Source organism: Nocardioides sp. ChNu-153, assembly GCF_030466625.1.
Lineage (GTDB): Bacteria > Actinomycetota > Actinomycetes > Propionibacteriales > Nocardioidaceae > Nocardioides.
The window spans coordinates 112290-168187 of the sequence record NZ_JADEVT010000007.1 but is presented as its reverse complement, the minus strand read 5'-3'; the positions used below and the strand labels follow the sequence as shown (position 1 = coordinate 168187).

59 protein-coding genes (1 of these 59 only partly in view) are annotated in these 55898 nt (G+C 74.8%); 16 read left to right on the top strand and 43 right to left on the bottom strand.

From position 1 onward, the window contains the following. The 9 genes from INN71_RS11370 to INN71_RS11330 all read right to left on the bottom strand — a co-directional run. Nucleotides 1-1540 (bottom strand): NADH-quinone oxidoreductase subunit G (locus INN71_RS11370; RefSeq protein WP_301800421.1); only part of this gene is annotated, 1540 nt, incomplete at its 3' end. Next, nucleotides 1537-2853 carry an NADH-quinone oxidoreductase subunit NuoF gene (nuoF, locus tag INN71_RS11365; protein WP_277500153.1) on the bottom strand — a complete coding sequence of 439 codons (1317 nt, stop codon included), beginning with the start codon at nt 2851-2853 and terminating at the stop codon, nt 1537-1539. The genes INN71_RS11370 and nuoF, both read right to left, overlap by 4 nt. Then, nucleotides 2850-3686 (bottom strand): NADH-quinone oxidoreductase subunit NuoE, encoded by an 837-nt coding sequence (gene nuoE, locus INN71_RS11360; RefSeq protein WP_277500152.1) that lies wholly within the window; start codon nt 3684-3686, stop codon nt 2850-2852. Before nuoE ends, nuoF begins: the two co-directional genes overlap by 4 nt. Then, nucleotides 3683-5047, bottom strand: coding sequence for an NADH-quinone oxidoreductase subunit D (locus tag INN71_RS11355; protein WP_277500151.1), 1365 nt, complete (start codon nt 5045-5047; stop codon nt 3683-3685). The genes nuoE and INN71_RS11355 overlap by 4 nt, the downstream gene beginning before the upstream one ends. Continuing rightward, entirely contained in the window at nt 5047-5772 is a 726-nt protein-coding gene (locus tag INN71_RS11350; RefSeq protein WP_277500150.1) for an NADH-quinone oxidoreductase subunit C, read from the bottom strand. The genes INN71_RS11355 and INN71_RS11350 overlap by 1 nt, the downstream gene beginning before the upstream one ends. After that, nucleotides 5769-6323: an NADH-quinone oxidoreductase subunit B family protein gene (locus tag INN71_RS11345; protein WP_277500148.1), complete on the bottom strand. Its 555-nt coding sequence runs from the start codon at nt 6321-6323 to the stop codon at nt 5769-5771. The genes INN71_RS11350 and INN71_RS11345 overlap by 4 nt, the downstream gene beginning before the upstream one ends. 4 nt (nt 6324-6327) lie before the next feature. After that, nucleotides 6328-6687 carry an NADH-quinone oxidoreductase subunit A gene (locus tag INN71_RS11340; RefSeq protein WP_277500147.1) on the bottom strand — a complete coding sequence of 120 codons (360 nt, stop codon included), beginning with the start codon at nt 6685-6687 and terminating at the stop codon, nt 6328-6330. Between the two features lie 327 nt (nt 6688-7014). Beyond that, the gene (locus INN71_RS11335; RefSeq protein WP_277500146.1) at nt 7015-7704 is read right to left on the bottom strand and encodes a demethylmenaquinone methyltransferase; all 690 of its coding nucleotides are present in this window, start codon (nt 7702-7704) and stop codon (nt 7015-7017) included. A 35-nt stretch (nt 7705-7739) separates the two neighbouring features. Then, entirely contained in the window at nt 7740-8444 is a 705-nt protein-coding gene (locus tag INN71_RS11330) for a hypothetical protein (RefSeq protein WP_277500145.1), read from the bottom strand. 66 nt (nt 8445-8510) lie between these two features. Here INN71_RS11330 and INN71_RS11325 point away from each other — a divergent pair, with 66 nt between their 5' ends. Next, a complete protein-coding gene (locus tag INN71_RS11325) occupies nt 8511-9824 on the top strand; it encodes an isochorismate synthase MenF (protein ID WP_277500144.1) in 1314 nt (437 codons plus the stop codon). A 71-nt stretch (nt 9825-9895) separates the two neighbouring features. Here INN71_RS11325 and INN71_RS11320 read toward each other — a convergent pair whose 3' ends face one another. Beyond that, nucleotides 9896-11239: an FAD-dependent oxidoreductase gene (locus INN71_RS11320; RefSeq protein WP_277500142.1), complete on the bottom strand. Its 1344-nt coding sequence runs from the start codon at nt 11237-11239 to the stop codon at nt 9896-9898. A 152-nt stretch (nt 11240-11391) separates the two neighbouring features. Continuing rightward, complete coding sequence (locus INN71_RS11315) at nt 11392-12030, bottom strand: MBL fold metallo-hydrolase (RefSeq protein ID WP_277500141.1); 639 nt, start codon at nt 12028-12030, stop codon at nt 11392-11394. 74 nt (nt 12031-12104) lie between these two features. On the opposite strand from INN71_RS11315, the gene INN71_RS11310 reads away from it, so the two are divergent. Continuing rightward, entirely contained in the window at nt 12105-13364 is a 1260-nt protein-coding gene (locus tag INN71_RS11310) for an APC family permease (protein ID WP_277500140.1), read from the top strand. 21 nt (nt 13365-13385) lie between these two features. Beyond that, a complete protein-coding gene (locus tag INN71_RS11305) occupies nt 13386-13595 on the top strand; it encodes a hypothetical protein (RefSeq protein WP_277500139.1) in 210 nt (69 codons plus the stop codon). Nucleotides 13596-13630: 35 nt separating this feature from the next. Here INN71_RS11305 and INN71_RS11300 read toward each other — a convergent pair whose 3' ends face one another. After that, nucleotides 13631-14554: a 2-hydroxyacid dehydrogenase gene (locus tag INN71_RS11300; RefSeq protein ID WP_277500138.1), complete on the bottom strand. Its 924-nt coding sequence runs from the start codon at nt 14552-14554 to the stop codon at nt 13631-13633. A gap of 75 nt (nt 14555-14629) precedes the next feature. On the opposite strand from INN71_RS11300, the gene INN71_RS11295 reads away from it, so the two are divergent. Next, a complete protein-coding gene (locus INN71_RS11295; protein ID WP_277500137.1) occupies nt 14630-15151 on the top strand; it encodes a GNAT family N-acetyltransferase in 522 nt (173 codons plus the stop codon). Nucleotides 15152-15167: 16 nt separating this feature from the next. Here INN71_RS11295 and INN71_RS11290 read toward each other — a convergent pair whose 3' ends face one another. Then, a complete protein-coding gene (locus INN71_RS11290) occupies nt 15168-16220 on the bottom strand; it encodes an NAD(P)-dependent alcohol dehydrogenase (RefSeq protein WP_277500136.1) in 1053 nt (350 codons plus the stop codon). A gap of 136 nt (nt 16221-16356) precedes the next feature. On the opposite strand from INN71_RS11290, the gene INN71_RS11285 reads away from it, so the two are divergent. Further along, entirely contained in the window at nt 16357-17199 is an 843-nt protein-coding gene (locus tag INN71_RS11285) for a helix-turn-helix domain-containing protein (protein ID WP_277500135.1), read from the top strand. 25 nt (nt 17200-17224) lie between these two features. On the opposite strand, the gene menD is transcribed toward INN71_RS11285, so the two are convergent. From menD to INN71_RS11270, 3 genes are read right to left on the bottom strand one after another with little or no spacing between them, the layout of a single operon-like run. Then, nucleotides 17225-18904: a 2-succinyl-5-enolpyruvyl-6-hydroxy-3-cyclohexene-1-carboxylic-acid synthase gene (menD, locus tag INN71_RS11280; protein WP_277500134.1), complete on the bottom strand. Its 1680-nt coding sequence runs from the start codon at nt 18902-18904 to the stop codon at nt 17225-17227. Further along, nucleotides 18901-19872, bottom strand: coding sequence for an o-succinylbenzoate synthase (locus INN71_RS11275; protein WP_277500133.1), 972 nt, complete (start codon nt 19870-19872; stop codon nt 18901-18903). The genes menD and INN71_RS11275 overlap by 4 nt, the downstream gene beginning before the upstream one ends. Then, the gene (locus tag INN71_RS11270; RefSeq protein ID WP_277500132.1) at nt 19869-20924 is read right to left on the bottom strand and encodes an AMP-binding protein; all 1056 of its coding nucleotides are present in this window, start codon (nt 20922-20924) and stop codon (nt 19869-19871) included. Before INN71_RS11270 ends, INN71_RS11275 begins: the two co-directional genes overlap by 4 nt. A 43-nt stretch (nt 20925-20967) precedes the next feature. Here INN71_RS11270 and INN71_RS11265 point away from each other — a divergent pair, with 43 nt between their 5' ends. Next, nucleotides 20968-21885 carry a 1,4-dihydroxy-2-naphthoate polyprenyltransferase gene (locus INN71_RS11265; RefSeq protein ID WP_277500131.1) on the top strand — a complete coding sequence of 306 codons (918 nt, stop codon included), beginning with the start codon at nt 20968-20970 and terminating at the stop codon, nt 21883-21885. A 55-nt stretch (nt 21886-21940) separates the two neighbouring features. Then, nucleotides 21941-22078 carry a hypothetical protein gene (locus INN71_RS11260; protein ID WP_277500129.1) on the top strand — a complete coding sequence of 46 codons (138 nt, stop codon included), beginning with the start codon at nt 21941-21943 and terminating at the stop codon, nt 22076-22078. A 10-nt stretch (nt 22079-22088) separates the two neighbouring features. On the opposite strand, the gene INN71_RS11255 is transcribed toward INN71_RS11260, so the two are convergent. Next, complete coding sequence (locus INN71_RS11255) at nt 22089-23195, bottom strand: PLP-dependent cysteine synthase family protein (RefSeq protein ID WP_277500128.1); 1107 nt, start codon at nt 23193-23195, stop codon at nt 22089-22091. A gap of 1 nt (nt 23196) precedes the next feature. Further along, nucleotides 23197-23463 (bottom strand): DUF4229 domain-containing protein, encoded by a 267-nt coding sequence (locus INN71_RS11250; RefSeq protein WP_277500127.1) that lies wholly within the window; start codon nt 23461-23463, stop codon nt 23197-23199. Nucleotides 23464-23549: 86 nt separating this feature from the next. On the opposite strand from INN71_RS11250, the gene INN71_RS11245 reads away from it, so the two are divergent. Continuing rightward, nucleotides 23550-23876: a hypothetical protein gene (locus tag INN71_RS11245; protein WP_277500126.1), complete on the top strand. Its 327-nt coding sequence runs from the start codon at nt 23550-23552 to the stop codon at nt 23874-23876. Between the two features lie 342 nt (nt 23877-24218). On the opposite strand, the gene ccsB is transcribed toward INN71_RS11245, so the two are convergent. The 6 genes from ccsB to hemL are packed head-to-tail and all read right to left on the bottom strand — an operon-like array spanning nt 24219 to nt 30691. Next, on the bottom strand, nt 24219-25316 hold the full coding sequence (ccsB, locus tag INN71_RS11240) for a c-type cytochrome biogenesis protein CcsB (protein ID WP_277500125.1): 1098 nt from the start codon (nt 25314-25316) through the stop codon (nt 24219-24221). Next, on the bottom strand, nt 25313-27100 hold the full coding sequence (locus INN71_RS11235) for a cytochrome c biogenesis protein ResB (RefSeq protein WP_301800413.1): 1788 nt from the start codon (nt 27098-27100) through the stop codon (nt 25313-25315). Before INN71_RS11235 ends, ccsB begins: the two co-directional genes overlap by 4 nt. After that, nucleotides 27097-27930, bottom strand: a complete 834-nt coding sequence (locus tag INN71_RS11230) for a cytochrome c biogenesis CcdA family protein (protein WP_301800411.1) — start codon at nt 27928-27930, stop codon at nt 27097-27099. Before INN71_RS11230 ends, INN71_RS11235 begins: the two co-directional genes overlap by 4 nt. Further along, nucleotides 27923-28606: a TlpA disulfide reductase family protein gene (locus INN71_RS11225; RefSeq protein WP_301800409.1), complete on the bottom strand. Its 684-nt coding sequence runs from the start codon at nt 28604-28606 to the stop codon at nt 27923-27925. Before INN71_RS11225 ends, INN71_RS11230 begins: the two co-directional genes overlap by 8 nt. Continuing rightward, the gene (locus INN71_RS11220) at nt 28606-29307 is read right to left on the bottom strand and encodes a histidine phosphatase family protein (RefSeq protein ID WP_277500121.1); all 702 of its coding nucleotides are present in this window, start codon (nt 29305-29307) and stop codon (nt 28606-28608) included. Before INN71_RS11220 ends, INN71_RS11225 begins: the two co-directional genes overlap by 1 nt. Before the next feature lie 49 nt (nt 29308-29356). Beyond that, entirely contained in the window at nt 29357-30691 is a 1335-nt protein-coding gene (gene hemL, locus INN71_RS11215; protein ID WP_301800406.1) for a glutamate-1-semialdehyde 2,1-aminomutase, read from the bottom strand. 211 nt (nt 30692-30902) lie between these two features. On the opposite strand from hemL, the gene INN71_RS11210 reads away from it, so the two are divergent. Beyond that, nucleotides 30903-32186 (top strand): lytic transglycosylase domain-containing protein, encoded by a 1284-nt coding sequence (locus INN71_RS11210; RefSeq protein ID WP_301800404.1) that lies wholly within the window; start codon nt 30903-30905, stop codon nt 32184-32186. Between the two features lie 227 nt (nt 32187-32413). Here the strand turns inward: INN71_RS11210 and hemB are convergent, their stop codons facing one another. From hemB to INN71_RS11160, 10 genes are all read right to left on the bottom strand, one after another. Beyond that, a complete protein-coding gene (hemB, locus tag INN71_RS11205) occupies nt 32414-33376 on the bottom strand; it encodes a porphobilinogen synthase (protein WP_301800403.1) in 963 nt (320 codons plus the stop codon). A gap of 41 nt (nt 33377-33417) precedes the next feature. Then, nucleotides 33418-35121, bottom strand: a complete 1704-nt coding sequence (locus INN71_RS11200) for a uroporphyrinogen-III synthase (protein ID WP_301800402.1) — start codon at nt 35119-35121, stop codon at nt 33418-33420. After that, nucleotides 35118-36110, bottom strand: a complete 993-nt coding sequence (gene hemC / locus INN71_RS11195; protein ID WP_301800400.1) for a hydroxymethylbilane synthase — start codon at nt 36108-36110, stop codon at nt 35118-35120. The genes INN71_RS11200 and hemC overlap by 4 nt, the downstream gene beginning before the upstream one ends. After that, nucleotides 36107-37411 carry a glutamyl-tRNA reductase gene (locus tag INN71_RS11190; RefSeq protein ID WP_277500115.1) on the bottom strand — a complete coding sequence of 435 codons (1305 nt, stop codon included), beginning with the start codon at nt 37409-37411 and terminating at the stop codon, nt 36107-36109. The genes hemC and INN71_RS11190 overlap by 4 nt, the downstream gene beginning before the upstream one ends. Then, nucleotides 37408-38169: a redox-sensing transcriptional repressor Rex gene (locus INN71_RS11185; protein ID WP_301800397.1), complete on the bottom strand. Its 762-nt coding sequence runs from the start codon at nt 38167-38169 to the stop codon at nt 37408-37410. The genes INN71_RS11190 and INN71_RS11185 overlap by 4 nt, the downstream gene beginning before the upstream one ends. 154 nt (nt 38170-38323) lie before the next feature. Then, the gene (locus INN71_RS11180) at nt 38324-38731 is read right to left on the bottom strand and encodes a GtrA family protein (protein WP_301800395.1); all 408 of its coding nucleotides are present in this window, start codon (nt 38729-38731) and stop codon (nt 38324-38326) included. Beyond that, the gene (locus INN71_RS11175; RefSeq protein ID WP_277500112.1) at nt 38728-39828 is read right to left on the bottom strand and encodes a glycosyltransferase family 2 protein; all 1101 of its coding nucleotides are present in this window, start codon (nt 39826-39828) and stop codon (nt 38728-38730) included. Before INN71_RS11175 ends, INN71_RS11180 begins: the two co-directional genes overlap by 4 nt. A 20-nt stretch (nt 39829-39848) precedes the next feature. Then, nucleotides 39849-41339, bottom strand: coding sequence for a hypothetical protein (locus INN71_RS11170; protein ID WP_277500111.1), 1491 nt, complete (start codon nt 41337-41339; stop codon nt 39849-39851). Then, entirely contained in the window at nt 41336-41917 is a 582-nt protein-coding gene (locus INN71_RS11165) for a hypothetical protein (RefSeq protein WP_277500110.1), read from the bottom strand. The genes INN71_RS11170 and INN71_RS11165 overlap by 4 nt, the downstream gene beginning before the upstream one ends. After that, on the bottom strand, nt 41914-42186 hold the full coding sequence (locus INN71_RS11160) for a glutaredoxin family protein (protein ID WP_277500109.1): 273 nt from the start codon (nt 42184-42186) through the stop codon (nt 41914-41916). The genes INN71_RS11165 and INN71_RS11160 overlap by 4 nt, the downstream gene beginning before the upstream one ends. Nucleotides 42187-42327: 141 nt before the next feature. Between INN71_RS11160 and INN71_RS11155 the strand changes: the two genes are divergently transcribed. The 3 genes from INN71_RS11155 (at nt 42328) to INN71_RS11145 (ending at nt 45476) form a co-directional block, all read left to right on the top strand. Further along, a complete protein-coding gene (locus INN71_RS11155; protein WP_277500156.1) occupies nt 42328-43158 on the top strand; it encodes an HAD family phosphatase in 831 nt (276 codons plus the stop codon). Between the two features lie 154 nt (nt 43159-43312). Continuing rightward, complete coding sequence (locus INN71_RS11150) at nt 43313-44149, top strand: sigma-70 family RNA polymerase sigma factor (protein WP_277500108.1); 837 nt, start codon at nt 43313-43315, stop codon at nt 44147-44149. Nucleotides 44150-44249: 100 nt separating this feature from the next. Beyond that, nucleotides 44250-45476, top strand: a complete 1227-nt coding sequence (locus tag INN71_RS11145) for a DUF5667 domain-containing protein (protein WP_277500107.1) — start codon at nt 44250-44252, stop codon at nt 45474-45476. A 70-nt stretch (nt 45477-45546) separates the two neighbouring features. Here INN71_RS11145 and INN71_RS11140 read toward each other — a convergent pair whose 3' ends face one another. The 4 genes from INN71_RS11140 to INN71_RS11125 form a co-directional block, all read right to left on the bottom strand. Beyond that, on the bottom strand, nt 45547-46656 hold the full coding sequence (locus tag INN71_RS11140) for a lysophospholipid acyltransferase family protein (protein WP_301800391.1): 1110 nt from the start codon (nt 46654-46656) through the stop codon (nt 45547-45549). After that, nucleotides 46649-47743: an NAD-dependent epimerase/dehydratase family protein gene (locus tag INN71_RS11135; protein WP_277500559.1), complete on the bottom strand. Its 1095-nt coding sequence runs from the start codon at nt 47741-47743 to the stop codon at nt 46649-46651. The genes INN71_RS11140 and INN71_RS11135 overlap by 8 nt, the downstream gene beginning before the upstream one ends. 33 nt (nt 47744-47776) lie before the next feature. Next, the gene (locus tag INN71_RS11130; protein ID WP_008356322.1) at nt 47777-47878 is read right to left on the bottom strand and encodes an AURKAIP1/COX24 domain-containing protein; all 102 of its coding nucleotides are present in this window, start codon (nt 47876-47878) and stop codon (nt 47777-47779) included. Nucleotides 47879-47995: 117 nt separating this feature from the next. Further along, nucleotides 47996-48208: a helix-turn-helix domain-containing protein gene (locus INN71_RS11125; RefSeq protein WP_277500547.1), complete on the bottom strand. Its 213-nt coding sequence runs from the start codon at nt 48206-48208 to the stop codon at nt 47996-47998. Between the two features lie 237 nt (nt 48209-48445). Between INN71_RS11125 and INN71_RS11120 the strand changes: the two genes are divergently transcribed. Beyond that, a complete protein-coding gene (locus tag INN71_RS11120) occupies nt 48446-49153 on the top strand; it encodes an HAD family hydrolase (protein WP_277500546.1) in 708 nt (235 codons plus the stop codon). Between the two features lie 28 nt (nt 49154-49181). Here INN71_RS11120 and proC read toward each other — a convergent pair whose 3' ends face one another. The 4 genes from proC to INN71_RS11100 are packed head-to-tail and all read right to left on the bottom strand — an operon-like array spanning nt 49182 to nt 52771. After that, nucleotides 49182-49994 carry a pyrroline-5-carboxylate reductase gene (gene proC / locus INN71_RS11115; RefSeq protein ID WP_277500545.1) on the bottom strand — a complete coding sequence of 271 codons (813 nt, stop codon included), beginning with the start codon at nt 49992-49994 and terminating at the stop codon, nt 49182-49184. 43 nt (nt 49995-50037) lie between these two features. Next, nucleotides 50038-50973: a proline dehydrogenase family protein gene (locus INN71_RS11110; protein WP_277500544.1), complete on the bottom strand. Its 936-nt coding sequence runs from the start codon at nt 50971-50973 to the stop codon at nt 50038-50040. Between the two features lie 54 nt (nt 50974-51027). After that, nucleotides 51028-51825, bottom strand: a complete 798-nt coding sequence (locus INN71_RS11105; RefSeq protein WP_277500543.1) for a sugar phosphate isomerase/epimerase — start codon at nt 51823-51825, stop codon at nt 51028-51030. 10 nt (nt 51826-51835) lie between these two features. Further along, nucleotides 51836-52771, bottom strand: coding sequence for a Ppx/GppA phosphatase family protein (locus tag INN71_RS11100; protein WP_277500542.1), 936 nt, complete (start codon nt 52769-52771; stop codon nt 51836-51838). Between the two features lie 50 nt (nt 52772-52821). Here INN71_RS11100 and INN71_RS11095 point away from each other — a divergent pair, with 50 nt between their 5' ends. The 3 genes from INN71_RS11095 (at nt 52822) to INN71_RS11085 (ending at nt 55114) form a co-directional block, all read left to right on the top strand. Beyond that, a complete protein-coding gene (locus INN71_RS11095) occupies nt 52822-53619 on the top strand; it encodes a hypothetical protein (RefSeq protein ID WP_277500541.1) in 798 nt (265 codons plus the stop codon). A 96-nt stretch (nt 53620-53715) separates the two neighbouring features. Further along, entirely contained in the window at nt 53716-54354 is a 639-nt protein-coding gene (locus tag INN71_RS11090) for a VOC family protein (protein ID WP_277500540.1), read from the top strand. A 28-nt stretch (nt 54355-54382) separates the two neighbouring features. Further along, a complete protein-coding gene (locus INN71_RS11085) occupies nt 54383-55114 on the top strand; it encodes a class I SAM-dependent methyltransferase (RefSeq protein WP_277500539.1) in 732 nt (243 codons plus the stop codon). Nucleotides 55115-55135: 21 nt separating this feature from the next. Here the strand turns inward: INN71_RS11085 and INN71_RS11080 are convergent, their stop codons facing one another. Then, nucleotides 55136-55898, bottom strand: partial view of a LacI family DNA-binding transcriptional regulator gene (locus INN71_RS11080; RefSeq protein WP_277500538.1) — the 3' portion only. It continues 278 nt past the right edge of the window; the window shows 763 of its 1041 coding nt (coding positions 279-1041); the start codon falls outside the window, past its right edge; its stop codon occupies nt 55136-55138.

Below are 55898 nucleotides of genomic sequence, written 5' to 3'. Positions count from 1 at the left end.
GGTCGCCGGCGCGGCGCGGCACCCAGGCCAGGCGGGCACCGGTCGCGGCGGCCAGGCGGGCCGCGGCGGCCAGCGCGCCGGGCGAGGTGGCGAGCCGCTCGCCGACGAGCACCACGTCCTGGGCCTCCAGCGGGCTCCCGGCCAGGTCCGCGGCCCGCGCGGCCAGGCCGTCGAGCACCGCGGCCTCGCCGCCCGGGGCGGTCGGCACGTGGACGGCCGTCAGCTTGCGGGCGCCGCGGGTGAGGTACGGCGCCACGGCGAGCACCGTCGTACCCTTCCGCGTCGCCTTGCGCAGGCGCAGGAACAGCGTCCCCGCCTCCTCCTCCGGCTCGAGCCCGACGAGCACGACGGTGCGGGCGCCCTCGACGTCGCCGGTCGTGACGGCACCGTGGCCGGGGCGGGTGAGCACGACGTGGCTCGCGAGGAAGTCGGCCTCGTCGGGTCCCAGCGGGCGGGCCCGGAAGTCGACGTCGTTCGTGCCGAGGGCGACGCGGGCGAAGGTCGCGTAGGCGTAGGCGTCCTCGACCGTCAGCCGGCCGCCGGGCAGCACGCCGACCCCACCGGCGTCGCGGGCAGCGGCGAGGCCGCGGGCGGCGACGGCGAACGCCTCGGTCCACGACGCGGGACGCAGGGAGCCGTCGGCGTCGCGCACCTGCGGGTAGCGCAGCCGGTCGGGGGCGGTCGTGTAGCGGAACGCGAAGCGGTCCTTGTCGGTGATCCACTCCTCGTTGACGTCGGGGTCGTCGCCCGCGAGGCGGCGCACCACCGCGCCGCGGCGGTGGTCGACGCGGATCGCGGCGCCGCAGGCGTCGTGCTCGGCGACGCTCGGGGTGGAGACGAGGTCGAAGGGCCGGGAGCGGAAGCGGTAGGGCTCGCTCGTCAGCGCCCCGACGGGGCAGATCTGGATGGTGTTGCCCGAGAAGTAGGAGAGGAACGGCGCGCCCGGGGCGATGCCGATCTGCTGCTGCGCCCCGCGCTCCACCAGGGAGATGAACGGGTCGCCCGGCACCTGCTCGGCGAAGCGGGTGCAGCGCTGGCACACGATGCAGCGCTCGCGGTCGAGCAGCACCTGCGGCGAGAGGTTGATCGGCTTGGGGAAGGTGCGCTTGGTGCCCTCGAAGCGGGACTCGGCGCGCCCGTTGCTCATCGCCTGGTTCTGCAGGGGGCACTCGCCGCCCTTGTCGCAGACCGGGCAGTCGAGCGGGTGGTTGACGAGCAGCAGCTCCATCACGCCCTGCTGGGCCTTGTCGGCGACGCCCGAGGTGGCCTGGGTGTTGACGACCATCCCGTCGGCGACCTCGAGGGTGCACGACGCCTGCGGCTTGGGCAGCCCGCGGCCGTTGCCGGCGTCCGGCACGTCGACGAGGCACTGGCGGCAGGCGCCGACGGGCTCGAGCAGCGGGTGGTCGCAGAAGCGCGGCACGTGGATGCCGACCTGCTCCGCGGCCCGGATGACGAGCGTCCCCCTCGGGACCGCCACCGCGACCCCGTCGATGGTGACCGTGACGAGGTCCGTCGCGGTGTCCGGTGTCAGGGTCACACCCCCACCTCCTGGGCGTAGGCCGTCGAGGCCGCGGGCGGGAACAGCTCGCGGCTGGGGGTGTGCATCCCGGCCTCGAACTCCTCCCCGAAGTACTTGATCGCCGACGTGATCGGGCTGGTCGCGCCGTCGCCGAGGGCGCAGAACGAGCGGCCCAGGATGTTGTCGCAGAGGTCGAGCAGCTTCTCGACGTCGCCCGGCTGCCCCTCGCCCGCGTCGATGCGGGCCAGCGTCTGCACGAGCCACCACGTGCCCTCGCGGCACGGCGTGCACTTGCCGCACGACTCGTGCTTGTAGAACTCCGTCCAGCGCAGCACGCAGCGCACGACCGAGACCGTCTCGTCGAAGATCTGCAGCGCCCGGGTGCCGAGCATGGAGCCGGCGGCGCCGACCGACTCGTAGTCGAGCGGTACGTCGAGGTGCTCGTCGGTGAGGATCGGCGTGCTCGAGCCGCCCGGCGTCCAGAACTTCAACCGGTGCCCCGCGCGCACGCCGCCGGCGAGCTCGAGCAGCTGGCGCAGCGTGATGCCGAGCGGCGCCTCGTACTGCCCCGGGCGGGTGACGTGGCCCGAGAGCGAGTAGATGACGAAGCCCTTCGACTTCTCCGTGCCGAGCGAGGCGAACCAGGCGGCGCCGTTGCGGATGATGGCCGGCACCGAGGCGATGGACTCGACGTTGTTGATGACGGTCGGGCTCGCGTAGAGACCGGCGACCGCCGGGAACGGCGGACGTAGCCGCGGCTGGCCGCGCCGGCCCTCCAGGGAGTCGAGCAGCGCCGTCTCCTCGCCGCAGATGTAGGCCCCGGCGCCGGCGTGCACCACGAGGTCGAGGTCGTAGCCCGAGCCGTGGATGTCCACGCCCAGGTGCCCCGCCAGGTAGGCCTCCTGCACCGCGCGCTGCAGGCGCCTCACCACGTGCAGCACCTCGCCGCGCACGTAGATGAAGGCGTGGTGGGCCCGGATCGCGTAGGCGGCGAGGATGACTCCCTCGACCAGCGTGTGCGGGCTCGCCATCATCAGCGGCACGTCCTTGCAGGTGCCCGGCTCCGACTCGTCGGCGTTGACGACGAGGTACTTCGGGTTCGGGTTGTCCTGCGGGATGAAGCCCCACTTCATGCCGGTCGGGAACCCGGCGCCGCCGCGCCCGCGCAGGCCCGCGTCCTTGACGGCCGTGATCACCTCGTCGGGGGTCATGGCGAAGGCGGTGTCGAGGGCGTCGTACCCCCCGCGGGCCTCGTAGGACGCCAGGGTCCAGGAGCGCTCGTCGTCCCAGTTGTCGGTGAGCACCGGGGTGAGCGGCGGGATCGCGGTCACTCCTTCCCCTCCTCGATCTTCGTCTCCGTCTCGGCGCGGCCGGTGTCGGCCTGCTCGTCCGCGGCGACCGCGGCCTGCTCGCTGGAGTCCGCGTGCTCGTCGGTACGGCGCGCGTCGGTGTCGCTGCGGGGGGCCTCCCACCCGCGCTCGCGGGCGACGCGCAGGCCGGCGAGCGACGCCGTACCGGCGCCGGGGCCCTCGTCCGCGCGGTCGTCGGGGAACCCGGCCAGCACGCGCTCGGCCTCCCGCCACGTGCAGATGCGGGGACCGCGGGTGGAGTGGACCTCGGCGCCGGAGCGGAGGTCGTCGACGAGGCGGACGGCGCTCTCGGGCGTCTGGTCGTCGACGAACTCCCAGTTGACCATCACGACGGGGGCGTAGTCGCAGGCCGCGTTGCACTCGACGTGCTCCAGGCTGATGCGGCCGTCGTCGGTGGTCTCGTCGTTGCCGATGCCGAGGTGGTCCTGCAGCGTCGCGAAGATCTCGTCGCCGCCCATGACCGCGCAGAGCGTGTTCGTGCAGACCCCGACGTGGTAGTCGCCGACGGAGCGGCGCTTGTACATCGTGTAGAAGGTCGCGACCCCGCTGACCTCGGCCGGGCTGAGGCCCAGCACGTCGGCGCAGGCCTCGATGCCCGCCGGCGTGATGCGCCCCTGGGCCGACTGCACGAGGTGCAGCATCGGCAGGAGCCCCGAGCGGCCCTGCGGGTAGCGCGCGGCGATCTGCCGCAGCTCGCCCAGGGTCGTGGCGTCCAGGCTGGCGTCCAGGGCGGTGCCGTCGGAGGTGGCGGCCGCGTCCAGCGGCCCGGTCCCGGCGCCCGTGACCTCGGTCATCGGTCCACGCCTCCCATCACGGGGTCGATCGAGGCGATGGCGACGATGACGTCGGCGACCATGCCGCCCTCGCTCATCACGCTCGTCGCCTGCAGGTTGGTGAAGGACGGGTCGCGGAAGTGGACCCGGTAGGGGCGCGTCCCGCCGTCGGAGACGACGTGGGCACCGAGCTCGCCGCGGGGCGACTCCAGCGGCACGTAGGCCTCGCCGGCCGGCACGCGGAAGCCCTCGGTCACCAGCTTGAAGTGGTGGATGAGGGCCTCCATCGACTCGCCCATGATGTGGCGGATGTGGTCGAGGCTGTTGCCCTGCCCGTCGCTGCCGATCGAGAGCTGGCTGGGCCAGGCGATCTTCTTGTCGGCGACCATCACCGGGGCGCCGACGAGCCCCTCGAGCCGGGTGACGCACTGCTCGACGATGCGCAGGCTCTCGAACATCTCGTTGACGCGGATGCGGAAGCGGCCGTAGGAGTCGGCCGTGTCCCAGGTCTGCACGTCGAAGTCGTAGGTCTCGTAGCCGCAGACCGGCTGGGTCTTGCGCAGGTCCCAGGGGTAGCCGGTCGAGCGCAGCACCGGTCCGGTCATGCCGAGCGCGAGGCAGCCCTCGAGGTCGAGGTAGCCGACGCCCTCGAGGCGGGCCCGGAAGATCGGGTTGGCGTTGCAGAGCGTGGCGATCTCCGGCAGCCGCTTGCGCATGAGCGCGACGAACGCCCGCACCGCGTCGAGCGCGCCGTCCGGCAGGTCCTGCGCGACGCCGCCGGGGCGGATGAAGGCGTGGTTCATGCGCAGCCCGGTGATGAGCTCGAAGAGGTCGAGCACCTGCTCGCGCTCGCGGAAGCCGACGGTCATGACGGTGAGCGCGCCCAGCTCCATGCCGCCCGTGGCGATGGCGACGAGGTGGGACGAGATGCGGTTCAGCTCCATGAGGAGCACCCGCATGACCTGCGCCTTCTCCGGCACCTCGTCCTCGATGTCGAGGAGCCGCTCGACGCCGAGGCAGTAGGTGGCCTCGTTGTAGAACGGCGACAGGTAGTCCATCCGGGTGCAGAACGTGACGCCCTGGGTCCAGGTGCGGAACTCCATGTTCTTCTCGATGCCCGTGTGGAGGTAGCCGATGCCGCAGCGGGCCTCGGTGACCGTCTCGCCCTCGAGCTCGAGGATGAGGCGCAGCACCCCGTGGGTGGAGGGGTGCTGCGGACCCATGTTGACGACGATCCGCTCCGCGTCGCCGTCGGCGCCCAGCGCCCCGGCGACCTCGTCCCAGTCCTGTCCGGTGACGGTGAAGACCCGGTCGCCCCGCCCGCCCGCGGCGTCGCGGCCCGCGCCCGCGGCGTACGGGTCGCCCTGCGTGGTGGCGGTCATCAGCTGTACGACCTCCGCTCGTCGGGCGGCGGGATCGTCCCGCCCTTGTACTCCACCGGGATCCCGCCCAGCGGGTAGTCCTTGCGCTGGGGGTGGGCCGGCCAGTCGTCCGGCATGAGGATCCGCGTCAGCGCCGGGTGGCCGTCGAACTGGATGCCGAAGAAGTCCCACGTCTCCCGCTCGTGCCAGTCGGCCGTCGGGTACGTCGCGACGATGCTCGGCACGTGGGGGTCGCCCTCCGGGCAGGAGACGTCGAGGCGCACGCGGCGGTTGTGGGTCATCGAGAGCAGGTGGTAGACGGCGTGCAGCTCGGCGCCCACGTCCTCGGGGTGGTGGACCCCGCTGACGCCCGAGCACAGCTCGAAGCGCAGGTCGGGGTCGTCGCGCAGCACGCGGACCACGGCCGGGAGGTGCTCGCGGCGCACGTGCAGCGTCAGCTCGCCGCGGTGCACGACCACCGACGCCACCGCCGCCGGGTCGCCGACCCGCGCGAGCAGGGTGTCGACGCAGTGGTCGAACCACCCGCCGTACGGGCGCTCGGCGGGGGGCGGGAAGACCACGGTGCGCTGCAGGCCGCCGTACCCGGACGTGTCGCCGCTGCCGCGCACCCCGAACATGCCGGTACGTCGGCCCCGCACGTCGGCGCCGTCCTGGTGGCCGCGGGGGTCGGCCTGCGGCTCGGTGCGGGCGAGGTGCCGCTCGCCCTCGGTGCGGGCGTCGCTCACCGCAGCAGGCCCTTCTGCTCCTCGGTCGGGAGCGCGCTGAGCGCCTCCGTCTCGAGCTCGGCGACCTGAGCGGCGCGGTTGGCGCCGAGCTTCGTGTGCTGCACCTGGTCGTGCAGCTTGAGGATCGCGTCGATGAGCATCTCGGGGCGCGGCGGGCAGCCGGGGAGGTACATGTCGACGGGCACGACGTGGTCGACGCCCTGCACGATCGCGTAGTTGTTGAACATGCCGCCCGAGCTGGCGCAGACGCCCATGGCGAGCACCCACTTGGGCTCGGCCATCTGGTCGTAGATCTGGCGCAGGACCGGCGCCATCTTCTGGCTCACCCGGCCCGCGACGATCATCAGGTCGGCCTGGCGGGGACTGGCCCGGAAGACCTCCATGCCGTAGCGCGAGAGGTCGTAGCGCGGACCGCCGGTCGTCATCATCTCGATCGCGCAGCAGGCGAGCCCGAAGGTCGCCGGCCAGAAGCTGGCCTTGCGCATGTAGCCCGCCACGCCCTCGACGGTGGTCAGCAGCACCCCGCTGGGGAGCTTCTCCTCGATGCCCATGTCGTCAGTCCCAGTCGAGTCCGCCGCGGCGCCATTCATAGGCGTAGGCGAGCGTGATGTTGAAGAGGAAGAGGAGGACGGCGAGGAGGCCGAACCACGAGAGCTGGTCGAAGTGGACCGCCCACGGGACGAGGAACATGATCTCGACGTCGAAGATGATGAAGGTCATCGCGACCGTGTAGTACTTCACCGGGATGCGCCCGCCGCCGAGCGGCTGGGGCGTCGGGTCGATGCCGCACTCGTAGGAGTCCAGCCGCGCCCGGTTGTAGCGGCCGGGGCCGGTCATCGTGCTCACCACGACCGAGAAGATCGCGAACCCGCCGGCCAAGGCCAGCAGGGCCAGCACCGGTGCGTAGAGCCCCACGGCCACCCTCCCTCCGTCCGTCGCGCGCCCCGTCCGAGGGGGGCGTCGCGAGCGCGCTCGTGACCTTGTGAAACGAATCACATGGTGGCGCGCGTCACACCATAGACCTCGGGCCCGACGAGCGCGACCCCCCACGCGCCGGGCGTGACCGGGCCGTGACCTGGCCATTTACAGCACGGCCGAGTGGGGTAATTGCGGGGTGCGCGCCGGCCTCGCGGGCGGCGGGCGGCGCCGTACCCGGGGGACGTCATGCGATCGGTGGCCCCGGGCGCACGGTCCGCATGACGTCCGGCGACGGGGTCGGCGGCGGAGGCGGGAGGAGGGGGATCAGGCGGTGGCGCGGTGCAGGGCGACGATGCCGCCCGAGAGGTTGCGCCACTCGACGCCGGACCAGCCGGCGTCGCCGATGACGCCCGCGAGCCGCTCCTGGTCGGGCCACGCGCGGATGGACTCGGCCAGGTAGACGTAGGCGTCCGGCGAGGACGACACGGCGGTGGCGACGGGCGGGAGGGCGCGCATCAGGTACTCGACGTACACGGTGCGGAACGGCGCCCACGTCGGGTGGGAGAACTCGCAGACCACGAGCGTGCCGCCGGGGCGGGTGACGCGGTGCATCTCCGCGAGGGCGGCGGCGTGGTCGACGACGTTGCGCAGCCCGAAGGAGATCGTGACGGCGTCGAAGCTGTCGTCGGCGAACGGGAGGCGGGTCGCGTCGCCGGCCACGAAGGGCAGGTGGGGGCGCGCCTCCTTGCCGACCTGCAGCATGCCGAGGGAGAAGTCGCACGGCACGACCACGGCGCCCGCGCCGACGAACGGGGCGCTCGAGGTGCCGGTGCCGGCGGCCAGGTCGAGCACGAGGTCACCCGGTCGCGGGTCGATCGCCCGGAACACGTCCCGACGCCAGCGGCGGTCCTGGCCCAGCGACAGCACGTCGTTGGTGATGTCGTAGCGCTTCGCGACCTCGTCGAACATGCGGCGGACGTCGGTCGGTCGTTTGTCGAGCTCTGCGCGGGCCACGATCGCCAAGCCTACGTCGCCGCCGGACGCGCCCGTCAGGCGGAGAGCTCGGTCCAGATCCCGTCGACGAGCGACTGCACGGCCTCGCCGTCGGCGAGGCTCAGCACGAACGCGCGGACCGTGAGGTCGTCGGAGGTGCGGCGGCACTGCATCTCCTGCACCTGCGGAGTCGGCGACACCTCGCCGGAGACCACGTCGAGCACGCACTCCACGTCGCCGTACTCGGCGAGCAGCAGGCGGGCCTGGCCCGACTCCGGGTCCTGGAGCGTCGCGGGCACGAGCGGGCCGTCGGGCCCGCGGTAGGCCTGGATCGCCACGAGCGCGCTGCTGCTGAGGTCGAGGTAGCGCTCGGCGTCGGCCGGCACCCCGGCCTGCTCGACGAGCTGCGCGTCGGCGTAGGCCCACGACTCCTCGACCTGCGCGAGCTGCTCGGGGTCGCCCTCCTCCTCGAGCACGGCGGTCAGCGAGGTCCACCGGCCGACGTCCTGCGGCAGCACGAGGTCACCCGCCCCACCTGCGGACCCGCCCTCGGAACCGTCGCCCGAACCGCCCTCGGCGCCGTCCCCGCCCTCCCCCGCGATGCCGCCGGCCCCGGCGGCGCTGCCGCCGTCCTCGACCAGCCTCGGGAGCACGACGGCGAGCACGACGAGGAGGAGCAGGGCGACGAGGCCGCCGACCGCGGCGAGGACGGAGTCCTTGCGCTTCAGCGTGGCGACGGCGCGGGAGTCAGGGGAGGGCACGACGTGTGACGGTAGCAACGCCTGCCGTGGGGAGGGGGTGCTCGGGGCCGCAGTACCCTGGCGCGGATGACCACGCGAGCCCCCGAGCCCAGGAACCACGACGCGCTCCCGGCCGACGCCGTGCTGCCGCTCGTCGTGCGGACCGTGGCGCTCGAGACCGGGCCCGGCACCGAGGCGCCCCTCGTCGACCTGCTCCCCGCCGACGGCGCGCTCGCCTGGCTGCGCGGCGGCGAGGGCCTCGTCGGGTGGGGCACCGCGGCCTCCATCACCACGGCCGGCGCCACCCGCTTCGCCGAGGCGGAGCGCTGGTGGAGCCGCCTGGCGGCGCGCGCCGTCGTGCGCGACGAGGTCGGCACGCCCGGCACGGGCCTCGTCTCCTTCGGCACCTTCGCGTTCGCCGACGACCCCGGTACGTCGACGCTCGTCGTCCCGCGCGTGCTCGTCGGCCAGCGCGGCGGGAAGCGGTGGCTGACGACGATCGGCCGCGACACGATCGGCGTCCCGGCCACCCGTGTCGCCGAGCCGCCGTCCGCCCCGCAGGGGCTGGCGTTCGGGCCGGGCGCCCTCTCCGAGGGTGACTGGGAGGCCGTCGTGGCCGACGCGGTCGCGCGCATCGACGGCGGCGACCTCGAGAAGGTGGTGCTCGCCCGCGACGTGGTGGCGCGCCTGGACGAGCCCCTGGACGTCCGGTGGCCGCTGCGGCGCCTCGCGGCGGCGTACCCGACCTGCTGGACCTTCCACGTCGACGGCCTGTTCGGTGCGACGCCCGAGATGCTGGTGCGTCGCGAGCGCGGGCTCGTCACCTCCCGCGTGCTGGCCGGCACGATCCGCCGTACCGGCGACGAGGTGCGCGACGCCGGCCTCGCCGGCGAGCTGGCCCGCTCGTCGAAGGACCTGGAGGAGCACGAGTACGCCGTGCGGTCGGTCGCCGACGCGCTGGAGCCGCACTGCTCGTCGATGAACGTGCCCGAGTCGCCGTTCGTGCTGCACCTGCCCAACGTCATGCACCTCGCCACCGACGTCACCGGGGTGGTGCCCGAGGACGCCTCCGTCACCTCGCTGGGGCTCGCTGCCTCGCTGCACCCCTCCGCCGCCGTCGGCGGCACCCCGACGCCCGCGGCGACCGCGCTCATCGCGTGGATCGAGGGCATGGAGCGGGGCCGGTACGCCGGACCCGTCGGCTGGATGGACGCCTCCGGCGACGGCGAGTGGGGCATCGCGCTGCGCTCGGCCCAGGTCGAGCAGCCCGCGCCGGGCGAGGGCGGCGGGCGCGTGCGGCTGTTCGCGGGCTGCGGCATCGTCGCGGGCTCCGACCCCGCCGCCGAGCTCGCCGAGAGCCAGGCCAAGCTCGAGCCCGTGCGCCACGCGCTCGGCGGCTGATCGCCCTCAGCCCCGGACGACCACAGCCCCCGACCGCGGTGCGGTCGGGGGCTGCGTCGTACGTCGAGGGGTCAGCCGCGCGAGTGGCGGATCATGTCCTCGCGGGGGACCACCTTGATGCGCTCACGGCCGGCGGCCTCGCCGAGCGACGCCTCGTGGGCGTCGAGCGTGACCCACTCCTCCCACGAGGTGTGGTCGACGCCGCGGTCGGTGAGGTGGCGCAGGATCGCGTCGGGCTCGGTCTGCACCGGCTCGGGCGTCGTGTCGAGGTCGGCGAGCAGGTTGGTGATCGTCTCCTGCGCGTCGGACTTCGTGTGGCCGATGAGGCCGACGGGCCCGCGCTTGACCCAGCCCGTGCAGTAGGTGCCGGTCATGTGGTTGCCGTCGAGGTCGAGCACGCGACCGCCCGCGTTGGGGATCACGTGGTCGGTGTCGTCGAAGGGCACCTCGGGCAGCGCCGACGAGCGGTAGCCCACCGCGCGGTAGACGGCCTGCACGGGCGTGTCCACGAACTCGCCCGTGCCGACCGCGTTGCCCGTGCCGTCGAGCTCGGTCTTCTCCGTGCGGATCGCGACGACCTTGCCGTCCTCGCCGAGCACCTCGACGGGGGCCTGGCACATGTGGATGTGGATGCGGTGCGGGGCGCCGGTCGGCTCGGCCTCGGCGTACTTCAGCAGCGTGTCCACGACGAGCTTGACGCTCTTGGTCTTCTGGATCGCGGCCTGGCCGGCGTCGTCGATCTGGAAGCCCTCCTCGTCCACGAGCACGTCGATGCTCGGGGAGTGCGAGAGCTCGCGCAGCTCCATCGGCGAGAACTTGATCTGCGCCGGGCCGCGGCGGGCGAAGACGTGGACGTCGGTCGCGCGGTTCGCCTTCAGGCCCTGGTAGACGTTGTCGGCGATCTCGGTCGTCAGCTGCTCGTCGGCGGGCTTGGCCAGCACGCGGGCGACGTCGAGCGCCACGTTGCCGGCGCCGATGACCGCCACCGACTCGGCCGTGAGCGGCCAGTCGCGCGGGTAGTCGGGGTGCCCGTCGTACCAGGAGACGAAGTCGGCCGCGCCGTACGAGCCCTCGAGCTCGATGCCCGGGATGGCGAGGTCGCGGTCGTAGATGGCGCCGGTCGCGAAGATGACCGCGTCGTAGAACTGGCGCAGGTCCTCCAGCTTCAGGTCGGTGCCGAAGTCGACGTTGCCGATGAAGCGGATCTCGTCGCGGGAGAGCACCCGGCGCAGGGCCTTGATGATCTCCTTGATGCGCGGGTGGTCGGGGGCGACGCCGTAGCGGACCAGGCCGTAGGGCGCGGGCAGCCGGTCGAACACGTCGACCTTCGCGCCGTCGTGCTCCTTCGTCAGGATGTCGGCGGCGTAGATGCCAGCGGGGCCGGCGCCGACGACGGCAACACGGATGGGACGCACGATTTCTCTTCCTCCAGACGACACACGGGGTTAGGCCAGGCTAACTACCAGCCGCCCATTCTCCCAGGCGGGTGGGTGCGAGACCGCTCACGTCCAGATGACGGAGGCGGTACGGCGGCACGCCGGGCCAGCGCCCACCGCGCGGCCGCGCCTCACGGCAGGTCGGCGCCGTCGGGCAGGCGGACCCACTCCTGGCCCTCGCCCAGCAGGGCGCGGAAGTGCTGGTCGGCCATGCCGAGGCCGAGGTCGGAATAGACGCGGTCGTGGATCGCGAGGCTCGTGGGCGCCCCGACCTCGCGCGCGAAGTCGACGGCGTCGCCGATGCGCAGCCACGGCGCGCTGACGGGGGCGAGGAGCACGTCGACGGGCTCCCCGGGGCCGGTCAGCGCGTCGCCCGGGTGGAAGACGCGACGCCCCCCGACCTCGAGGAGGTAGCCCGAGTTGTCGAACCGGTCGTAGTCGGGGTGGATCACGGCGTGCTTCTCGCCGACGGCGCGGACGGCCACGCCGGAGGCGTCGAAGGCCTCGCCGGGGGCGACGACCACGACCCGCTCGGCGACGTCGGGCGCCTGGGACGCGATGGCCCGGGCGACGGCGCCGATCGTCCAGATCGGGGCGTCGGTGGCGCGCAGGTGCTCGACGTCGAGGTGGTCGGCGTGCTCGTGGGTGACGAGCACGGCGGTGGCCCCCTCGACGGCCTCGCGCTCGGTGAACGCACCGGGGTCGACGACGACGCTGCTCCCGCCCTCGGAGATCCGCACGCAGGCGTGGCCGAACTTGGTGATGCGCATGCCCGCGACGATAGCCCGGGGCCGGCGGGCGGGCGCCGTACCTTCCGTTCACCTGCGCCCCCCACCATCCGCCCGTGCAGCGACGACTGGGCCTGGCCGACGCGACGACCCTGGGCATCGCCTCGATGGTCGGGGCGGGGGCCTTCACGGTCCTCGCGCCGGCGACCGCGGCGGCCGGCACCGGCGGCGGGCTGCTGCTCGCCCTGGCCCTGGTGGCGGTGGTCGCCTGGTGCAACGCGTCGTCGTCGGCGCGGCTCGCTGCCCGCCACCCCTCCTCGGGCGGCACCTACGTCTACGGGCGCGCGGAGCTGGGCGAGTGGTGGGGGTACGCCGCGGGCTGGTGCTTCGTGGTCGGCAAGACCGCCAGCTGCGCGGCGATGGCGACGGCGTTCGCGGCGTACGTGCTGCCCGGTGAGCCCACCGCCCGCCGCCTCCTGGCCGCCGCGGCCGTGGCCCTGCTGACCCTCGTCGCGGTGACGGGCGCGACGCGCACCGCCCGCGCCGCGCGTGTCATCGTCAGCATCGCCCTCCTCGGCCTGCTGACCGCCGCCGGGCTCGGGCTGCTCGCCACGGACCCCGCGGGCACGACGGGCGAGCTCCTCGGCGGTGAGCTCGACGCGCACGGCGTCGCCCAGGCCGCCGGCCTGCTGTTCTTCGCGTTCGCCGGCTACGCCCGCGTCGCCACCCTCGGCGAGGAGGTGCGCGACCCGGCACGCACGATCCCGCGGGCCATCGCGCTGGCGTTCTGCTTCGTGCTGGTGGTGTACGTCGTGCTCGCGGTCGCGCTGCTGCGCGGGCTCGGGCCCGAGCGCCTGGCCGACTCCCCCGCCCCGGTGCGCGCCCTCGTCGACGGGGCCGGCGCCGACTGGGCCGTGCCGCTCGTCGTGGTGGGCGCGGCGGCGGCCTCGCTCGGCGCGCTGCTCGGCCTGCTCGCCGGCATCTCCCGCACCGGCCTGGCGATGGCCCGCGACGGCGAGCTGCCGGCATACCTGGCGGGGGTGCACCCGCGGTACGACGTGCCCCACCGCGCGCAGCTGCTCGTCGGCGCCGTCGTGGTGGTTCTCGTGCTGACGCTCGACCTGCGCGAGGCGGTGGGGTTCAGCTCGTTCGGCGTGCTGCTCTACTACCTGGTCGCGAACCTGGCCGCGGGCGCGATGCAGCGGCGACGGACGGGACGACCGGGGGTCGTGCCGGTCGTGGGCGCGGTGGGCTGCCTCGGCCTGGCGCTGGTGCTGCCGCCGGCGTCCGTGGTCACCGGGGCCGCGGTCGTGGCGCTGGGCCTGGCCGTCCGCGGTGTGCGGTTGCGGCTGCGCGGACGGGTGGGTGCGCCGTGACGCGGTGGGTACCGTGGGTCCATGAAGCAAACGCACGGTGAACTGCAGGTGGATTTCTCGGCTGTCGCGGCGGAGGACGGCCCCCCGCACGACGTGCCCGGGCTGCCCTCGCTCGACGAGTACGACCCGGACGCCCAGGCCCCGGTGCCGCCGGACGAGCACGCGCACCTGGGCACGTCGATCGCCGGGCAGCTGAGCGGCTTCCCCGTCGACGACCCGCACCTGGTCTGACCTCGGCGCGGTTTCCCCGCTCGAGCGGGGAAACCTCAGCGAGCGACGGCGTGCAGCGGCTCCTCGCCGGCGACGTGGCGGCGCAGGTTCTCCGCGATGATCGCGAACAGCCGCGGGCGCATGGCGGTGGTCCCGCCCGCCACGTGCGGCGTGATGATCGTGCCCGGCGCGGACCACAGCGGGTGGTCGGCCGGCAGCGGCTCGGGGTCGACCACGTCGAGCGCCGCCCGCAGGCGCCCCGTGGACAGCTCCGCCAGGAGCGCCTCGGTGTCCACGACCTTGCCGCGCCCCACGTTCACCAGCAGCGCGCCGTCGGGCAGCGCCGCCAGGAAGTCCGCGTCGACGAGCCCGCGGGTGGCGTCCGTCAGCGGCGTCACGACGATGACGACGTCCGCCGTGGGCAGCAGCGTCGGCAGCTCGTCCACCCCGTGCACCGGCCCGTGCGGGCCCGTGCGCGCCTTTGTCGCGACCGGCACGACCTCGCACTCGAACCCCTCGAGCCGGCGGTGGATCGCCTCCCCGATCGAGCCGTAGCCGACGATCAGCACCCGGCGGTCCGCCACCGACGGGCCGTCGTTGGCCTGGCTCCACTCGCCCCGCTGCTGCTGGGCGAACCACCGCGGCAGGTCGCGCTGGGCGGCCAGGAGGAGAGCGACGGCGAGCTCCGCCGTACCGGGGTCGTGGACGCCCGCGGCGCGGCACAGGGCGACGCCCTCGGGCACGACGCCCAGCAGGTGGTCGACGCCCGCGCTCGGGGCCTGCACGACACGCAGCGCCGGCATGCGGGTGACGATCGCGGGGTCGGCCTTCCCGAAGTAGGGCGGCACGTAGAACTCGACCTCGTCGATCCCGTCCGGCTCGTGCTCGCCGTCGAAGCGGGCGTAGGTCAGGCCGTCCGGCAGCGGGCCGACGACCTCCTCCACCTCGGAGCGGTCGAAGTCCATCCACACACTCGCCATGCGGCCACCCTAGGCGGACGGGACCGGCCGGGAAACGGGTGGCGGGCACCGGCGCGGCCACGGTGGGATGGACCCGTGACCCTCCCCGCCGACGTGCGCCTGCGCCGCGCCACCCCCGCCGACGCCGAGGCCGGCGCCCGCCTCCACGCGACCTGCTGGGAGGAGGGCTACCGGGGCCTGATCGCCGACGAGCACCTCGACCGGGTGCTCGCCCGTCACCCGCAGCGGGTCGCGCTGTGGGAGCGGCTGGTCGAGCAGGGCGTCCACCTCGCGGTACGGCGGGACGCGGCCACCGAGGCGCTGCTGGGGTTCGCCGTGGCCGGGCCGGCCCGTGACGACGACGCCCCGACCGCGCGGGAGCTGGGCGCGATCTACGTGCGCCGGGACGCCTGGGGCACGGGCGTCGCGGACGCCCTGCTCGCGGCGGCGCTGGGCGACGAGCCGGCCTGCCTGTGGGTGCTGGCCGACAACCCGCGGGCGCACCGGTTCTACGCCCGCCACGGCTTCGTCCCCGACGGCACCAGCACGCACGACGCGAGCATCGACGCCCTCGAGGTGCGGCTGGTGCGGCGTCGGGACGAGCAGCCGGTCGCCTGAGCGGTACCGCGACCGCTCAGGAGTCGAACGACGCGATGTCGATGACGAAGCGGTAGCGGACGTCGCTGGCCACCACGCGGTCCCAGGCGTCGTTCACGTCGTCGACGCCGATCGTCTCGATCTCGGCGCCGAGGCCGTGCTCGGCGCAGAAGTCGAGCATCTCCTGGGTCTCGTGGATGCCGCCGATCTTCGACCCGGCCAGGCTGCGGCGCCCCATGATGAGCGAGAACGCCCGGTAGGTGTCGGGGCTCTCGGGGGCGCCCACGTTGACCATCGTGCCGTCGACGCGCAGCAGCGCGAGGTAGTCGTCGACCGGCAGGTTGGCCGCCACCGTGTTGATGATCAGGTCGAAGCGGCCGGCGAGCTCGGTGAAGGTGGCGGGGTCGGAGGTCGCGAAGTAGTGGTCCGCGCCCAGGCGCTCGCCGTCGGCCTTCTTGGCCAGGCTCTGCGAGAGCACCGTGACCTCCGCGCCGAGGGCGTGGGCGATCTTCACGCCCATGTGGCCCAGGCCGCCCATGCCGACGATCGCGACCTTCTTGCCGGGGCCCGCGCCCCAGTGGCGCAGCGGCGAGTAGAGGGTGATGCCGGCGCACAGCAGCGGGGCGGCGACGTCCAGGCCGATGCCCTCGGGGATGCCGAGCACGTAGTTCTCGTCGACGACGATCGAGCGGGAGTAGCCACCGTGCGTGGGGGCGCCGTCGGCGTACTCGCGGGCGTTGTAGGTGCCGACCTCGCCGCGCAGGCAGTACTGCTCCTCGCCCGCCCGGCAGTTCTCGCACTCGCGGCAGGAGTCGACGAAGCAGCCGACGCCGACGCGGTCGCCGACGGCGTACCGGGTGACCGCCTCGCCGACGGCGCTGACGGTGCCGGCGATCTCGTGACCGGGCACGAGCGGGAAGATCGCCGGGCCCCACTCCTCGCGGGCGGTGTGGATGTCGGAGTGGCAGATGCCGGCGTAGGCGACGTCGATGACGACGTCGTGCGGGCGGGGGTCGCGGCGCTCGATGGTGGAGCGCTCGAAGGGCTGGCGAGCGGCGGTGGTGACGAGGGCGTCGACGGTCTGCGGCACGTGTCTCTCCTGCGGGGTCGGATCGGGGGACTCCTCCAGTGAACCGTCGCCGGGCGGGCCCACCGACCGCGAGCCTGGCCCTGGCAGGACCACCCTCGACCCCCGGGCACACCGCGCGCGCTGGCAGCATGGGCGCATGACGCAGGCCGAGCTCCGCGACTTCCTCCGCGCCGCCCGGGCGCGCGTGCGCCCCGACGCGGCGTCCGCGCTCGGCGACGACACGCTCACCCGCACCCGCCGGGTCAAGGGGCTGCGCCGCGAGGAGGTCGCCCGGATCGCGGGCGTCAGCGTCGACTACTACACCCGCCTCGAGCAGGGCCGCGCCGGCGCACCCTCCTCGGTCGTGCTGACGGGCGTGGCGCGGGCGCTGCGCCTCGACCCGGCGGAGCAGGCCTACTTCTTCGCCCTGGCCGGTGACGCACCCGCCGTGTCGACGGAGACCGTCTCGCCGCCGCAGCGCGTGCGCCCCGGCGTGCACAAGATGATGGCGGCGATGACCGACAGCCCCGCCTTCGTGCACGGCGTCGGCCTGCAGGTGCTCGCGATGAACGACCTGGCCCGCAAGGTCTTCTTCGACGCCGAGGCGCTGCCGTTCCGCGAGCGCAACCTGGCCCGCTTCACGTTCCTCGACCCCGTCGCGCGGGAGCGCTACGTCGACTGGGAGGAGTCCGCGGCGACGACCGCTGCGGTGCTGCGCGCCGACGCCGGCCTGCACCCGGACGACCGGGCGCTGCACGAGCTGGTCGGCGAGCTGAGCGTGCGCAGCCCGGAGTTCGCCGGGCTCTGGGCCGAGCACCGCGTCCACGACTGCACGTGGGGCACCAAGCGACTGCGCCACCCGCTGGTCGGCGAGCTCGACCTGACCTGGGAGGCCCTCGACGTGCCCGGCGCCGCCGGCCAGAAGCTGAAGGTCTACACGGCCGAGCCGGGCTCGCCCGCCGCCGACGCGCTGCGCCTCATCGGCGCCTGGCAGGGCTGAGCGCGGGCCGGCTCCACCAGCCGGATCACTCCGTCGGCTCGGCCGCCAGGCCGCGCAGCCGCAGGTCGAGCGCGCGGCGGTTGTCGCGCCGTACCCGCACCTCGACGACCTCGATCCCGCCCGCCGGGGAGGCGAGCGCGTGCTCCAGCTCGGGCAGCGACTCCACCCGCCAGTGCGGCGTGCGCGTCGCGGCGCACAGCGCCGCCAGGTCGGTGCCGTGGGGCGTGCCGAAGAGGGTGTCGAACGCGTCGGCGTGTCGCTCGGCGCCCTGCTCCAGCATGGTGAAGATCGAGCCGCCGTCGTCGTTGACGACGACGAGGGTGAGGTCGGGGCGCTCCTCCCGGGGGCCGAGCACGAGGCCGCCCGCGTCGTGGAGGAACGTCACGTCGCCGAGCAGGGCGAGGGCGCGCGACGAGCCGTCCCGGCCCAGCGCCGCCCCGATCGCCGTCGACACGGTGCCGTCGATGCCGGCCAGCCCGCGGTTCGCGAGCACGAGCCGCCGCTCGCCCGCCGGGGGCGGCGTCGCCATGACGTCGAGGTCGCGGATCGGGCTGGAGGCGCCGACGACGAGCAGCCCGCCGGCCGGCAGGGCGCGCGCGACCGCAGCCGCGACCTCGTACGGCGTGAGCTCCGGCTCGGCGGCCACCGCTGCGTCGAGGCGCCGGGAGACGGCGCGGTCGGCGGTCTGCCACTCCCGCAGCCAGGTGCGGTCGGGCCCGTCGCCGTCCGGCGCGGGCGCGGCGACCGCGTCGTGCTCGGCGGCCACGTGGAACGGTCGGCGCGTCCAGCGCCCGGCGTGGCGCCAGGAGACGACCTCGACGTCGGCGCGCTCGAGCAGCCGGGTCACCGGCCGGGACAGCGTGGGGTGACCGGCGACGACGACGCGCTCGACGCGGGCGCCGAGCGGTCCGTCGAGCAGCAGGCGGTAGCCGCGCAGCGCGTTCGGCCCCGTCCGCGCCCCCGAGCTGGGCTCGGCCAGGAGCGGCCAGCCGGCGGTCTCGGCGAGGATGCGCGCCGGCGGGCCGGCGTCGTCGCCGGCGACGACCACGGTGCGCGGGCCGGCGGGCAGCACGTGCGCCGAGCCGTCCTCGACCGCGCGGCGGTACGCCGACCCGAGGCGCGAGCGACCCGTCTCCCGCGGCAGCGGCGCCGGCACGTCGGCGGCGGGCCAGGGTGCGCTCGGCACGAGCACGCCGGAGAGCTGCACGTTCAGCTGCACGGGGCCGGCGAGGGCGAGCAACGTCTCGTCGACCTCGTCCGGCGCGACGAGGTCACCGAAGGCGGCGGCGTCGCCGAAGAGCCGCACCTGGTCGGTGGTCTGGCTCGCCCCCGTGCCGCGCAGCGACGCGGGGCGGTCGGCCGTCACCACGACGAGGGGCACGGCGCTGTGGGCGGCCTCGAGCACCGCCGGGTGGAGGTTGGCGGCGGCGGTGCCCGACGTGCACACGACGGCCGCCCGCGACCCGCCCCGCGTCAGCCCGAGGGCGAGGAACCCGGCGGTCCGCTCGTCGACGCGCGTGTGCAGGCGCAGCGCACCCGCGGCGGCCGCGTCGTACGCCGCGAAGGCCAGCGGGGCGTTGCGCGACCCGGGCGACAGCACGACCTCCCGCACCCCCGCGCGCACCAGCGCGGCCACGACCGCGCGGGCGAGCAGCACGGCCGGGGGCTCCGGGGTGGGCTCGGGCCCCTCGACGGTCGCGGTCACGAGCGGCGATCCTGCCGCACGGCGCCGACGGCCGCGAGCCGGTCAGCCCACCACGCCAGCCGGTCGGGGGCCGCAGCGTGGCGCTCCAGCAGCCCCGGGTCCGGTACGACGGAGCGCACCGGCAGCATCCCGTCGACCGGCAGCAGCGGGTCGGCCACGACGTCCTCGGTGAACAGCTGCACGGTGGCCAGCCCGCACGCGTGCGGCAGCTCGGGCAGGGCGGCGGCGAGCGCGACACCGGCGGCGATGCCGACCGACGACTCCAGCGCCGACGAGACGACGACGGGCAGCCCGATGTCCTCGGCGATGCGCAGGCAGGCGGCGACGCCGCCGAGGGGCTGCACCTTGAGCACGGCGATGTCGGCCGCCTCGAGGTCGCGGACCCGGTAGGGGTCCGCGGCCCGGCGGATGGACTCGTCGGCGGCGACCGGCACGTCGACGCGGCGGCGGAGCGCCGCCAGCTCCTCCACGCTCGCGCACGGCTGCTCGACGTACTCCAGCCCCCCGACCGCCCGGTCGAGCACCCCGACGGCGCGCACGGCCTCGTCGAGCGACCAGCCACCGTTGGCGTCGACGCGCACGTGGCCCGCCGGGCCGAGGGCGTCGCGCACCGCCTCGAGGCGCGCCACGTCGTCGGCGAGGGTCTGGCCGCGCTCGGCCACCTTGACCTTGGCGGTGGTGCAGCCGCCGGACCGCACGATGCGGTGCGCGGTCTCCGGGTCGGTGGCGGGCACCGTCACGTTGACGGGTACGGCGTCCCGCACCGCCGCGGGCCACCCCCCGGCCGCGGCCTCCTCGGCGCAGGTGAGCCAGGGCGCGGCGGTGGGGGCGTCGTACTCGAGGAAGGGCGACCACTCGCCCCACCGGCTCGACCCGTCGGGCCCCTCGGTCTCGACGAGCGCGACCTCGCGCCTGGTGATTCCCCGGAAGCGGGTGCGCAGACCGAGCGCGACGACGTGCAGCCTCATCCTTCCACCATCCCCCGCAGCGCCAGCCGGTCGGTCTTGCCGTTGGGCAGCAGGGGGACGGCGTCGATCACCACGAGCTGCCGCGGCGCCCAGGCGCGCGGGTGCGCGGCGGCGACCCAGTCGCGCAGGGCGTCGAGGTCGGACGCGGGAGCCCCCGACGAGGCGGCCGGCACCACCCAGGCCACGACGCGCTGCCCCCACTCGGGGTCCTCGACGCCGAGCACCTCGGCCGCCGCGACGTCGGGGTGCTCCCGCAGCCGGCGGGCGACCACGGGCGTGGGCACGTTGACGCCGCCGGAGACCACGAGGTCGTCGACGCGGCCGAGCAGCTCGAGGCGGCCGTCGGGGGTGAGGCGCCCGGCGTCGGAGGTGCGGAACCACCCGTCGACCAGCACCTCGGCGGTGAGGGCGGGGTCGCCGTCGTACCCGTCGAAGAGGGTGGGCCCGGCGACGGCGAGGCGGCCGTCGTCCTCGAGCCGCAGGCGTACGCCGGGCAGCGGCCACCCGTCGTACACGCAGCCGCCCGCGGTCTCGGCGGAGCCGTAGGTCGCGACGACCCGCACGCCGGCGGCGGCCGCCCGCTCGCGCAGCTCGGGGTCGATCGGTCCGCCGCCGAGGAGGACGGTGTGGAACCCGCGCAGCGCCGCCGTCGCCTCCGGGTCGTCGAGCAGCCGGAACAGCTGGGTGGGCACGAGCGAGACGAGGTGCGGCACGCCGGGCGTCATGGCCGCCGCCGCGGCGGCGAACCCGGGGTGGTCGTCGAGCAGCACGGGTCGGTGGCCGGCGGCCAGGGAGCGGGCGACGACCTGCACGCCGGCGACGTACGTGGCGGGGAGGGCGAGCAGCCACTGCCCCCGGGCCCCGAGCACCGCAGCCGTCGCCTCGCCGGAGGCGCGCACGGCCCGGCGCGACAGCACGACGCGCTTGGGGCTACCGGTGGAGCCGGAGGTCTCGACGATCAACGGCTCGGGCTCCGCGGGGGCCTCCAGCCAGGCGGCGAGGGCCTCGACGACGGAGGCCGGCGGGCCGGCGACGGGGCGCAGGGAGGACACCCCGGCAGGCTACTGGCGGCCCGCGGTGCTTGAATCGGTGACCATGCCGTCCGCGTCGCCCGCCCCCGCGTCCTCCCCCACCCTCGCCCACTGGGTGGCCGGCGCGCGCCCGCGCACCCTGCCGGCGGCGATCGCGCCGGTGCTGGCGGGCACCGGTGTGGCGATCTACGGCGACGAGGCCGTGGCCTGGAAGGCCCTGCTCGCGGGCGTCGTCGCGCTGGCCCTCCAGGTGGGCGTGAACTACGCGAACGACTACTCCGACGGCATCCGCGGCACCGACGACGACCGCGTCGGGCCGCTGCGCCTCGTCGGCTCGGGCCTCGCGTCGCCGCGGGCCGTGAAGACCGCGGCGTTCGCCGCCTTCGGGGTGGCCGGTGTCGCGGGCCTCGTGCTCGCCGCGACCACCGCGTGGTGGATCGTGCTCGTCGGCATCGTCTGCGTGCTGGCCGCGTGGTTCTACACCGGCGGCGAGAAGCCGTACGGCTACCTCGGCCTGGGCGAGGTCATGGTGTTCGTGTTCTTCGGCCTCGTCGCGACGGTGGGTACGACGTACGTGCAGGTCGGCGCCTTCACCGCCGACACCCTGCTGCCGAGCCTGTACGCCGGCGGCGGCATCGGCGCGCTGGCCTGCGCGATCCTGGTGGCCAACAACCTGCGCGACGTGCCCACCGACACCGTCGCCGGCAAGAGGACCCTCGCCGTGCGTCTCGGCGAGCAGCGCACCCGGTGGTTCTACGTGCTCCTCGTGGCGGGCGCCGGCGCCGACTTCGTGGCGATCGCCCTGCTCACCACGCCCTGGGTGCTGCTCTCGCTCGTGTACGTCGTGCCCGCCGCCGCCGCGGCCGGCATCGTCATGCGCGGCGCCCGCGGCCCGGAGCTCATCCCCGTGCTGGCCCGCTCCGGCGTGGCCGAGCTGCTCGCCGGCATCGGCCTCCTCGCCGGCTTCTGGATCGGCGCCTGATCGCCCCACCGCTCGGCACGCCCTGCGAGGCGGTGGCCCGGCATAGGCTCACCGCATGTGGTTCGCGATCTTCTGCCTGCTCGTCGTCGGTGGCGTCCTCGCCTACGTCTACCGCGTGAAGCTGCTGGCGCGGGTGCTCGGCCAGTCCGAGACCCGCGTGCGGGGGCACCTCGAGCGGCGCCGCCGCCCCTGAACCCCATGGCTCAGGCCGGCTCGGCCCAGGTGCCGTCCTGCAGGAAGCGCACGAGCGTCTCCTCGTGCGCCGCGACGTCGAGCCCCTGCGCCGCGACCCACGCGTCGTCGTAGTAGGTGTGCGCGTAGCGCTCGCCGCCGTCGCACAGCAGCGTCACCACCGAGCCCGCCTCGCCCGCGGCGCGCATCCGCGCGACGACCCGCAGGGCGCCCCACAGCGCCGTACCGGTCGAGCCGCCCGCGGAACGGCCCGTGATGCGGCTGCACCAGCGCGCGGCGGCGACCGAGGCCGCGTCGGGGACGCGGGTCATCGCGTCGACGACGCCGGGGACGAACGACGGCTCGACGCGGGGACGGCCGATGCCCTCGATGCGCGAGGAGGTCGGCACGGTGTGCGTCGGGTCGCCCGTGGCGTAGCCGTCGAGGAACGCCGAGCCCTCCGGGTCGGTGACGAGCACCCGGGTGTCGTGGCAGCGGTAGCGCACGTAGCGCCCGATGGTCGCCGACGTGCCGCCCGTGCCGGCGCCGACGACGACCCAGGCCGGCACCGGGTGCCGCTCCAGGGCCATCTGCTCGAAGATCGAGTCGGCGATGTTGTTGTTGCCGCGCCAATCGGTGGCGCGCTCGGCGTAGGTGAACTGGTCCATGTAGTGCCCGCCGCACTCGGCGGCGAGGCGGCGCGCCTCGTGGTACACCGCGCCCGGCTTGTCGACGAAGTGGCAGCGGCCCCCGTGGAACTCGATGAGCGCGACCTTCTCCGGTGACGTGCTGCGCGGCATCACGGCGACGAACGGCAGCCCGAGCATGCGGGCGAAGAACGCCTCCGACACCGCGGTCGAGCCCGACGACGCCTCGATGACCGTCGTGCCCTCCCGCACCCAGCCGTTGACCAGGGCGTAGAGGAACAACGAGCGGGCCAGCCGGTGCTTGAGCGAGCCGGTCGGGTGGACGGACTCGTCCTTCAGGTAGAGGTCGACGTCCCAGTGCTCCGGCAGCGGGAAGCGGTGGAGGTGCGTGTCCGCGGACCGGTTGGCGTCGGCCTCGACCTTGCGGATCGCGGCGCGCAGCCACGCGCGGTGCCCCGGGCGCTCCCGCGAGACGAGGGGGCCGTCCGGCACCTCAGTCCTCGTCCTCGCGCCCGCGGGCCCTCTCGTAGTTCTCCGAGATCCGCTGCGCGCGGGCGTCGATGCGCCGTGCGAAGGCCTCGCGCGGACGGTCGAGCACGACGTAGGAGGCGATGCCTGAGATGAGGAACGCGAGGATGAGCGGCTCGAGCTGGATCAGCCCCTCCTGGTCCGTCAGCAGCGTCCAGACGCCGAGCACCACGCCGTACGCGACGACGAGCAGCGCCAGGCGCATGAGGGTGTAGACCACGAACTCCTTCACCGCGCCAGGGTAGCGACCGGCGTGCCCGCCGATGGCGCCCGGTGCGGTCGGACCGGTGCGGTTGGCCCGGTCGATAGGCTGGCGGGGTGCTGAAGTTCGTGCTGGTCGTCCTCGTGGTCGTGGCCTGCATCTACTTCGCCCTGAGGCTGCTCGACAAGCGCCGCGCCGCGGGCGGGGACTCGAACCCCGTCCCCCGTGGCCCCGTCGGCCCGGACGACGACCCCGACTTCATCTGGGGCCTCAACAAGCGCGTCCGCCGGCCCGGCACCCCGCCCGGCACACCCCCGGGCACCGCCCCGAACGCCGGCGACCCGGTCGACCCGCTCGACCTGGGCCCCGCCGACCCGCTGGAGCCGGGCGAGCCCCGCGACCCGGGCGACGAGCCCCCCGCGCCGGACGCTCCCGCCCGCTGAGTCGTCTGTAGCCGGCCCCGGAGCGCGCCGAGTCAGTCGGCGCCAGGCGCGCCCCCGAGCGCGCCGAGTCGTCGCTAGCTGCGCCCTGCGACCGACCGTGCGGCTCGCGCGGAGGTCTGCTGAGCAGACATCGAGCAGCGGATCTCCGCACAGGCGCCGCGCCCCGGCGCCCTGGCGGCCCGCAGCCGGTACGCCGCCGTACCCGGCCGGAACGCCCTCGACGAGACACTTGACGCCGCAACCCGCCACTTCCGGGTGAAAGGTTCACATGTGAAGTGGCGGGTTCCCCGGTGCACCGGGGAACCCGCCGCTCGATGGTCGTACGGCGGAGCGCCCGCCGCGTCAGGCGTAGCTGTGCATGCTCGACGACGAGAAGAAGTTGATGCCGATGAAGTTGAACCACAGCGTCGCGAGGCCGATGAGGGCCAGGATCGCGGCGTTGCGGCCCTTGAAGCCGGCGGTCGCGCGGGCGTGGAGGTAGGCCGCGTAGACGACCCAGGTGATGAACGCCCACACCTCCTTGGGGTCCCAGTTCCAATAGCGGCTCCACGCCTCGTGCGCCCAGATGGGGCCGGTGATGAGCACCGCGAAGGTCCACACGGGGAACGCGAAGGCGTGCAGGCGGTAGGTCAGGCGGTCGAGCCCGACGAGGTCGGGGACGCGGGCCAGGTAGCCGCGCACGGCCGGCGCGGCAGTCTCGCCGGCTGCGCCCACCGCGGCGGTGTCCCCCGCCGTACCGGCGCCCACTCCCGCACCCGCCAGCTCCTTGCGCTCGGCCCGCTCCTTGAGCAGGTAGAGCACCGAGGTGAAGCCGCCGAGGGTGAACGCCGCGGTCGCGATGACGGCCGAGACGACGTGGATGACGAGCCAGTAGGAGTTCAGCGCCTCCGTCAGCGGGGCGACCTCCTCGTGCAGCCAGATGACGTCGATCATCAGCAGCGTCACGACGAAGCCGGCGACGATCGGGCCGAGCCACGCGAGGTGGAAGCGACGCAGCAGCACCAGGTAGGTCAGCGAGACGAAGAAGGTGCCGGCGAGCGTGAACTCGTACATGTTGCCCCAGGGCACCCGGTTGGGGTCGGCGGCCATGCCGCGCCCGACGAGCGCCACGAAGTGCACCGCGGTGGCGATCATCGTGAGGATGATGCCGAGCCGCTCGCCCATGGCCACGCGGCGTCGAGCGCCCTCACCGGCAGTCGCGGCGACCTCGTCCTCGCTCCACGCCTCCTCGGTGGCGCCGCTGCGACGACCCGCGGGCCGGCCGGCGGACACGCCGCCCGACCGGGCGCCCGCGCCGACGGCGACCCGCTCGACGCGGCTCACCGGCACCTTCCGCAGGGACGCCCACTGCCACAGGTGGGCGATGAAGCCCAGGAAGTAGACGATGCCGCTGATCGCGACCGCCTGGTTGCTCAGCGTCTCCCACGCCTCGTTGCTCACGCCGTCTCCTCGCTCCGCTCGGCGCGCACCCGGGGTCCACGCACGTCCTCCAGGATGCCTTGCAGCTCCTCGTCGCCACCACCGGCCCCGGTGGAGCGGTCCAGCACGCCGACCACGACGAGCGTCGGACCGCCCTCGGCGTCCTGGTCGTCCTCGTCACCGCCCACGTCGCCCCAACCACCCACGGGCGCCGGGCGCACCCGCACCCACACGCGGCGGGGGCGGATGAACAGCGAGCCGAGGAGCCCCACGAGCGCGGCCACGACGCCGCCGAGAGCGACGAGCTTGCCCGGGGTCTGGCTGATCTGGATGCGGTTCCAGCGCTCGAGGCCCTCGAACTCCACCGTGCCCAGCCCGTCCGGCAGCTCCGCGACGTCGCCCACCGCGAGGTCGAACCGCACGGGCACGCCGTCGGCGTCGAGCTCGGGCTCGAGCCCGTCGCGCTGCAGCGCGTAGACCGACTGCGGGGCGCCGGAGTCCATGCCCAGGTCGCCGGTGTACATGATGAGCGACATGCGCGGGTTGCTCGCCTCGCCGAACACCGAGTAGGGCCCCGTCTCCATGTCGAAGCCGTAGTACGGGTAGAACTCGCCCTCGAGGCCGACCTGCGTGTCGAGCCCGTCCGGCACCTTGACGACGCCGAACGAGGCGAACGTGAGGTCGGTCGGCAGGAAGATCGTGGGGCCCGAGTAGGCCACCTCGCCCTCGGCGTCGCGCACCGTGATGACGGGCGCGTACCCGTGGCCGATGAGGAACAGGTCGGTGTCGCCGATGGTCAGCGGGTGGTTGACCCGCAGGTCGTAGGTCTTCTCCGGCGTCCCCTCGGTGACGTCCTCGGTGTAGCTCAGCTGGGCGCTGAACGCCCGCGCCTGCCCGAACGCCGGCCCGGAGCGGTACCAGTCGATGTCGAAGTCCTCGATCGTGTACGCGAACGGCTCCAGGTCGTCCGGCGACCACAGGCTGCCGGAGTCGAGGTCGTCGTACTGCGTCACGTTGTTGGCGAAGCCGTTGCCCACCAGCGTGATGACGCCGCCCTGGTAACCCAGCAGGCTGCCCATCGCGAACCCGGCGAGCACGACGAGCACCGACAGGTGGAAGACGAGGTTGCCGGCCTCGCGCAGGTAGCCACGCTCGGCGCGCACCACGACGTCCCCGGCGGCGTCGGGCTCGGGCTCCTCGACGACGCGGTAGCGCCGCTTCCGGAGCACCGCCGCCACGGCGGCTGCCGCGTCGGCGGGGCTCTCCTGCGTCCGGTACGACGTGTGGTCCGGCAGGCGGGTCAGGTTGCGCGGCGCCCGCGGGGGCTTCGCCCGCACGGCCCGCGCGTAGACCCGCAGGCGCGGCAGGATGCAGCCGACGAGGCTGATCATCAGCAGCAGGTAGATGGCCGCGAACCACGGCGAGTCGTAGACGCTGAAGAGCCCGAGGCGCTCGTAGATCGGGGTGAGGCGCGGGTGGTCCTCCTGCCACTGGCCGACGGCGAACGAGTCGACGTCCTCCTGCGGCACGATCGAGCCGGGGATCGCCGCGAGGGCGACGAGCAGCAGGAGCACGAGCGCGGTGCGCATGGAGGTGAGCTGGCGCCACCCCCAGCGCAGCGTCTCGCGGAAGGTCAGCTCGCCGGGCCGGCGCCCGGGCACGCCCGAGCCGGGGCCCTCGACGGGCGCCGCCCCGGGGTCGGTCGCGGGGCCCTCCGCGGCGGCGCCCCCGGTGCCGTCACCCTCGGTGGCCGGCCAGTCGGGACGGTCGGCGGGGCCGGTCCGGCCGGTGCGTTCCGTGCTCACACGCTCACCTCGTAGCCGCTGATGAGCGAGCGCTGCAGGTCCTGCACGATGACGTCCCACCACCCGGTCACGAGCAGCACGCCCACGACGACGAGCAGCAGGCCGCCGATCCGCATGACGAGCTGCTGGCGGCGGCGCAGCCAGCCGACCGCGCGCATCGACCAGCCGAAGCCGAGGGCGAGCAGCACGAACGGGATGCCCAGGCCCAGGGCGTAGACCCCGGAGAGCAGCGCGCCGCGACCGGCCGTGCCCTCGTTGGCCGCCAGCGCCGTGATGGCCGCGAGCGTCGGGCCGACGCACGGGGTCCAGCCGAGGCCGAAGAGGAAGCCGAGCAGCGGCGCGGCCGCCAGCCCGACGCTCGGCACCGCGTGCACCCGGTAGTCGCGCTGCAGCCACGGCAGCCGCAGCCACCCGGCGAAGGCGAGGCCGAGCACGATGGTGAGCGCGCCGAGCGCGATCGTCAGCGTCCGCTGCCACTCGAAGAACCACGTGGCGATCGACGCGGAGGCCACGCCGAGGAGCACGAAGACGACCGCGAAGCCCGCGACGAACAGAAGCGCCCCGGCCAGGAGGCGGCCGCGGCGGACGCGGGTCGCCGTACCGACCCCGCCGACCCCGCCGACCCCGCCGCCCGCGCCCCCCGTCGCCCCGGGCGCGCCCGTCGCCGTGGCCACCTCGGCCGCGGACATGCCCGTGGCGTAGGAGAGGTAGCCCGGCACGAGCGGCAGCACGCAGGGCGAGAAGAAGGAGACGAGGCCGGCCAGCAGGGCGACCGGTACGGCGAGCAGCAGCGACCCGCTGCCCGCCGCCTCGGCGAACGCGTCACCCACCGGAGGCCCCCGCGGCGGTGGACGACGTGCTCGGCGAGGCGCTGGACGAGGCGCTCGGCGTCTCGGTCGGCAGGGTGCCCCCGGCCTCGACGACGAGGTCCTCGACGATGTCGACGAGCGTGCCCGCCGACGTCACCTGCCCGACGATGCTGGCCGCGACGCGGCCCTCGGCGTCGAGCACGAGCGTCGCCGGGATGGTGCGGGCCGGGATGGTGTCGGCGAAGGCGAGCAGCGCCCGGCCGTCGGAGGAGTAGATCGACGGGTAGGGCACGTCGAAGGTGCGCTCGAAGCTCTGGGCCTGCGCCGGGGAGCTGTCACGGCTGTTGATGCCGAGGAACGCGGCGGTGCCGTCGAGCCGCTCGGCGGCCTCGACGAGCTCGGGCGCCTCGGCGCGGCACGGCGGGCACCACGAGCCCCACACGTTGACGACGACGGGGCGGCCCCGCTCGGCGGCCAGGGACAGCGGCTCGCCGTCGAGCCCCTCGCCCTCGAGCGTGATCGGCTCACCGCGATCGGCGGGGTCGACGAGGGTGATCTGCCCGTCGCCGGTGATGTAGCCCGAGTTCCCCGTGCTCTCCGACTCGCCGGCGCAGGCCGTCAGGGTGAGCAGCAGGGCGGTCGCGAGCGCGACCGTGAGCGACCGGACCCGCCGGGCCCGGGTGGTGCGGTGGACCATCAGGGACGCTGCTCCTCGGGGGCTCCCCCGGCGGAGAACGGCGCGGCCTTGTCGCGGGCGGGGATGAGGTCGCCGGCCGGCTCGGAGTAGGTCACCTTCGTCAGCACGTCGCCGCGGAACCACAGCGACGTCAGCGAGCAGAGCGTGCACTGGCGCTTGCGGGGGTCGTGCAGGAACGACCGGTTCTCCACGTGCAGCCGGGTCGTCCAGATCGGCAGCTGGTGGGAGACCACGACGGCCTCGTTGGCCTGGCCCGGCACGGCCTCGGGCTCCGCCGCGGCGGCGTCGCGGGCGTCGTGCACCGCGGCCAGCATGCGCGCGGCGACCTCCTTGTAGGGCTCGCCCCACGACGGCCGGAAGGGGTTCCACAGGTGCCGCCACGTGCGCGGGTCGCGCAGCGCGTTGTCGCCCTGGGCGAAGCGCTCGCCCTCGAACTTGTTCGTCGACTCGATGACCCGGGCGTCGGTGAGCACCTCGAGCCCGCGGGCGGCGGCGAGCGGCGCGATGGTCTCCTGCGCGCGCTCCAGCGGGGAGGAGCGCAGGTGCACGATCGGGCGGTCGCCGATGACCTCGGCGACCCGGTCGGCCATGGCCCGGCCGTTGGCCGAGAGGTGGAACCCGTCGCGGCGTCCGTAGAGGACGCCCTGGGGGTTGTGCACCTCGCCGTGGCGCAGCAGGTGGACGACGGTCTGCTCGGTCATCGTGTCCTCGGTCGGGTCGGGGGTGCGGGCGGGTGGGGCGTCGGGGGCGTCAGTACGTCGCGGCGGCGGCCCGGGCGGCGCCGGGGAGCGCCTCGAGCACGTGGCTCACGGCGGCGTCGTCGTGGGCGGCGGAGCAGAACCACACCTCGTACGCCGACGGCGGCAGGTGGACCCCCGCGTCGAGCATGGCGTGGAAGAAGGCGGCGTACGCCGGCAGGTGCTGCGCCTGCGCGTCGTCGAAGTCGCGGACGGCGCTGCGCGGCGAGGCCGGGTCGGTGAGGAAGACGGAGAACATCGTGCCGGCGCTCTGCACCAGGTGGGGCACGCCCTCGGCGGCGAGCGCGGCGGAGGCGGCCTCGGCGATCGTGCTCGCGACGGTGCCCACCCGCTCGTACACCTCGTCGGTGGCCAGGCGCAGGGTGGTGAGGCCCGCCGTGGTCGCCACGGGGTTCCCCGACAGCGTGCCGGCCTGGTAGACGGGGCCCTGGGGCGAGAGCAGCGACATCACGTCCGCTCGGCCGCCGAACGCGGCGGCGGGCAGACCGCCGCCCATCACCTTGCCGAACGTCATGAGGTCGGGCACCCAGCCCTCGTGCGCGCCGTCGAGGCCCCAGCCGCCCTGGCGGGTGGCGCGGAAGCCGGTCATCACCTCGTCGGAGACGAAGAGGGCGCCGTGGGCGCGGCAGGTCTCCGCGAGGAACCGGTTGAAGCCCGGCTCGGGCGGGACGACGCCCATGTTGCCGGGGACGGCCTCGGTGACGAGGCAGGCGATGCGCTCGCCGTGCTCGGCGAACACCTTCTCGACGGCCGCCCGGTCGTTGTAGGGCAGCACGAGCGTGAGGTCGGTGGCCGACTGCGGGACGCCCGGCGTGCCCGGCACCGCGAAGGTCGCCAGGCCGGAGCCGGCGCTGGCCAGCAGCGCGTCGACGTGACCGTGGTAGCAGCCGGCGAACTTCACGACGACGTCGCGGCCCGTGGCCCCGCGGGCGAGGCGGATGGCCGACATCGTCGCCTCGGTGCCCGACGAGGTGAACCGCACGCGCTCCACCGGGGTGCGCGCCACGATCTCCTCGGCCAGCAGCACCTCGGTCTCGGTGGGGGTGCCGTACGACGTGCCCCGCGCCACCGCCGCCTGCACGGCCGCGATCACCTCGGGGTGGGCGTGGCCGAGCAGCATGGGGCCCCAGGAGCCGACGAGGTCGACGTACCGGTTGCCGTCGACGTCCGTCAGCCAGGCGCCCTCGGCGCTGGCGATGAACCGCGGCGTGCCCCCGACGGCACCGAACGCCCGGACGGGCGAGTTGACGCCGCCCGGGGTCACCGCACCGGCACGCGCGAAGAGGTCCGCGGAGCGCGCGGTGGGGCGTTCGGTCGGGGCGGGCACCGGCCCATTCTCGCCGATGCGGCCAAGCCGTCGACCACCGGTCGCGCAGATGCTCGCGCGAACCCATGACAGGGGCGTTTCCTCAAGATATGGTCAAGGACGTTCGTGGTTGGGGTGCGGTCGTAACCTGCCGGGAACAGCAGCGTTGTCCACGTCACACGGCTTGAGGGAGCCGCACGACGATCCGCACTGGTCACCAGGGGAGAGAACGATGAGCACAACCCGCTTCGCGCGGTGGCAGAAGGCCACCGCGCTCGCGCCCATGGCGGCCCTGTCCGCGGCCTGCACCGTCGCGATCGCCGGGGCCGGCGGCCCGGTCGGCACGCTGACCGCGGCCGACGAGGGCGGCGCGACCCCGGGCGCGGTCGAGGTGCCCGAGGCGGCCGTCGAGGCCCCCGCGAGCGTCTCCCTCCCCGAGGCCGTCTCCGCGACGCAGACCGACAGCTCCATCGTGAGCGCGTCGAGCACGAGCGGCATCCCCGCGGTCGCCCTGGGCGCCTACCAGCGGGCGCAGACGATCATCAACGGCGCCGACTCCTCGTGCCGCATCTCGTGGCAGCTCGTGGCGGCCATCGGTCGCGTCGAGTCCGACCACGGCCGGTACGGCGGCACGCAGCTCGACGAGAAGGGCGTGGCGACGCCGGGCATCTTCGGCATCCCCCTGGACGGCTCGAACGGCACGGCGCGGATCATGGACACCGACGCGGCCGAGCTCGACAACGACGCGACGTACGACCGTGCGGTCGGCCCCATGCAGTTCATCCCCTCCACGTGGCGCGTCGTCGGCGTCGACGCCGACCGCGACGGCGTGCGCGACCCGCAGAACATCCACGACGCGGCGCTCGCCACGGCCGTGTACCTGTGCTCGGGCGACGAGGACCTGTCCACCGAGGCCGGCAAGCGCTCGGCGGTGCACCGCTACAACCACAGCGACGAGTACGTGAACCTCGTGCTCGCCATCGAGGAGGCCTACCTCGAGGGCGAGTACACGTCGGTCCCGAACGCGGTGGCGGCGTCGAACTACTTCGTCCCCGACCCGGTCACGACCCGCCCGAACGACGGCGGCTCGACCGACACCGCGGTCCCGGGTCGTCCCGGCGCCCCGGCGGCCGGCGGCACGGGTGGCACCGGTGCCGGCGCGACGCCCGGCACGGGTGGCGGCACCGGCAGCGGCTCGACCCCGGGCACCGGCGGCGGCTCCACGCCCGGCACGGGCGGCGGCTCCACGCCGGGCACCGGCGGTGGTACCGGCGGCGGCACCGGCGGCGAGACCCCCGGCTCGGACGGCCCCGTCACGATCCCTGGGACCGACCCGACCCCCGCGCCCACCCCACCCCCGGCGCCCGTCCTGCCGCCCGTCGTTGAGGCACCAGTTCGTGCGGTGCTCACGGAACTGGAGGCTACGACCCGGTGCCTTGCTAGCGGCATCCTGGCCATCGATGCTCGCGCTCTCGCCGCCTGCGTCGACCGCCTCATCCGCGGCAGCGGCGGCTGAGCCCACCCCGATCCCCCGCGCAGCGCCCCGGTTCTCCTCCTGGAGCCGGGGCGCTGTTGCGTCCGGGACCTGCAGCACCGCCCCCGCTCGCCCGTAGTCCACGACCCGCACGGCCGGCCGGGCGGACGCGCGGCGGCGGCTGGCCGCGGTAGGAGCGGTAGTCGTCCACTGCCGCTCCTACCGCGACCCCTGCGGCGACCAGCCCGTCGCGGCGACGGGCGGGGCGCTCAGGCGCGCAGCAGCCGGGCGGCCTCGGCGGCCCAGTAGGTCAGCACGACGTCGGCGCCGGCGCGGCGGATCGACGTCAGCGTCTCGAGGATCGCGGCCTCGCGGTCGATCCAACCGTGGGCCGCGGCGGCCTCGAGCATGGCGTACTCGCCCGAGATGTTGTACGCCGCGACCGGCACGTCGACGGCGTCGCGCACCCGTCGTACGACGTCGAGGTAGGCGAGCGCGGGCTTCACCATCACCATGTCCGCGCCCTGCGCGACGTCGAGCAGCGCCTCGCGCACGCCCTCGACGGCGTTGGCGCCGTCCTGCTGGTAGGTACGGCGGTCGCCGACCAGCGAGGAGTCGACGGCCTCGCGGAAGGGGCCGTAGAAGGCGGAGGCGTACTTCGCCGAGTAGGCGAGGATCGCCACGTCGCTCGCGCCGGCGCCGTCGAGCGCGGCGCGGATGACGGCGACCTGGCCGTCCATCATGCCGCTGGGCCCGACCACGTCGGCGCCGGCGGCGGCCTGGGCGCGGGCCATCTCGGCGTACACCTCGAGCGTCGCGTCGTTGTCCACCCGGCCGTGGGGGTCGAGCAGGCCGCAGTGGCCGTGGTCGGTGAACTCGTCGAGGCACAGGTCGGCCATCACGGGCAGGGCGTCGCCCACCTCCGCGGCGACGTCGGCGATCGCGACGTTGAGGATGCCGGCCGGGTCGACCGCGCCGGAGCCCGTCGCGTCCTTCGCCTCCGGCACGCCGAAGAGCATGATCCCGCCGAGACCGAGCTCGGCCGCTTCGACGGCGGCCGAGCGCAGCGAGTCCCGCGTGTGCTGCACGACCCCCGGCATCGACGAGATCGGCACCGGCTGGGTCGCGCCCTCGCGCACGAACACCGGCAGCACCAGCTGCCGGGGCCGCACGGAGGTCTCGGCGACGAGCTCCCGCAGGGCGGGGGTACGCCGGAGCCGGCGCGGCCGCACGACGGGGGGCCGCGCCGGGAGGTCGCCCGACCCGGTGGCGCTCAGTTCGAGACCTTCCGGCGCGCCGACGCCTTGCGGTCCGACGGCTTGGTGACGGGCTGCCCGGACTCCAGCAGCCCGAGCCGGCGGGTCGCGCCGAAGTCGGCCAGCGCGTCCACGAGCGCCTCCATCGACGGCGAGGGCGCCATGACGTCGACCCGCAGGCCGTGCTCCTCGGCCGTCTTGGCCGTGGCGGGCCCGATGACCGCGATGACCGTCGACGGGTGCGGCTTGCCGGCGATGCCGACGAGGTTGCGCACCGTCGAGGACGACGTGAAGACGACCGCGTCGAACTTGCCGGTCTTGATGGCGTCGCGCACCGGCGCGGCCGGCGGCGCGGCGCGCACCGTGCGGTAGGCCGTCACGTCGTCGCACTCCCAGCCCTTGTCGACGAGGCCCGCGACCAGGTTCTCCGTCGCGATGTCGGCGCGCGGGAGGAAGACGCGGTTGATCGGGTCGAGCACGTCGTCGTACTCGGGCCAGTCCTCGAGCAGCCCGGCGGCCGACTGCTCGCCGGAGGGCACGAGGTCGGCGCGCAGGCCCCAGGCCGCGATGGCCTCGGCCGTCTTGTCGCCGACCGCGGCGATCTTGAGGCCCGAGAACGCGCGGGCGTCGAGCCCGTACTCCTCGAACTTCTCGCGCACGGCGCGCACCGCGTTCACCGAGGTGAACGCGATCCACTCGTAGCGGCCCTCGACGAGGCCGCGCACGGCCTTGTCCATCTGCTGCGGGTTGCGGGGCGGCTCGACCGAGATGGTCGGCACCTCCTCGGGCACCGCGCCGTACCCCCGCAGGCGGGCGGACAGCGCGCCGGCCTGGTCCTTCGTGCGGGGCACCAGCGCGCGCCAGCCGAACAGCGGCTTGGTCTCGAACCACGACAGCGTCTCGCGCAGGTCGACGACCTCGCCGACGACCGTGACGGCGGGCGGCTGGATGCGAGCGGCGCGGGCGTCGGCCGCGATGTGCTCCAGCGTCGAGGTGACGGTCACCTGCTCGGTCGTCGTGCCGACCCGGGTCATGGCGACCGGCGTCGTGGCGGCCCGGCCGGCGGCGACGAGCGCCGAGGCGACCTCCGCGATCGGGCCGACCGAGCTGAGCAGCACGAGCGTGCGGCCGTCGGCGTACGCGTTCCAGTCCACCTTGTCGGTGCAGGCCACGACGGTGACCTCGCGGTGGTTGCGGGTCGTCAGCGGGATGCCCGCGTACGCCGGCACCGCGGTCGCCGACGAGACGCCCGGCACGATCTCGAAGCCGATCCCGGCCTTGACGCAGGCCTGCGCCTCCTCGGGGCCCGAGGCGTAGAGGAACGGGTCGCCCGTCATGAGGCGCACGACGCGGGCACCGCTGCGCGCGTGCTTGAGCACGACCTTGGCCCGCGCGGCGTGGGTGAGCGGCTGGCCGTCCTCGCCGAAGCCGCCGTCGACGAAGGTCGGCGCGGTGTCGACGACGGTCTCGACGCCGTCGGCGTCCTTGACGACCGTCGGGGTCGGGATGCCGAGCGCGGAGCGCACGAGGAGCTCGTGGTCGGGTGCCTCGGTCACGACGACGTCCGCGTCGCGCAGCAGGTCGAGAGCACGGACCGTCAGCAGGCCCGGGTCACCCGGTCCGCTGCCGACGAACGAGACCCACCCGGTGCCCTCGGGTGCGCCGGTGGCGCCCCCCGTGGAGGTGGCGGTGGTGCTCGGAGTGGCGGTACGTCGCGTCATGCGTGCTGCTCTCTCACTCGGTCGGGACCCTCTGGCTGAGGGCCTTCCATCAGGTCGGCGGCACCGTCGGCCAGCATCTCCTGGCCGAGGCGGCTCCCGACGCCGTGGGCGTCGCCGGGGGAGCCGGTGGAGGACATCCGGATGCTGAGGGCGCCGTCGACGGAGAGCACCACGGCACGCAGCCACAGCTCCTCCCCCTCGTCGCCCTCGACCACCTCGGCCAGCGCCCCGACGGGCGCGGAGCACCCGGCCTCCAGCGTGGAGAGCACGGCGCGCTCGGCGGTCACGGCCGCCCGGGTGCCGGGGTCGTCGAGCGCCCCGAGCAGCTCCACCAGATCGGCGTCGGCGGCCCGGCACTCGACGGCCAGGGCTCCCTGGCCGGGCGCGGGGAGCATCTGGAACGGGTCGATGGTCTCGGTGACCTCGGCCTCGCGGCCCAGGCGGGCGAGCCCGGCGCGGGCCAGGAGCACGGCGTCGACCTCGCCGGCGGCGATCTTGCCGATGCGCGTGTCGACGTTGCCGCGGATGGCCACGATCTCGAGGCCCAGGCCGAGGGCCGCGAGCTGGGCGGCCCGGCGCGGCGAGCCGGTCCCCACGCGGCTGCCGACCGGCAGCTCGCCGAGCGTCAGCCCGTCGCGGGCCACGACCACGTCGCGCGGGTCCTCCCGCGGGGGTACGGCGGCGAGCGCGATGCCCGCGGCCGGCCCGGTCGGCAGGTCCTTCAGCGAGTGGACGGCCAGGTCGACCTCGCCGTCGAGCAGCGCGTCGCGCAGCGCGCTGACGAACACGCCGGTGCCGCCGATGCTGGCGAGCGGGGCGCGGTTCACGTCGCCGTGGGTCGTCACCTCGACGAGCTTGACGGGCCGCCCGGTGCGCTCGGTGATGAGCGCCGCGACGTGACCCGACTGCGTCGTGGCGAGCGCGGAGGCGCGGGTGCCCAGGCGCAGGGGGCGCTGGGCGGCGGTGCCGGTGGGGGTTGCGGCGGTCACGGGCGTCCCCCCGGCCGGGTCACGGCGTCGACCGCGTCGGGGTCGAGGGCGAACAGCTCGGCCAGCGCGGCGGCGTACGACACCGCGCCCTGCTCGTTGGCGAGCTGCTTCACGCGCACCGTGGGCTGGTGGAGCAGCTTGTCGGCGACGCGGCGCACCGTCTGCAGCACCTCGGCGCGCGCGGCGGGGTCGAGGTGGGGCAGGCGACCGTCGAGGCGGGCCATCTCCGCCTCCACGACGGTCGTCGCCATCGTGCGCAGCGCGACCACGGTCGGCGTCACGCTCGCCTGGCGGCGGGCCGAGGTGAAGGCCGCGATCTCCTGGGTGACGATCTCGCGCACCGCGTCGATGCCGGGGGCGACCTCGGCGATGCGCAGCTCGTCGGCCAGGCGGGCGAGCCCGAGCAGCAGCACGCCGGGCAGCTCGGCCACACCGGGCTCCACGTCGTGGGGCAGGGCGAGGTCGACGACGGCCAGCGGCCGGGCCGGGTCGTCGTGGCCACTGCGGGCGCGCTCGACGAGCTCGCGGGTCAGCACGGTGCCGGTCGAGCCGGTGCAGGACACGACGACGTCGGCGCCGACCAGCTCGCGCTCGAGGTCGGGCAGCTGGGCCGAGCGGGCGCCGTACTCCCCCGCCAGGCGGGAGGCGTTGGGCTCGGTGCGGTTGACGACGACGAGCTCGGCGACCCCGGCGCGGGCCAGTGTGGCGGTCGCGAGCGAGGCCATCGCCCCGGCACCGACGACCACGGCGCGGCGCCCGGCGAGGCCGCCGACCTGCGGCGCGGCCAGCTCGAGCGCGGCCGTCACCAGGGACGGGGCGGCGCGGTCGATGTCGGTCTCGGCGTGGGCGCGCTTGCCCACGCGCAGCGCCTGCTGGAACAGCACGTTGAGGGCGGGCCCGACCGTGCCGAGCTCCTGGCCCAGGCGCAGCGCCTCGCGGGCCTGGCCGAGGATCTGGCCCTCACCGACGACCATCGAGTCGAGGCCGGCGGCCACCCGGAAGAGGTGGGAGACGGCGGCGTCGTCGTAGTGCACGTACAGGTGCGGGAGCATCGCCTCGGTCGTCGCGCCGCCCCGCTCGATGAGCAGGCGGGAGATCGTCTCGATGCTGCCGTGGAAGCGCTCGACCTCGGTGTAGATCTCGAGGCGGTTGCACGTCGCGATCACCGTCGCCTCGGTGACGTGCTCCGCGTTCGCGACCTCCGCGACCAGCTTCTGGGCGCCCTCGGCGTCCAGCGCCAGCCGCTCCAGCACGGCCACCGGCGCCGAGTGGTGGGAGACCCCCACGACCAGCACGCTCATCGCGACTCCTCCCCGTGGCCCGCGGCGACGACCCGTCGCCCGTGGCCGTCCGTTCCGACGACGTCGTGGTCGTGCCCGCCCGCGCCCGTGGCTCCCCCGACGTACGACGGGGAGCGGCGCTGCTCGTGGAAGGCCAGGATCTGCAGCTCGATGGACAGGTCCACCTTGCGCACCTCCACGCCCTCGGGGACGACGAGCACCGTCGGCGCGAAGTTGAGGATGCTGGCGACGCCCGCGGCGACGAGGCGGTCGGCCACGTCCTGGGCGGCCGAGGCCGGCGTGGCGATGACGCCGATCGCGACGTCGAGGCTGGCGACGACGTCCTCGAGCTCGGCCACGGGGCGCACGCCCAGCCCGGCCACGCCGGTGCCGAAGAGGCGGGGGTCGGCGTCGAGCAGCGCGACGACCCGGAAGCCGCGGGAGCGGAACCCGGCGTAGTTCGCGAGCGCCTGCCCGAGGTTGCCGAGGCCCACCACGACCACGTTGCGGTCCTGGGTCAGCCCGATCTCGTGGGCGATCTGGTAGCGCAGGTTCTCGACGTCGTAGCCGACGCCGCGGGTGCCGTAGGAGCCCAGGTGCGAGAGGTCCTTGCGCAGCATGGCGGAGTTCACCCCGGCGGCCGCGGCGAGGTCCTCGCTCGAGCACGTGGGGGTGGCCGACTCGGCCAGCGCGGTCAGGGCACGGAGGTACAGGGGAAGCCGCGCGACGGTGGCCTCCGGGATGCCCCGGGGGCTCTCGGCCTGGGTCCGTGCAGTCAACGTGTCTCGTCTCCAGCCGCGCACGGGCTCGCCTGTGTCAGGAGGGCGGAACCGGGGGGCACCTGGGGGCGCGCGCGGCCCGCTCACTGTAGGAGTTCGCGAACGGCAGGACAAACCGACGAGGGCCTCGTCGGGCAGCGCACGACGGCGCCGGTCAGGCTCCTGCGTCCGGCTCGGCGGCCCGACGGGGCCACACGACGAAGCGGTAGGCCGCGAAGTTGACGACGAGGCTGCAACCTATCGCAAGCACCTTCGCCACGATCACGGGGTCGACCACCCACAGCAGCGCGTGGATGACGAGGGGCTGGATCACCCACATCGTCGCGCCCGTCGTGGCCACGAAGAGCAGCGCGTGGCGCAGCGTGAGGCGGGCGGCGTCGAACGTGAAGAGGCCGTTGACGACGAAGCTGAACGTCATGCCGGCGCTCGTGGAGACCAGGTTGGCCAGGGTGATGCCGAGCGGCCCGTGCAGCAGCCAGAAGATCCCGACGTCGAGGGCGGTGTTGACCACTCCGACGCCGGCGAAGCGCAGCTGCGGGGGGAGCCGGCGCAGCAGCCTCACCGGTGGGTCGCCCCGCGGCGCCGCTCGCCGGACGACACCGCCGGCGGGGCGCTGCGCGGGCCCCGGGCCACGAGCGCGAGCGAGTAGAGCGGCCGGTCCTGCGTCTCGACGTACACGCGGCCGAGGTAGGAGCCGATGACGCCCATCATGATCAGCTGCAGGCCCGACAGCAGGAACATGCCGGCGCCGAGGAACGCCCAGCCCGGCACGGCCTCCTCCGGGGTGACCAGCCGCACGTAGAGCACGTAGCCCGCGACCACCAGGCTGAGCGCGGAGATGAGCACGCCCAGCTTGCTGATGAGCCGCAGCGGGGCGGTGGAGAAGCCGAGGATGCCGTGCGAGGCGAAGGAGATCATGGCCCGCAGCGGGTAGCCGGTGGAACCGGCGAACCGCTCGTCGCGGTCGAACAGCACGGCCTCCTGGCGGAAGCCGACGTGCGCCACGATGCCGCGCAGGAAGCGGCCGTGCTCGCGGTAGCGGCCGATCTCCGCGACGACCCGGGCGTCCATCAGCCGGAAGTCGCCGGTGTCGCGCGGGATGTCCACGTCGGCCATCCGGGCGAGCAGCTTGTAGAACGCCCAGGCGGTGAGCCGCTTGAAGCGCGTGTCCTGCCGGGTGCGGCGCTGGGCGTAGACGACGTCGGCGCCCGCCTCCCAGCGCTCGACGAGCTCGAGGCTGACCCGCGGCGGGTCCTGCAGGTCGGTGTCCATGACCACGACCGCGTCGGCGTCGCCGACCGCGTCGAGGCCCGCGGTCACCGCGAGCTGGTGGCCGAAGTTGCGCGACAGGGCGATGACGGTCACGCGGTCGTCGGTCTCGCGCAGCGCGAGGAGGCGGTCCAGGGAGTCGTCGGCGCTGCCGTCGTCGACGTAGACGAACTCGACGTCGAGGTCGGGGCGCTGCGCCACCGTCTCCGACAGGGTGCGGTGGAAGGTCTCCACGACCTCGGCCTCGTCGTACACGGGCAGCACGTAGGCCAACCGGCGCCGACCACCGGTCTCCCCGCTGGTCGTCGCCGTCGCGGCCACCTGCTCCGCGTGCACCTGCTGCGCCTCCACGACCCGCTCCTCCTGCTCGTCCGTCTGCTCGTCCGTCACCGTCGTCCCATCATCGGGCCTCACCCCAGGGCCGCCAGGACCAGCACGCCGGCCGCCACCAGCACGCAGCCCACCGCCAGCAGCGCCTGCACCCGCACCAGCCAGGTGCCGTACGCCGCGTCGATCCCCGCGCGTCCCGGGGCCACCTCGGGCGCCGGCACGAACCCCGCGGGGTACGGCGCACCCTCCCGCCGCGAGCGCGCGACCGCCCACACCCAGGCCGCGCCCAGCCCGAGGACCGGCGCGGCGGTGGTCCAGTAGCGGGGACCCGAGACGTGCACGAACGGCTGGGTCAGCAGGGCCCCCAGCGACAGCGTCAGCAGCACGCCGAGCACCTGGAGGTCGCGGTGGCGGCGGGCCACCGTCAGCAGCAGCGCGACCCCCGCGGCGAACCCCGACCACACCATCACGTCGGTCACGCCCTCGGCGAGCACCCGCGACGGGCCGGCCGGGGCGCCGAGCCACGTCAGGAACCGGTCGGGGTCCTTCGTGTAGTCGTGCAGGTTGCGCAGCACGTCGCGGGAGTAGGAGCCCGGCGTGACGTCGGCCCGGGCGTGGGTCGACATCTGCTCCAGCACCTCCGTCTCGGGGGTGCCGGTGGCCGCGCCCGTCTCCCGGGCGTAGCGCAACGGGCTGAACCACAGCGTCGACCCCGGGTCGCAGGGCCCGAAGCAGACCTCGTCGCGGTCGCCGAAGGTGTTGGCGAGCACGGTGGGCACCGTGGTGGTGGTGACCACGGGCGCGTCCAGGGCTGCCGACGCCGCGACCGACCAGGGGGTGAGCAGGGCGACGAACGCGACGCCGCCGAGGGCTGCGACGGCGAGGCCGCGCAGCCGCTCCCGGCCCCGCAGCAGCAGCACGGCGGCGAGCACCGTGACGACCCCGAGACCCACGACCAGCAGCGAGGTGCTCGAGCGGAGGTAGACCGCCGCGACCGCGAGCACCCCCAGACCGACGCCGCGGCCCCACGACGGGGCCCTGCCCGCGCGCAGGCCGCGCCCGACCACGACGAGCTCGCAGAGCAGCAGCACCACGACGAGACCGGCGAGCAGGTCGCCCCACACGCCCATCGAGAACGCGGCCCAGGTCGGCACCAGGCCGGGCAGCACCAGCAGCGCCCCGGCGGGCACCGCGCCGAGCACGCCCCGCACGCGCCAGGCCGCGAGCAGCAGCAGGAGCGTGGACACGACCGCGAGGTAGGCCCGCAGACCGGCGACGTCCCCGTCCGGCACCACGAGGAACCAGGGCGCGGTCACGACCGCCATGCCGGGCATGAACCAGCCGCTGGCCACCACGTTGCGCGAGAGCTCGGCGGTGTCGGGGGCCCGCAGCGACCCGAGGTCGCGGGCGAGGTTGGACAGGGCGCGACCGCCGTCGGCGTACGCCGCCTCGTCACCGTGCAGCGCGCCGTCGCCGACGAGCGTGAAGACCCAGGCCGCGACGAGGACGTGCGCCAGCGCGAGGCCGAGCAGGACGCGGTCGGAGCGGGTCAGCCCCCGCAGCCACCTCACTCCCACCACTCCCCCGGGCGGTCGCCGAAGCGCTTCGTGGTCGTCACGGCGTCGCACGGGGGGTCGGTGCGGGCCGGGGCGGCGACGGGCAGGTCGAGGACGGCCTCGCCGCGCACGAGCAGCGGCGGCTCGTCGTCGAAGGACCGCAGCTCGACGACCACGCGCTCGCCGGCGGGGCCGCTCAGTCGCAGGACGCCGTCGGCGGGTCCCGACGTCGCGTCCGTGACGGTGAACCCGACGGCGGTGAACGCCTCCTCGAGCGCCGTCGCCGCCTCCGGCAGCCCGACCTCCGACCAGTGCAGGACGAGGCGGCGGCGCGGGCCGGCGTCGGTGGCGACGTCGCCGTCGCTGCGCACGACGAACGCCAGGTCGGGTCGCGCGTCGCCCGGCAGCGGGAAGCAGCCGTCGAGGACCGTGTTGCCCACGAGGGCCGGGCGGTAGCTGCCGCTGGGGCGCGCGCGCCCGAAGGAGTCGCCCAGCACGGCGAGCACGACGAGGACGACGGCCAGCACGGCGACCGCGGCGAGGGCGCGTCGCCGTACCGGGCCGCGGGAGCGGGGGTGGGAGCGGGCGGTCACGCGGTGAGGGCGGACCGGAGCCGCTCGGCGTCGACGCGCCAGAAGTCGTGCTGCCGCCCGTCGACGAACGTCACCGGGATCTCGTCGGGGTCGATGCGGGCCGCCGTCGCGGCCTCGTCGTCCTCGTCCACGTCGACCTCCACGAAGCGCTCGCCGAGCTCCGCGCACACCTGGGCGACGACGGCGCGGGCCTCGTCGCACAGGTGGCAGCCCTCGCGTCCGTAGAGCACGACGCGGGCGTCGCCGGGCGAGATCGGTGGAAGTGACACGCCCCGCATTCTAGGCTGCGACCTGTGCCCCACCCCGACGACGAGAGCCCGGCTCCCGAGGGACCGGTCGAGCCGGACGAGCGTCCGCAGTCGCGCCCGCTCGCCGGGCGACGCCCCACGGACCTGCGCCGCCGCTCCCGCCTGGCCGGCGAGGCCTCCGCCGCGGCCGCCGAGGTCGAGTCGGCGCTCGACATGCCCCGCGACCCCACGTCGGCGGCGTTCTTCGACGTCGACAACACGCTCATGCAGGGGGCGAGCATCTTCCACCTCGCCCGCGGCCTGCACCGTCGCGAGTTCTTCACGACGCGCGAGATCGCCGGCGCGGTCTGGAAGCAGGCCTACTTCCGCGTCGTGGGGGTCGAGGACCCGGCGCACGTGGCGGACGCCCGCAACTCCGCGCTGGGCTTCATCGCCGGCCACACCGTCGGCGAGCTCGAGTCGCTCGTCGAGGAGATCTTCGACGAGGCCATGGCCGCGAAGATCTGGCCGGGCACGCGGGCGCTCGCGCAGCTCCACCTCGACCAGGGCCAGCGGGTCTGGCTCGTCACCGCCGCACCCATCGAGGTGGCCACGATGATCGCGCGCCGCCTCGGCCTGACCGGCGCGCTGGGCACGGTGGCCGAGCACGTCGACGGCGTCTACACCGGCCGGCTCGTCGGCGAGATGCTCCACGGCCCCGCGAAGAGCGAGGCCGTCAAGGCGCTCGCCGCGCGGGAGGGGCTCGACCTGTCGCGGTGCTCGGCGTACTCCGACTCCGCCAACGACCTCCCCCTGCTCGGGCTCGTCGGCGACCCCTGCGCCGTCAACCCCGACGCCCGCCTGCGCGCCTTCGCCCGCGAGCGGGGCTGGCGGGTGCGCGACTACCGCACCGGGCGCAAGGCCGCCCGCGCCGGCGTGCTCGCCGGCGTCGCCGCAGGTGCGGTGGGCGGCGCCGTGGCCGCCGGTACGGCGCTGCGCAGCCACCGCCGCTGAGCCCGCGTCCGCCGTCCGGCGAAGAATTTTCCGACGAGTAGGTCGGTTCGCCGCAGATCGCTCCCGGGTTTGCCGATAACGGTTCACAAGCCTGGGACGTCGGCCTACATTGGGCCGACGTCTCGGGGGGAGACGGCGTTCCGGGGAGGGCACGATGAGCACAGCAGGTCGGCGCACGCCTGCCGTCGGGGAGGGTCTCGACGCGCTGCGCCACGTCGTGCTCACCGCCCTCGGCGGGCTCGGCACCGAGCCCGGGCTCGCCGGTGTCCCGCACCCGACGCACCGCGTGCGCCGCTCGCCCCACGTGCTCGCGGCCACCGCGACCGACCCGGCGCGCCAGGAGGCCGCGGGCGACCGGCCGGCCGGCGGCGCCGGCGGGGGCGCGGCCCCGGACGACACCGAGGACGCGTTCTCGACCGAGGAGCGCCCCGAGGAGCGCGAGCGCCTCATCGGCCTCGTGGAGCTCGCCCGCGGCGGGGACAAGGAGGCCTTCGGCCTCCTCTACGACCACTACCACGGCGCGGTCTACCGGTTCCTCTACTACCGGACCCGCTCGGTGCCGCTGGCCGAGGACCTGACGTCGGAGACGTTCTTCCGCGCGCTGCGGCGCATGGGCGACTTCCGCTGGCAGGGTCGCGACTTCGGCGCCTGGCTGATGACGATCGCGCGCAACCTCACCACCGACCACTTCAAGGCCGGCCGCACCCGTCTCGAGCACACGGTCGAGGACATGGGCGTGCACGACGACGGCCACGACGACGGGCCGGAGAGCACGGTGCTCTCCGCCCTCACGAACGAGATCCTCATGGAGGCGCTGGGCCGCCTCCCGTCGGAGCAGCAGGACTGCCTGGTCATGCGCTTCCTGCAGGGCATGAGCATCGCTGAGACGGCGGCCGCCCTGGAGCGCACGGAGGGCGCGGTGAAGCAGCTGCAGCTGCGGGGCGTGCGCAACCTGGCGAAGCTGATGCCGGAAGGGATCAGGGAGTCGTGAGCGCCGCCGTAACCTCCCCGTCCGTGCCCTCGTTGGGCGAGGCAGTGCACCTGTCCGCCCCTCCCTCGGGCAGGGCCACCGACCTGACAGGACCCGCCTCATGATGTCCCTCCCGACGGCCCGCCGCCGTGCCGAGGAGCTCGACGTCGCGCTCGCGCAGCGGACCGGCGACGGCGCCCCTGCGCCGCGCCCCGAGCTCGCCCCCCTGCTCGAGGTGGTCGCCGCCCTGCGGGCCGAGCGCTCCACCGCCCCCGCGCCCCGCGCGGACTTCGCCGCCGACCTGCGGGCCCGCCTGCTGGCCGAGGCCGACACCGCGCTGGTGCCGGCGCCCGCCACCGACGAGGACCTGCTGCGCCTCCCCCGGCGCGAGCACCCCCCCCACCGCCGGCGCAGCCTCGTCGCCGCCGCGAGCGTGGCGGTGCTCGCCGGTGGCTCCAGCACGATGGCGTACGCCGCGCAGGACGCCCTGCCCGGCGACTCGCTCTACCCGGTCAAGCGCGCCCTCGAGGGCGCGCGGGGCACCATCAGCCTCACCGACGCCTCGCGTGGCACGGTGACGCTGCGCCACGCCGAGCAGCGCCTCGCCGAGGTGCAGGGCCTCGTGGAGCGCGACGACGCCGCCAGCACGTCGTACGTCGTGGACTCGCTCACCACCTTCGGCGAGCAGGCCGACGAGGCGGCGACCCTCCTCATCGGCGACGGCACCTCGGGCGACGACACCGACGCCACCCGCCTGCGCGAGTTCGTGCGCGACAGCCTCGGCACCCTCGCGCCGCTCGAGCCGGCACTGACCGGCGACGCCAAGACGGCGCTGGCCGACGTCGTGGGCACGCTGCAGTCGATCGACGACCGCGCGCTGACGCTCTGCCCCGACTGCGGGTCCGGCGCCGCCGTCGAGCTGCCCTTCTCCCTCGCCTCCGCCGTGGCCCTCGCCGAGGCCGGCCTCGCCGACGACCCGCTGAAGCTGCCGACCGTCGACAGTGCGGCGGGCCTGCCGCCGGGCAGCGTCAGCGGCGGCGCCGGGAGCCTCGGCGTGCCGCTGCAGGCGCCCGCACCGGCCCCGTCCACCCCGGCGGACCCGACGCAGGCTCCGCAGGCCCCGTCGACCCCGGCCACGCCCGACACCCCGGCTGCGCCGCCGGCCGGCACCACCCCGACCGTGCCCGCGCTGCCCCCGGTGCCCGGCACCGGTGGCACGGGCGTCACGGGCACGACCGACGGCGTGCTCGGCCTGACGGGCCCGCTCGCGGAGCCGCTGCGACAGCTGACCGCGCCGCTGACCGAGACGCTCGACGAGATCCTCGGGCTGGGCGGCACGCGGCCCTGACCCGCTCCGGGCGACGCACGGGTCCGGGTCAGCGGGCGGGTCGCCCCTGGCGATCAGCCGAACGCGGCGATCAGCCGAACGCGCCGCCGCGGTCGACGAGCAGGCGGTAGAGGCTCTGCTGGATCGTCTCGCGCACCTGGTCGGTCAGGTTGAACACGAGCATCGGGTCGTCGGCCGCGCCCTCGTCGTACTCGTCGGTGCGGATCGGCTCGCCGAACTCCATCACCCACTTCGACGGCAGCGGCACGAGGCCGAGGGGCCCGAGCAGCGGGAACGTCGGCGTGATGGGGATGTAGGGCATCCCCAGCAGCCGGGCCAGGGACGGCAGGTTGCCGACGAGGGGGTAGATCTCCTCGGCGCCCACGACCGACAGCGGCACGATCGGCACGCCGGTGCGCAGCGCGGCGCTCACGAACCCGCCGCGCCCGAAGCGCTGCAGCTTGTAGCGCTCGGAGAACGGCTTCCCGATCCCCTTGAAGCCCTCGGGCCACACGCCGACGAGCTCGCCGTTACGCAGCAGCCGCTCGGCGTCGTCGTTGCAGGCCAGCGTGGTGCCGCTCTTGCGCGCGAGGGCGCTGACGACGGGCAGGCGGAAGACGAGGTCGGCCCCGAGGGGGCGCAGCGAGCGGCCGGCGTGGTCGTGGACGGCGACCATCGTCATCAGGCCGTCCACCGGGACCGTGCCGGAGTGGTTCGAGACGACGAGCGCCCCGCCCTCGACGGGCACGTTCTCGATGCCGCGCACCTCGAGGCGGAACCAGCGCTGCGCGATGGGACGCAGGGCCGCGATGAAGAAGCGCTGGGTGATCTCCGCGTCGAACCCGAACTCGTCGACGACGTAGTCGCCGGTGAGGCGGCGCCGCAGGAAGGCGAGGAACCGGGCGAGCTGCGCCTCGGCGTCGTCCCCGAAGAGCTCGACCGCGGCCTGCTGGAACGCGCTCAGCCAGTCACCGACCGGGACGCCGTCGAGGGGACCGCGCTCCGCGGTGGTCGTCGGCGGGCGGCCCACGGCGCTCGCGCCCGGCTCGGCCGGGCGTGGTCCTGCGGCGGGCGGCGGCGTACGGCGGGCGCCCGCCCGCCCGCCGGCGAGGTCCCGGGCGGGGGCGGAGGGGCGGTTCCCGCCGGAGCCGCGGCCCGGGCGGCCGCGCGTCCCGATCGGGATGATGTCGGCGTCACCCACGGCTGCCTCCTGGGGGCACGAACGGTCGGACCACGCCGGTGTCGGTCGCGGAGCCCGCCTCGGCGGGCGGCGCCGCCACGGCCGCGCGGCTGCGCAGCCGGTCCTCGAGGGAGCCGAGGACCAGGTCGGGCGCGGCGAAGGTGGGGGCGAGGTCGGCCGCGAAGTCCGCGAGCGCCTCGGCGGTCGTGAAGTCGGGACGGAAGCCGAGCTCGTCGCGGCAGCGCGAGGTGTCGACACCCCGGCCGTAGGTGAGCAGGGCGAGGAGCTCGGGCGAGAGCTCCGCCAGCCGGACGCGACGCACGAGCTGGCCGATGCCGGTGAGGGCGGCGGGCGGCAGCGCGACCGTGGGTCGCTGCATCCGCCGGAGCGCCTGCCGCAGGGTCAGCACGCCGTCGCCGGCGACGTTGAAGGTGCCCGCGACGTCGCTCAGCACGCCGTGGCGCAGGGCGGCGACGAGGTCGTCGGCGTGGAGGAACTGCAGGCGGGGGTCGAAGCCGAGCACGGTCGGCACCACGGGGAGTCGCAGGTACGACGTCATGGGGCTCTGCACGCCCGGACCGAGCACGTTGGCCATGCGCAGCATGAGGACGCGCACGTTCGGCCGACGACGCGCGAAGCCGCGGACGTAGCCCTCGACCTCCTGGGCGTCCTTGGCGTAGCCGCCGCGCGCGACGCGCGGCTCGAACGCCTCGGTGAACATCGCGGGGTCGCGGCTGGTCGCGCCGTACACCGCCGTCGTCGACTTCACGACGACGTGCTCCACCGACTCGACCTTCTGGCAGGCGGCCAGGAGCTGCATCGTCCCGATGACGTTGAGCTCCTTCATGGCGTTGCGACCCCCGGTGGCACCGGGTGTCGCGATCACGCTCATGTGGACGACGGTGTCGACGTCCTCCCGCGCCATGACCTTGGCGATGACGGGGGTGCGGATGTCGGCCCGCACGAAGGAGATCGGGCCGATGTCACCGCGCGGGGGCACGACGTCGACACCGATGACGCGGTCGACGGCAGGGTCGTCCGCGATCGCACGTGCGAAACGTCGACCGAGGTCTCGGGAGACGCCGGTGACGAGGACGACCTTGCCCACCGGTTCACCTCGCAGACGGAGCCCCCGCGGGGCTCACTTGCCGAGCTTGCGGCGCTGGACGCGCGTCTTCTTGAGCAGCTTGCGGTGCTTCTTCTTGGCCATGCGCTTGCGCCGCTTCTTGATGACAGAACCCACGGAGAACCTTTCACGAACGGTTGCCCACCCACGCGGGACGCGGGATGGCCGGACCTCAGCCTAGCGGGACCACCCCGAGGCGCCGAAACGAGGCCGTGGCGTGGACCGCGGGCGCGCTCAGCCGGCGTCGTAGAAGCTGCTCCGCAGGTACTCGTCGACGTCCTTCTCCTCCACGCGGAAGGAGCGGCCGACCCGCACCGCGGGGAGCTCGCCGTTGTGGACGAGACGGTAGACCGTCATCTTGGAGACGCGCATCACCGAGGCGACCTCGGCGACGGTCAGGAACTTGACCCCCGAGATGTCGCCGGAAGGACCGTCGTGCAGGGCCATCGTGCACCGCTTTCTGCCCGGACGCGCGCCGACCATCCGGGCCGGCTCCACACGCGAGGGGTTGGCGTGAGAATAGAGCCTGATGTGACTCCTGGGGAGTGGCATTCGCCGGAAATCTCCACTTCCTCGGCGTGTCGGCTTGAACCCGCTGCTCAGGCGGTACTCACACCGGTGGGATTCGCCCACAGGAACCGCACAGGATGCAGGGTGTCGGCGGCCGCTGGCACACTCCCGCGGGTGGCTCCCCGACTCCCGCTCGCCGCGGTCCTCTTCGACCTCGACGACACCCTCGTGGACCACCGCGGCGCGGCGCGGGCGGGTCTCGTGGCGTGGGCCGCAGGGCTGGGGCTGCCGGGCACGCCGGCCGAGCTCGCCGAGCGGTGGACGCTGCTCGAGATGCGGCACCACGCGGCGTACCAGCGCGGCGAGCTGACCTTCGCGGAGCAGCGACGTGCGCGCGTCCGTGCCTTCGTGCCCCACCTCGACCTGCGCGAGGACGCCGCCGCCGACGAGGCCTTCGCGGGGTTCTCCACGGCCTACCGCGCGGCGTGGCGGGCCTTCGCCGACGCCCGGCGGGCGCTGGAGCGGGCGCACGCCGCCGGCCTCGCGGTGGGCGTGCTGACCAACGGCGACCTGCGCCGGCAGCGCAGCAAGGTCGAGCGCGTCGGGCTCGCGCCCGTGCTCGACGCCCTCGACGCCCCGGTGCTCGCCTCCTCGGCGCTGCGGGCGGCCAAGCCCGACGCCCGCGCGTACGCCGCGGCGTGCGCCCACCTGGGCACCCCCGTCGGCGCGACCCTCATGGTCGGCGACTCGCTGGCGAACGACGTGCGCGGCGCCGCCCGGGCCGGCCTGCGCGCCGTCCTCCTCGACCGGTACGACGAGCACCCCACCGCCGGCGTGCGCCGCGTGCGCAGCCTCGACGCGCTCGACTTCGCCGCGGCCTGAACCCTCGGCCTGACGCGCGCCCGACGCCTCAGGAGCCGAGCTCGGCCGACCGGTTGCGCGCGGCCTCCATGGCGGCGAGGAACGCGGCGCGCACCTTGTGGATCTCCAGCTCGCGCAGCGCGGCGGCCGTGGTGCCCGCCGGGGAGGTGACCTGCTCGCGCAGGACCGTGGGGTGGGTGCCGGTCTCGCGCAGCATCGTGGCGGAGCCGACGACGGTCTGCACGACGAGGTCGGTGGCGGTCGTGCGGGGCAGGCCGAGGTGCACGCCGGCCTCGATCATCGACTCGACGACGTAGAAGAGGTAGGCGGGCCCGGAGCCGGAGATCGCGGTCACCGCGTCCTGCTGCGCCTCGGGGACGCGCAGCACCTTGCCCGTGGCGCTCAGGAGGCCCTCGACCTCCGCGAGCTGCTCCTCGCTGGCGTGGCGCCCGCCGGAGATGGCGGCCATCCCCTCGTCGACCAGCGCCGGGGTGTTGGGCATGACGCGCACGACGGCGACGCCCTGGGGGACCCGCGCCTCGACGTACGCGGTCGTGGTGCCCGCGGCGAGCGAGACGACCAGCTGGCCGGGGCGCAGCACCGGGGAGACCTGCTCGAGGACGGCACCCATGTCCTGCGGCTTCACTACGAGCGCGACCGTGTCGGCGCGCCGTGCGGCCTCCACGTTGTCGAGCACCTCGACGCCGTAGCGCGCGCGCAGCTCCTCGCCCCGCTCGGGGCGCTTCTCGCCCACCAGCAGCCGGTCGGCCGGTCGGCCGGCCCGCAGCAGGCCGGAGAGGAGGGTCTCCCCCATGACGCCGGCGCCGATGATGGCGGTGAGGGACGAGGTCGAGGCGGTCACGTGCTCCACGGCTCCTGTTCGCGGCGCCGGGGCGGGCCCGACGTCACTTCTTCGAGATCAACGACGTGACGAAGAGTGACAGGTTCTGCGGGCGCTCGGCGAGCCGGCGGGTCAGGTAGCCGTACCAGTCGGTGCCGTAGGGCACGTAGACCCGCACGGTCTCGCCCTCGGCGGCCAGCCGGCGCTGCTCCTCGGGCCGGATGCCGTAGAGCATCTGGTACTCGTACGTGCCGCGGTGGCGCCCGTGGCGGCTCGCGAGCGAGCCCGCGATCCGGATCAGCCGGGGGTCGTGGGTGGCGACCATCGGGTAGCCCTGCCCGGCCATGAGGATGCGCAGGCAGCGCACGAACGCGCGGTCGACCTCCTCGCGCGTCTGGAACGCGACGCCGGAGGGCTCGTCGTACGCGCCCTTGCACAGGCGCACCCGCGACCCCTCGTAGGCGAGGTCGCGGGCGTCGGCCTCGGTACGGCGCAGGTAGGCCTGCAGCACGGCGCCCGTGTCCGGGTGCTCGCGGCGCAGCTCGCGCAGGATGGTGAGGGTGGCGTCGACGCCGGTGTGGTCCTCCATGTCGAGGGTGACGGTGGTGCCGACGGCGCGGGCGGCCTCGCAGACGCGGTGCGCGTTCTCCAGGGCGAGGTCGGTGCCGGTGCCGGGCAGCGCACGGCCCACGGCGCTGAGCTTCAGCGACACCTCGGCCCGGCGGGCGAGCCCGTGGGCGGCGAGCTGGTCGAGCAGGTGCAGGTAGACGCGGGTCGTCGCCTCGGCCTGCTCGGCGTCCAGCGTGTCCTCGCCCAGGTGGTCGATCGTGACGGCCAGCCCGTCGTCGAGGAGACGGGTCGTGGCGCCGATCGCGTCGTCGGTCGACTCCCCCGGCACGTAGCCGCGGACGACGGACGAGGCCACCGGCAGCGTCGTCAACGCCTCCTTCACCCGACCGCTGCGCGCGAGCGCGAGGAGCGGGCGGCGGAGCACGGGCATGGCGTCACGCTACCCGGACGGCTCCAGCCACCGACGACCGGTCCGTGACCCGGCTCACACCTCGCGGACGGCGAGGTGCTCGCGTGCGAAGGCCAGGGACTCCGCCAGGTCGGCCAGCCGCGCGTCGCGGTCGGCGGCCTTGCGGGTGTTGATCTCGAGCACCACGTGGCCCTCGAAGCCCTGCCCGGCGAGGTGGCGCAGCAGGTCGGCCGCGCCCATCACGCCGCGCCCCGGCACCAGGTGCTCGTCCTTGGCCGACCCGGTGCCGTCGGTCAGGTGGAGGTGGCGCAGCCGCGACCCGAGCCGGTCGGCCATGGCGATCGGGTCGGAGCCCGCGATGGCGGCGTGGGACAGGTCGATCGTGGTGTTCGCGTAGTTCTCCGCCGACGGGTCCCACCCCGGCGCGTAGACCTCCATGCCGCGCGTCGTGCCCTTCCGCGGCGTGGCCTTCCACGGGTACATGTTCTCCACCGCGAACGCGATCCCGCTCGACTCCTCGAGCGCCGCGATGCCGTCGACGAAGTCCCGCGCGTACTCCCGCTGCCAGCGGAACGGCGGGTGCACCACGACGACGTCGGCGCCGAGCGCCCTCGCCATCTCGGCCGAGCGCTCGAGCTTGCCCCACGGCTCGAGGCCCCAGACCGCCTGCGTGAAGAGCAGGCACGGGGCGTGGACCGCGCAGACCGGCACGTCGTGGTGCTGCGCGAGCTGCTCGACCGCCGAGACCTGCTGGCTGAGGGCGTCGATGCCGACCATGACCTCGACGGCGTCGTAGCCCACCTCGGCGGCGTACGCGAACGCGTGCGCCGTCGACTCGGGGTACGTCGAGGAGGTCGACAGCCCGACGACCATCAGCCGGTCCTCACCCGAGGACGCTCAGCTGGTCGAAGCGCTCCAGGATGACGCCCTCCCGCAGGGCCCACGGGCAGACCTCGAGGCCCTCGAGCCCGAAGATGTCCATCACCGCGTCGGCGACCAGCGCCCCCGGCACGATCTGGTGGGTGCGGCTCGGCGAGACGCCCGGCAGGGCCGCGAGCTCGTCGTGCCCCATCTCCATCAGCTTGGGGATCCACTCCGCCAGCTCGGCCGCGGGCAGCACCCGGGGCACCAGCTGGCCCTCGGAGGAGCCCGGCGCACCGCAGATCCGGGCGAGCGAGCGGAATGTCTTGGACGTGGCGGCCGCGCGGTCCGGCGTACCCGCCCGCAGGAGGTTGCCCGCGTCGCGGGCGATCTCGGCGCGGATGCGCTTGCGCAGGGCGCGGACGTGCTCCTCGTCGGGGGCCCCGTGGGCGAAGAACTCACGCGAGAGCCGGGCCGCCCCCAGCGGCAGCGACCACGCGACGTCGGGCGCCTCGTTCGCGCCACCGGCGATCTCCAGCGACCCGCCGCCGATGTCGAAGACGACGAGCCGGCCGGCGGACCAGCCGAACCAGCGCCGCACCGCGAGGAAGGTCAGCCGCGCCTCGTCGGCCCCGGACAGCACCGACAGCCGCACACCCGTGCGCTCGGCGACCTCGGCCAGCACGGCGTCGGAGTTCGTCGCGTCCCGCACCGCCGACGTCGCGAACGCCAGCATCTCCTCGCAGCCCTTGTCCTCCGCCACGACCTGGGCCTGGCGGGTGAAGTCGGCCAGCGCGTCGATGCCCGTCGGGCTCACCGCCCCCGAGGCGTCGAGGTGCTCCGCGAGGCGCAGCGGCTCCTTGTAGGAGTACGCCGGCAGCGGCGCCGCGCCGCCGTGGGCGTCGACCACGAGCAGGTGCCCCGTGTTCGAGCCGATGTCGAGCACTCCCAACCTCATGGGCGCAACGGTAGCGCCGGGGGCCGACGCCGGCGGCATAGGCTGCCCGGGTGCCCTCCCCCCTCCCCGCGTCCCCCGACCGCGGCGTCGAGGTGCCGCTCGACTTCCCGCGCGCCTGGGTCGAGTTCGGCGACCCCGACGACGCCGACCAGGTCTTCCGCTGCGACCTGACGTGGCTGACCTCGGCGTACACCTGCATCTTCGGGCGCGGGTGCGCCGGGATCTACGCGACGTCGCCGGACGTGGGGTGCTGCACCCTGGGCGCCCACTTCTCCGACGACGGGGACGAGGAGCGCGTCGCCACCTTCGTGACCCTCCTCGACGCCGACCTGTGGCAGCAGCGGCCCGCCGGGCGCTCGGTGGCCCGCGACGCCTGGGTGACCACCGACGAGGAGGGCGCCCGCAAGACCCGCACCACGGTGGTCGACGGCCAGGAGGCGTGCGTCTTCGCGAACCGCCCCGGCTTCGCCGGCGGGGAGGGCTGCGCGCTGCACGCCCTCGCGCTGCGCGAGGGGCTCGAGCCGCTCGAGACCAAGCCCGACGTGTGCTGGCAGCTGCCGCTGCGCCGTACCTACCGCGACGTGGAGCGGCCGGACGGGTCGTCGTACCTCGAGGTGTCCATCGGCGAGTACGACCGGCGCGGCTGGGGGCCGGGCGGGCACGACCTCGACTGGTACTGCACCGGCAACCCCGTCGCCCACGTCGCCCCGGAGCCGCTCTACCGCACGAGCGCCGCGGAGCTGGTCGCGCTGATGGGGCAGGCGGGGTACGACGAGCTCGTGCGCCACTGCGAGTCCCACGCGCGCTCGCGCTCGCTGCTGGCGCTCCACCCCGCCGACCCGCGCTGACCGCGCCCTCGTCTACTACGACGTGTAGGCGTCTCGACGTCGAGAGACCCGCCCCCCGCGTGCGGCGGGGCCGAGCGGTACCCACAGAATCGGGCCATGCGCCTGGACCACCTCTCGTACGCCGCCGGACCCGACGGACTGGCGGCCACCGCCGAGCGCATCGGCGGGCTGATCGGACGCGAGTTCGTCGACGGCGGGGTGCACCCCCGCTTCGGCACCCGCAACATGACCCTCGGTCTCGCCGGCGACACCTACATCGAGATCGTCGAGGTCCTCGACCACCCCGCCTCGGACAAGGCGCCGTTCGGCCAGGCCGTGCGCGCCCGCTCCGCCCTCGGCGGCGGCTGGCTCGGCTGGGTGGTCGCCGTCGGCGACCTCTCGCGCGTCGAACGCCGCCTCGGCCGGTCCGCGGTCAAGGGCAGCCGGCACCGCCCCGACGGCACCGAGCTGGTGTGGCAGCAGCTGGGCGTCAACGGGCTCATCGCCGACCCGCAGCTGCCCTTCTTCGTGCACTGGGAGTCGCCGCGCGAGCTGCACCCCGGGGCCGGCGCGGACCCGTCGTACTCGCTCGAGTGCCTCGAGATCGCGGGCGACCCGCACCGCGTGAGCGAGTGGCTGGGCGAGCCCGTCGAGGAGCCGCTGGAGGACATCACCGTCGAGTGGGTGGCGCCGCACGGCACCCCCGGCGTCCTGGCGGTGCAGGTCCGCACCCCGGACGGCATCGTCCGCATCTGATCCCCGCTCCGGCTCCCGAGGCCCGACCGTGGCGAAGCTGCCCCCGGGTGCCCCGCGCGGCACCGTCCCGAGCCCCAACATCTGGGAGCACACGGCGACCTACGAGCTGGAGAACCGCGCCGTCGACCGTGCGGGCGTGATCGAGCGGGCCTCGCGCGGCATCGCCGACTGGTCGGGCCGCACCTTCCTCGACCTCGGCTGCGGCACCGGTTTCCACCTCCCCCGCTGGGCCGACGGCGACGCCTCGGGCGCCGGGGCCGCCCGGGTGGTCGGCGTGGAGCCGCACCCGGCCCTCGCGGCGCTGGCGCGGCGCCGTACCCGCTCCCACCCCACCGTCGAGGTGCACGTGGGCACCGCCCAGGCCGTGCCGCTGCCCGACGCGTCGGTCGACGTGGTGCAGGCCCGCTGGGCGTACTTCTTCGGCCCGGGCTGCGAGCCGGGCCTGCGCGAGCTGGCCCGGGTGGTGCGCCGGGGCGGCACGGCCTTCGTCATCGACAACGACGCGTCCCGCTCGACCTTCGGGGCGTGGTTCCGGCGCGGCTACCCCCAGGTGGACCCGCCGCACGTGCAGGAGCGCTTCTGGGCGGCGCAGGGCTTCCGCCGGGAGCCGCTCGACATGACGTGGGAGTTCGACCGCCGGGAGGACCTCGAGGCCGTCGTGCGGATCGAGCTCGACCCCGCGACCGCCGACGCGGTGCTCGCCGAGCACGCGGGCACGAGCGTCGACTACGCCGTCAACCTGTGGTGGCGCCGCTTCTGAGAGCCGCCCGGTCCGGGCCGCTCAGCTGGAGCCGCGCACCACGAGGTGCGGCGCGAGCAGCGTGCCGCTGCCGAACGTCTCGCGGTGGCCGAGCAGCTTGCCGAGCCGGTCGACGACCTGCACCGCGACCTCCTCCAGCGGCTGGCGCACGGACGTCAGCCCGCCGGGCAGCAGCTGGGCCACCGGGGAGTCGTCGAAGCCGACCACGGCGACGTCGCGCCCGGCGACGAGGCCGCGCTCGTGCAGCTGGCGCAGCACCCCCGTCGCCAGCGTGTCGGAGGCGCAGACGAACGCGGTGGGCGCCGCCTCGTCGAGCAGCACGCCGGCTGCCTCGTGGCCGCTGCGCACCGTGTCCTCCACCCGGGAGGCCAGGCCGCTCGTCGACAACCCGTGCCCGCGCAGGGTGCGGGACCAGCCGGCCCGCCGGTCCTCGCCGATCGGGGACTCCTTGCGCCAGCCGATCCAGGCGACGCGGCGGTGGCCGCGGGCGAGCAGGTGCGCCGTGGCCTCCGCGGTGCCGGCCGCACCGTCGACGTCGACCCACGGGTGCAGCGCCGCCGGGGTCCACGGGCGCCCGAAGGCAACGAACGGCACGCGGCTGTCCTCGAGGTAGGAGGCCTGCGGGTTGCCCTTGAACGTGTCGGTGACGACGAACGCGTCGACCGCGGTGGAGCGCACGAGCTCGTCGTACCCCGACGCCGGGTCGCTCGGGTCGTCGCCGTCGAAGAGGAGCACGTGGTAGCCGGCCTCCCGCGACGCCTGCACGAGCGAGTGCACGAACCGG

Coding starts and splice junctions, on each gene's coding strand:
- INN71_RS11345 (WP_277500148.1), bottom strand. CDS start 6,323: ATGGGCATCGAGGAGAAGCTCCCCAGCGGGGTGCTGCTGACCACCGTC.
- INN71_RS11300 (WP_277500138.1), bottom strand. CDS start 14,554: ATGGCGAGTGTGTGGATGGACTTCGACCGCTCCGAGGTGGAGGAGGTC.
- INN71_RS11150 (WP_277500108.1), top strand. CDS start 43,313: ATGAGCACAGCAGGTCGGCGCACGCCTGCCGTCGGGGAGGGTCTCGAC.
- INN71_RS11315 (WP_277500141.1), bottom strand. CDS start 12,030: ATGCGCATCACCAAGTTCGGCCACGCCTGCGTGCGGATCTCCGAGGGC.
- INN71_RS11275 (WP_277500133.1), bottom strand. CDS start 19,872: ATGAGGCTGCACGTCGTCGCGCTCGGTCTGCGCACCCGCTTCCGGGGA.
- INN71_RS11210 (WP_301800404.1), top strand. CDS start 30,903: ATGAGCACAACCCGCTTCGCGCGGTGGCAGAAGGCCACCGCGCTCGCG.
- INN71_RS11260 (WP_277500129.1), top strand. CDS start 21,941: ATGTGGTTCGCGATCTTCTGCCTGCTCGTCGTCGGTGGCGTCCTCGCC.
- INN71_RS11225 (WP_301800409.1), bottom strand. CDS start 28,606: ATGGTCCACCGCACCACCCGGGCCCGGCGGGTCCGGTCGCTCACGGTC.
- INN71_RS11125 (WP_277500547.1), bottom strand. CDS start 48,208: ATGGCCCTGCACGACGGTCCTTCCGGCGACATCTCGGGGGTCAAGTTC.
- INN71_RS11285 (WP_277500135.1), top strand. CDS start 16,357: ATGACGCAGGCCGAGCTCCGCGACTTCCTCCGCGCCGCCCGGGCGCGC.
- INN71_RS11355 (WP_277500151.1), bottom strand. CDS start 5,047: ATGACCGCCACCACGCAGGGCGACCCGTACGCCGCGGGCGCGGGCCGC.
- INN71_RS11200 (WP_301800402.1), bottom strand. CDS start 35,121: ATGACGCGACGTACCGCCACTCCGAGCACCACCGCCACCTCCACGGGG.
- nuoE (WP_277500152.1), bottom strand. CDS start 3,686: ATGACCGAGGTCACGGGCGCCGGGACCGGGCCGCTGGACGCGGCCGCC.
- INN71_RS11090 (WP_277500540.1), top strand. CDS start 53,716: ATGCGCCTGGACCACCTCTCGTACGCCGCCGGACCCGACGGACTGGCG.
- INN71_RS11305 (WP_277500139.1), top strand. CDS start 13,386: ATGAAGCAAACGCACGGTGAACTGCAGGTGGATTTCTCGGCTGTCGCG.
- INN71_RS11265 (WP_277500131.1), top strand. CDS start 20,968: ATGCCGTCCGCGTCGCCCGCCCCCGCGTCCTCCCCCACCCTCGCCCAC.
- INN71_RS11190 (WP_277500115.1), bottom strand. CDS start 37,411: ATGAGCGTGCTGGTCGTGGGGGTCTCCCACCACTCGGCGCCGGTGGCC.
- INN71_RS11220 (WP_277500121.1), bottom strand. CDS start 29,307: ATGACCGAGCAGACCGTCGTCCACCTGCTGCGCCACGGCGAGGTGCAC.
- INN71_RS11110 (WP_277500544.1), bottom strand. CDS start 50,973: ATGCCCGTGCTCCGCCGCCCGCTCCTCGCGCTCGCGCGCAGCGGTCGG.
- INN71_RS11105 (WP_277500543.1), bottom strand. CDS start 51,825: ATGGTCGTCGGGCTGTCGACCTCCTCGACGTACCCCGAGTCGACGGCG.
- INN71_RS11325 (WP_277500144.1), top strand. CDS start 8,511: ATGACCACGCGAGCCCCCGAGCCCAGGAACCACGACGCGCTCCCGGCC.
- INN71_RS11145 (WP_277500107.1), top strand. CDS start 44,250: ATGATGTCCCTCCCGACGGCCCGCCGCCGTGCCGAGGAGCTCGACGTC.
- INN71_RS11100 (WP_277500542.1), bottom strand. CDS start 52,771: ATGAGGTTGGGAGTGCTCGACATCGGCTCGAACACGGGGCACCTGCTC.